Raw genomic sequence first — 57671 nt, forward strand, 5'->3', positions numbered from 1 at the left:
CTGGAATATAACCCCTTACAGAACTTAATGGATAAACAATACTATCTTCTCCTATTATTGTTCCTGGGTTTAAAACTGAATTACATCCTACTTCCGATAAATTGCCTACAATTGCACCAAATTTCCTTAAACCAGTTTCAATAATATCTGTACCGTATTTTACTTTTACTAATGTTCCATCGGACTTTAAATTGGATGTTATTGCACCTGCACCTAAATGGGCTTTATACCCTAATATTGAATCACCAACATAATTGTAATGGGGAACCTGCGTTTTGTTAAAAAGGATTGAATTTTTAATTTCAGTTGAGTTTCCAACTATAACATCATTACCAATGATAACATTGTCTCTAATGTAAGCAGAATGCCTAATTTCGCAATTATACCCTATAATCGCTGGACCTTTTATAAGAACACTTCTTTCTATAGTAGTGCCTTTGCCAACCCATACAAATTCCTCTATTCTTTCAAAATCGCTTGGCAGACTTTTTGCGTATTCAAAAATGAAATTCCTGATTTTTGTAAGGGCTTCCCAAGGGTACTTAACCCCTTTAAATATGGCTCTTGCATCTAATTCTTCAATGTTTAATAGTTCATTTACAGAAATTTTCATTATAATCCTCCTCTAATTTATTTCGTCATTTTCTACAAAGTTGCATATATCATATTTATTGGATTCACACAACATATAATATAAGAACATTATGAATATCTTTATTTATCAGAAATTGTTTGTAACTGTGCTTGTACAGATAACTTTTCTTTTAAAATAGCAATAACTTTATCATAATCACCCTTTTTAAAATAGAATGTTTGTTGCATGAACCCACCTGATACCTTAATCTTTATATATTTTGAACTAATTACCTCGGCTTTCTCAATTTCATTCCATAATATTGTTTCTTTATATTTATACATTGATATGAAACCTTTTGATGTAATTCCTTCTGCAAACCACATACTTACAAAAGTAAGAATAGCTAATAATAACACTACGTAATGGATCCAAGTATTTGCATAAAAATATGTGATTGATATAAAAACAATCAATACAATAATAATTTCTACATATTTTTTTCTTGTTTGGATTATTATTTCTTTTATTCGCCTTAACCGTTGTATAATAATCGCCATAAAAGATAATGGGATAACAATGTTAATAAACATATCCATTAAAACATCTCCTTTTGTTATCCTTTCAACTATAAAATTCATAATTTACTACCATAATTCACTAGATTACATATTAATTATACACCCATAAAAATCAACTTTAAATAAACTTTACCAAATTAAAACATATTGATTCTCTTGTTTTAAAGTCCTTTAACAAGTGCTTTCCTCTAGGAATCACTACCTCACCCAGCAGTAATTTTTAGATGCTTATCAGCAAGATTGCTAATTAACTAAAAGAAAAAATACCGCTTATCCATCTTGAATAATGCGGTATTACAATTACTATTAGTATTAAAATCTATTTACCATACAAAATGAATACCCAAATAATTTAATCTTCATCACTTTATTATCACAATTTAATGTTATTTATTATAAGGGTTATCTAAAAAAACCATGGAAATTTAATTAATACTTTTGTGTAAAATTTTATTTAATTTTACTTTTATTGTTGTATAATTAGCATATAACATAGGAATCAATTGTATTTTAATAGGAGTTGAGTAAATAGATATTATTTATATTTTATTAAATGGAGGTATGTACATGGGAAAGGAATTATCAGAAATGACGATAGAAGAATTGTGGGAGCTATTCCCTATCATCTTAAAACAGCATAATACAGATTATACAAATTGGTATGAAATTGAAAAACAAAGACTTTTAAATTGTATTGATAAAAAAGATATCATACGCATTAATCATATAGGAAGTAGCGCCATTGAAGGGTTGATTTCTAAGCCAACAGTCGATATTTTATTGGAAATAGATAATGAAAGCAATCTTGAACAATTAACAAATACCCTATTACATGATGGTTGGATATTGATGTCATCGCAAAAAAATCCATGTATGCACATGGCATTTAATAAAGGATATACAAAAGAAGGCTTTGCAGAAAAAGTATATCACTTGCATGTTCACTACTATGATAACTGGAATGAATTATATTTTAGAGACTACCTTATGGACCATGAAGAAGTTGCTAACGAATATGGTAAGCTTAAATTAAGACTAATAGAGAAATATGAGCATGACCGTGATGGATATACAGCTGCTAAATCTGATTTCATTTTGAAATATACAGAAAAAGCAAAAGAAGAATATGCGGGTAAATATAACCCAAGAAAATTAGTATAATCTACAGTAAATCTAATGAACAATCATCTTATTTTTATAATTAATTCACCAGTGATTGTTCATTAGTTTACTTAAACTTAGAATTATTATAATTATATGGAATACTTGTACCTATTACTACATCTTCAATTCTTTCAATGATTAGCCAGTCATCCATATTGCTTTGGTGGTCAAATTCTAAAGTAGTAATTTCCTTAACATCTTTAAACTCTACTAAGCACAAACATTTTTTATGCCATCTTTTCTTTTGATTCTTAGATAGATTAAGCATACTTTGGTTATCCTCAAGTGTTTTTACAATTTCATCTTCTGTCAATTTAACATAGTTTTGAACACTTACAACCGTAGCCATTGTAGAGATTTTTCCTGTTCCTTTTTTCATAAAGTACAACGTTTCACCTTCAAAAACTCTGCTATGAGGAATTTTTCTTCCTGCTGCACCTCTTACAATCATAGTTTTTGTACCATTAAGGATTTTCTCTAAAACCTTTTCTTTGTCATCACAATATACTAAATGTATCATTCTTTATTTCCTCCCCTTTTGCGTTATATAAATAATCTTTACTTCGTCTAATTCTAAAGAATTACATATATTGCTTTTGCACAATATACAAGAAAAATATGCATTAACTCAACCACAAGTTATGTTCATTCTGTTCAGTAAGACAAATTAGAATTTAACAGTTATCAACCATGATTATACTGGATGCGTTCCTCACCTAGAAACATAGGCATTTCATTTTTAATCATTTTTCCAATATTATCATTCAAGGCATTAGGCAATAGACGAATTTCATCTAAATGTTCTATATCAACCCATTCACTGCTAATTTGCATATCATCAATTTCTGTTGGATTTTTTGCAACATCCCTAACTAATTCACATAGAAAAATGTGATACATCTTATGAATATATTCTGGGTATAATTCTCTCGTTTTAGGATTTTCACATATTTCTTCACATAATGCTATAAATGTCTTTGGAAGAATATAATATCCAGTTTCTTCAAGGCATTCCCTAATCACTGCTTCATGCAATGTTTCGTATGTATGTTGCCCACCACCAGGCAATGAGTAATACTCACCGTTATACTCATCAAAACATTTATTCAATAACACCTTATTTTTATTAACAATAATTGCTTTTGCTGTACTTCTAATACTCATTTTAAACTCCTCTACATTAGTCTATGTCATTGTTCTAATAATTTATTATTTGTCTGCGGACTATATAAATAATCTTTACTTTTCCATTTTTTTACTCAACATTTCTACTAGGGAACCATCCTCAGGGTTTTCATATAATTTGCATGAAACAAAACCATTATTTAATAAAATTTTTTTCGAGCCTGTATTATTAGGGTCTATTGTTGCTTCTATTTGTTGTATGCTCTTTGTATTTTCAGCTTTCTTTAATAATTCCCTTGCAATTTCGCTTCCGTAGCCTTGTCCCCAATATTCAGGCAAAAGCATATATTCAAGTTCACCCTCAGATAAATCATTATTAACTAACAGTGCACCTAAACCTATATAAGTATTTGTACCCTGTAAAAACACCTTAAAGAATCCAAAACTCTCATGTATTCTATTTTTTTTCAACATACCTTCGTAGATCTGTTTTGCTTCTTCTAATGTAAACACTCTTCCATAATTCATTACCTCTACTTTTTCGTTTGTAGCTAAATCTAAAAAATAATGAAATTCATCCTCAGAAAGAAATTTTTCAAAACATATTCTGTTTTTCAATTTTATACCACCTCGTATAATATAAATAACTTATTGATTACTTGTCTCAGATTAAACAAAATAAGAATGATCATTTTTCGTTTTAATCTACAATTGATTCCTAGATTATATGTTAATTATACATCAATAAAAGTAAAATTGAATAAAATTTTACATAAAAAGTATTAGTGGAATTTCTACAGTTTTTGTAACATAGCATTTATAATAAATAATATTAAGTTACAATAATTAAGTAATGAAGATTCATTTATATGGTGCTCATTTTGTGTGTTAAGTTACAGTGTAATTTTAACTCCCTATAAGATATAATATAAGTATAAATAACATACATGAAGTTAATACTCAAACTAATGATGATATAAAATAAGAGGTATTTTAATGAATTTTAAAAAGGAAATTAATAATATTCATGACAAGAGTTATAAGGATTTATATTCTAACAAAGAAGTATTTTTAGATTTAGTAAAAGGAATGTTAAAAGCACCTTGGGCTAAAGATTTAAATGCAGAGAATTTAATTTTAGTGAATAAATCCTATGTACTTTCAGATTATGATGAGAAAGAATAAAAGCTATAGCTCTATTTTTTAATAATTTAACTCAAAAGGATAAAACGCTAATAAAGCATTGGGTTAAAAACACAGTAGAAAAAGAGATGGCGGAGACAGCCATTAATATATTATCAGTAAGTCAAGAGGAGGTTGAAGCGCTTTAGTATTAAAAGCTATATAATATATTAAATAGCTTTTAATACTAATAGTAATTGTAATACCGTATTATTCAAGCTGGATAAGCGGTATTTTTAGTTGGTGAAATTTGTTCAAAATTTATTTTTATGGGTGTATAATTAATATGTTATCTAGTTAACGATGGTATTAAATTGTGAGTGACAAACAGGAATTTGAGGTGGACTGAAATGAATTTAAGATTAGCTAATATTTATGACTTACCAAAACTCAAAGTTGTATACAGAAAAATAATTGATAATATGAATAGAAACAACATACGGATTTGGGACGATATCTATCCGTGTGAGTTTTTTGCCGATGATATTGAAAATAAATGTCTTTATTTATTGCTAGAGGAGAATGATGATATAGTTGCAGCTTTTACGTTATGTGAAACAAATGATGGAGAAAGTAATGTTAAATGGGAAAATGTATATGAAAAGGCATTATATCTTGAGAGATTTGGGGTTAATGTTGATTATATAAATCGAGGAATTGGTAGTATAATGATTAAGCATGCTATTGCACTCACTAAACAAAAGAGTTCTAAATACTTGAGGTTATTTGTTGTAGATATAAATAAACCAGCAATAAATCTATATTTAAAGAATGGCTTTAATCAAGTTGATGAAAGCTATGAAGTAAGAATTGATGATTTTGTGTTGTGTGAATATGGATTTGAAATAAAAGTATAAAGGAACAATCTACGAAAAGTGTGACTTAATTACAACTGTCTATTAGTCCTATAAGCTTACTAATCATTTATTTTTATCCTAAAATACTTTTCAAGTGTGTTATCGATTTCCTCTTTATTTTTTAACTCGACTTTTTTTATTACTTTTGCATTTTTATAAAATTTTAAAGTGTCGCCTACAAGTGTAATATTAGATGTATCAGTAAAAATTGATATCTTTTTATAACCAGTAAAAAGCGACTGTGGATGTTTTTCACAAAAGAAAGAAGGCATGATATAATCAATGTCCAGTTGAGGTTCTTCTGTAAAACCATAAATTCTTTTCCAACTTTTACCTTGTTCCTTCTGCCAAAGAGTATGTCCATAAAAGTCATCATGCTCAAATTTATATTCACTTACACCGTCATTTTGTATTAACCCATCTATTAATTTAAGTGCCATTCTAGGGGATTCATTTCTCACACCCACATCACAGATATATATACCATCATTCGTTGTAACTTTAAGTATGCGATGGCTTCGCATCTTAATAGTAGTCTCATCATTCGCGAAACGCCCTGCTAGGTTTGTGACATTAAATCCAAGGCTTTTTAACAAATTGCTATATAATCCGTTTAGTTCAAAGCAATATCCACCCCTATGGTTTAATATGATTTTTTTGAATAAGTCTTCTGCGTCAAGAGACAGCGGAACATGATTTAAAATATCCAAGTTTTCATATGGAATATTCTTCAAATGAGCAATTTGTAATTGTTGAAGTGTTTTTCCGTTCAATTCAATCTTGTTATTGTACTGAATTTTCCGTAAGTAGATATGGATTTGCTCTTCAGTGTATATCATAGTCGATGTCCTCCGTATTATATAAATAATTTATAAACACGTCCCAATGACGTATACTTTAATTGTAGATATTACTCTACGTAAGGTGCAAGTCTAATATGTAAAATTTATTACTTCATCATAAAATACCATCGTTCACTAGATCATATATACTATTATACACTCATATAAATTAACTTCAAACAAATTTTACCAATTCATAGTTCATAAACCATATATTTTGAAGTCTTGTTTATAATTTAAAAATCCTTTAATTATTGAGTTAATATTCAAAATACGGTACCATATAGTTATATTGTAATTATATAGTGTAAGGAGAGTTATTATGAATTTTATAGATTTAAGAAGCGATACCGTTACAGAACCTACACAAAACATGAGAAAATCAATGTATACAGCTACAGTTGGTGATGATGTTTATGATGATGATGAGACAACAAAATCTCTTGAAGCCTATGCAGCAAAATTAGTTGGTATGGAAGCTGCACTATTTGTACCAAGTGGAACTTTTGGAAATCAACTATCACTTTTGACTCATTGTGATCATGGTGATGAAGTTATTTTAGGTGATGATTGTCATATCGTAACTGATGAAGTAGGTGCTTCCTCAATAATTGCTGGTGTTCAACTTAGGACAATCTCAACACTGAATGGGGAAATTAATCCATTAGATATTGAAAGTAGAATTAGAATAGGTGAAGATATTCATTATCCTAAAACTGCACTTATTTGTTTAGAGAATGCTCACTCAAATGGTAGAGTTATTTCTTTAAATAACATGAGTGAAATTAGAGAAATATCTAAAAAACACAATGTTCCAGTACACTTAGATGGTGCACGTGTGTTTAATGCAGCTACCTATTTAGATGCAGATGTTACTGAAATTACAAAGAATGTTGACTCTGTTACCTTTTGCTTATCAAAAGGACTTTGTGCTCCTATGGGATCTATATTAGCAGGGAATAAAGAATTTATATCTAAAGCTAAGAAATATAGAAAATTGATGGGTGGCGGATTAAGACAATGTGGTGTTGTTACAGCCCCTGGACTTATTGCTTTAAAAGAAATGATACCTAATTTAAAGACAGACCATGAAAAAGCATTATTATTATCTAAGGAATTAAGTACCATCCCTGAAATAACTGTTCTTGAGGATAATATTCATATTAACATGGTGTTCTTTAGATTGGATAAATCTGTTTCTTCAAACGGTCTAGTAGATTACTTATTGTCAAAAGGCATAAAAATAAATGGAGAAGAAAATGGACTAATAAGGTTTGTAACCCATTATTGGATAAGCGAAGACAATATACATACTACAGTCCAATGTATTAAAGAATATATTACTTCTTTACAGTAATCTTCTACTACCCCTATATATTTATTGTTGAATATGCTCTTGATGAGTTATGCCATTGTGATAATGAAGAAATGTTTGACTCTATTTAAAACTAATGTGAAAATAGTACTAGCTAAAAGGGGTAACGATAAGTTATCCCTTTTAGCTAGCATTCTCATACTTTTTAGAAATAATACCTAAAAGCTTTGAGCCAAGCCCTTTTCCTTGATATTCCTTTAAGACCAATAAATCTTGAATATAGATTATCGAGTATCCATCTCCAACGACTCTAATAATTCCAACCAATTGATTTTTATCCCATACAGAAATTATTTTAAGTGAATTTTTATATGCTTCTTTTAGCATTTGTGGGTTATTAGTGTAATTGCTCCATCCAACATTATTATATAAAGATATCAACTCATCCATATTAGGTACTATATCTTCTTTTATTTCAAAATTCATTTTTGGAAGTCCCCCCTCCTATAATTTAAAAAGCCATTTTAAATGTCTTGATATTGCGTCATAATATATCATCCTTCACTAGATCACATATTAATTATACATTCACAAAATTAAATTACAAACAAATTTTACCAATTAATAATATATTGTCTCACTTATTTTGAAGTCCTTTAACAAGTGCTTGCCCCTAGTAATTTCTGCCTTTAGTTGAATTATTAATTATTTTTTAAAACTTTACTTAAGATAGTAACTTTTTAAATACTTTTTCATATTGTGTAATTGTTGAGATAACTTAACCGATTTAAAAAGGAGGGACTTGTTCTGTATAAAGAAACATCATATAATGAAAAGAATTATCAAAACTCTGACTATAATTATAAATATAAATGTCAGTCTCAAACACAGGAATATCTAGGCATTGAAATAATTTCCAAATATCATTCATGCCCGCGACAACCATCATTTTCCATGGATTTCTAGCTAAGCTATGCCAAATGGTAATAGCCATGTCCATGAATTTATCTTTGCTACACTAATTGAAATTCTTATTGATTAGTATTATTTTATAAGAGCTGTCATACTTAACAGCTCTTATTTAAATTATTCTTAGATATTAAAACCCCATTATAAAATTTACAATACTAGAAAGTTCTGAAGGACACTTTGAAGAAGTATAGCTTAAAACCATTGTCTATAGATCAGTGACAAAGTTTCCTTGCTACTGTAGCTTATGATAGGCTTTAATACCTATGTTTATTGATTATAAAGTCTCTATTTTAAAAGACTGTAGAAATTCGACTTACACCTTTTATGTAAAACTTTATTTAATTCTACTTTTATTAATGTATAATATAGGTAATAATTGTATATTATTATGTATCATCTAAAAAATGTATGAAATATTATGATTTTAAGTTAAAGATAGAAAGGCTTAATAGATTAGTGCAAAAGAAAATTCTAAATATGGAGAATTATTTTACAAATTATAGAAAAAAGAGTATAATTATCCGTAATATATCAAATGTGATGATGGAAAGAGTAACTATCATACGAAACAAACAGAAATAGGGACATTTGATGAGAGTTCCTTTTGTAGAGTAATAGCGAAAACCACTCCTGAACAATAATGTGAAATAAACATTATCGTATTTCTGCGTTAAAGGATAGAGTTTGTTTGAACTTGAAGTTAAAAATTGAGGTGGAACCGTGCATTTGATTTTTTTGTGCACCCTTGAACAAGGCTATAGCTTTGTCCAAGGGTGTTTTTATTTTTATTTAGTAAGGAGGGAAAAGTGAAATTTTTCAAATAAACAAAAATATGATGATTAAAATTATTAAAAGGGGAGAATAGAATATGGATTTACATGATTACAAAAAGGTTGCAGAAAATTATGATTTATACGTGGATATCGTTTGTCCAGAAAGTTCAGCATTAAATGGAGAAACATGTATAGAGTTTTATTTAAATTTAGCAAAAGAGTATGGGAATAAGGGAATACTTGACATTGGTTGCGGAACTGGCTGTACTATAATACCTTTATTAGAAAAAGGGTATAAAGTAACTGGAATAGATATATCACATGAAATGCTTAATATCTTGAGTAAAAAACTTATTGATAAAAACTTAAAAACAGATTTGATATGTTCTGATATGGCAGAATTTAATACTAATAAAGAATATTCACTGGCAATTATGCCAAGAAGTGCTTTTTTTCATATTATTAATAGGGAACATCAGAAAAAATCTTTATACAACATTAGCAGACATTTATGTAAAGGTGGAATTTTATCATTAAATACAGTAGTTCCAGACTATAAATTTATTACAAGCCAACAAACTGATGGAAGATATTTAAGGTTTGAATACATAAATGCTGACGAAAAAAAAGAAAAAGTATATAATGAATTTAAATACAATTACGAGACACAAGTTAATTCAGGAAAATGGACATTTGAAGAATATGATGAAAATGGTAATATAGTAAAAACAAATGAATGTTCAATATCTATTAAATATTCTCAAAAGGCTGAAATAGAAAGCTTATTTGAATTATGTGGATTTGAAGTAATAAATATATATGGCGGATATGACAAAAGAGTAGCAGAATATCCAGGACATTTAGTATGGGTTGTAAGAAAAAAATGAGAAGAATCATAGGACTATAATTCGTATATTTCATATTTTGCGACGTAGTTGTTATTAGGTGCAAATTTGAAATTACAAATAATTTAGGAGTAGGAATTATGCTAGAAAAATCATTTGCAAAGGTGATAAGTACCATTGGTATGATACTTTAGAATATTATATGCATGGTATAGGCTATTTTTATATTACTGATATAGTAGAAAAAGTATCAGAGCCAATAAAAAAAGACCATGAATTTGTATAGCTTAAAATTGATGATTGCTATGAAAAATTATTTTTAGAACACCAAGCATGTGCAGTAAGTCAAGCTGTGATGTTACATGTATTATAATGGTTATTGACAAGTTAATTTAGATTAGATTAGTTCATTACTTATTTTGTCATAGAGGATATAATTTTTATATCCTCTATATTATTTTTTAAAGGCCGAAACCACGATCGTCAATTCTCCATTTACCTCTTTGGCTACCTCTTATTAAAACCCAATTATAATCTGTATAAGTTGAATTTGGATTTAAACTTCCATCCCCACCTGAAGAATCTACATCGAAATTAGAGAACAAAACAATAACATTTTCGGGATTAACTCCATTTATTGAGCCTCTTCCATTTTGTAAATACCCTTCAATAGCAGAATTAGATTTTTCTTCATCATACCATGTTTTGATTAGAGTACATCCCGTATAACCGGATTCAAAGCTCTTCTTTACACAATCTACTGCTTTATTTATTTCTTCTTCAGTAAACTTAGAAGACTCCCCAATATTTACTACAACATTATCAATTTTACCGCCTGGCTTACAATTTGCAAAGCAAAATGCTATAAAAAATATAGAAAAAAACAGAATTATACTAATTCTAATAGCCTTTTGCATATAAAATCCCCCTTCCTTTTAAATGAATAATCTATTACCATCCTTCACTAGATCACATATCAATTATACACCTATAAAAGTTAACTTTAAACAATTTTTACCAATTAATAACATGTTGTTTCTCTTATTTTAAAGTCCTTTAACAAGTGCTTGCACATAGCAATCATTACCTCACCCAGCAGTAATCTTTAGAAAATCATCAGCAACATTGATAATTAACTACAAGAAAAAATACCGCATATCCACTTCGAATAATACGGTATTATAATTACTATTGAAATCTTTTTAAAATATTATATAGCTATCCATTCCTAAAGACCTTCAACTTCTGATTCAGTTAATACTTTTCATGTAAAATCTTATTCAATTTTACTTTTATTTCTGTATAATTAATATATACTATAGGGAGTAATTGTAGAATATTATTAAATAACATAAGGTGGTATACAAATGAATGTAAATAAGAAAAGTATTAGCACATGGGATAAGGTAGCTCCTAACTTTGGTAAAATAGGTCCAAAATATTGGAGTAATTTTGGAAATAGATTAATTGAATTCTCAAGCATTAGTAGTGGAGCAAAAGTGTTGGATATAGGAATGGGCAGAGGTGCTTCATTATTTCCTGCAATAGATAAGGTAGGTAAAGATGGATATGTTATAGGTATTGATAGTTCTGAAGTTATGGTAAATGAAACCTATAAGGATATTTTACATAGAAACATATGTAATGCAAAAGTAAAAAATATGAATGCTCAACATTTAGACTTTAAGGAAAATTCTTTTGATAATATAATTTGCGGGTTTGGAATTGGATATCTTTTGCTAAGCGAAGATAAATTAAATGGCATTATAAGATTATTAAAAAATGGAGGACAAGCAGGGTTCAGTATATGGGGAATACAAGAGGACCAAAAGTGGCTAACTGAGATAATTAATAAGTATCTTTCACCAGTTAATCAAAATAAAAATAGTAGAAATCCAGATAGACCAAAGTTTGATACAGTAGAGGATATACTGAAAATATTTAATGATTTAGGATTTGTAAACATTAAAGTGCATGAGGAGAATTCAGATGTTATATATAAGGATAAAGAAGAATGGTGGCAAGAAATGTGGACAAATGCAGTTAGAGGTATATTTGAACAAATAGAAGACTTAGGTTGTGATGTTTTTGAAGAGTTTAAAAAAGATATATTCAATGAACTTGAAAGGTTCAATAGAGGTAATGGACTTTACTTTAATATGCCAGTAATATATGCTTTTGGAGAAAAACATTTTTAATTATTGTGTCTCAATTAACTAACATAATAATTATAATTTTTCCTAATATACTTAAATACTTGATGAGTTAATATCATAGACAATGGGAGTAAAAACACAAAAATACTTATTATAAATACTATATTTAAAGAAATAACACTATCTACAAAAATATCAGATAAAACATGTTCAAAGAAATATCCAACTATTTTATAAAAAATAAACCAATAAATCAAAATATTTAACATAAATATTAATTTCAATCCGATTTTTTTCATATAAATCCCCTTTTTAAAATGCAATTAATAAACATTAATTTACAAATTTGTATATATCGTATTTATTGGATTTGAACAGCATATAAGGAAAAACCTAAGTAACTTAATTAAAATAAAATGGTAAGACAATGAATATTGCAAAAATAATAAAGAATACACCAAACGAAATTGAAAGTAATTTTAAATACTTATTTTTCCAGCTAAAAGTTAATCCATTAAGTAATTGTTGACACCCTATACAGGTAAACATTATTGGAAATGCAACTTTAGCAGTAATGAAACCTAACAAAAAACCTACAGGAAATATAATACCCATTACTAAAAGCAATACACTAATCAATTTTATTTTTTTATTATTAATATATAACACCACCTCTAATTAATAGTTTAGATACATTTTAAATTCGTCTAAGTATACCATCCTTCACTAGATCATATATTAATTATACACCCATAAAAGTTAATTTTAAACAATCTTTACCAATTAATAGCATATTGTTTCTCTTATTTTAAAGTCCTTTAACAAGTGCTTGCACATAGCAATCATTACCTCACCCAGCAGCAATCTTTAGAAAATCATCAGCAACATTGATAATTAACTACAAGAAAAAATATCGCATATCCAGCTTCGAATAATACGATATTATAATTGCTATTAAAATCTTTCTAACATATTAATGGCTGTCTCCGCCATCTCTTTTTCTACTGTGTTTTTAACCCAGTGCTTTATTAGAATTTTATCCTTTTGGGTTAAATTGTTAAAAAATAGAGCTATAGCTTTTATTCTATCTAAAAACTCACTTGGGTCTATCTTCTGGTCTAATAGAAATATAGCTGATGTCATATTATTATATCTTATAGGGAGGTAAAATTACACTCTAACTTAACACACAAAATGAATACCATATAAATTAATCTTCATCATTTGATTAACGCAACTTAATATTATTGATTATAAAGGCTCTGTTTAAAAACTGTAGAAATTCAATTGATACTTCTTGTGTAAAATTTTATATAGTTTTACTTTTATTGATGTATAATTAATACATAATGTAAAGAATAATTGTAAACTATGACGAATTAACAAACAATTTTTGAAGAAAGGATGATTTTTAAATGGGGGTTATTGTTTCAATCGGAGGGGGAAGTATTAGAGAGTTAGAGACATTAGTAATTGACGAGTATATTGTAAGTCTAACGAAAAAAGAATGCCCAAGGGCACTATTTATACCGACTGCCAGTGGTGATGCACAAACATATATAGATGTATTTAATAACGTGTATAGAGAAAAATTAAGATGCATTACTGATACATTACTACTGACCAACTCAAGTTTGTCTGAAGAAGAAATTAAAAATAAGATTTTATCGTCAGATATTATTTATGTAGGTGGTGGAGATACCAGTAAGATGCTGGAAATATGGCGTAAGTACAAAGTTGACAAGTATTTGAAAATGGCTCACGAAAAAGGAATAATTCTTGCGGGATTAAGTGCAGGTTCTATTTGTTGGTTTAAATATGGATATAGTAAGAATGATTCTGATTATATATGCCTTGAAGCATTAGGATTTATTGATGCTATTCACTGTCCACACTATGATGAAGAAGATAGAAAGGGCTTTGATTTAATTATAGATAAGTTTAATAAAATTGGAATTGCACTTGAAAACAATTGTTCAATAGTTTTCAAGGATGATAGTTTTAGAGTAATTAAGGGTAATGAAAATGCCAGTGCATATAAATTGTTTAATGAAATTGGCAAAATTCAAAAATATAAATTAATAAATGAAGATTATAAAAGCATTAATGAACTGTATGATTATAAATAGATGACATAGACTATATTGGCAATTTTCTTATTTTGCGATGTAGTTGTTATTATGTTCAAAATTGAAATTACAATAATTTAGGAGGAATGCTGATGTTAGAAAAATCATTTGGTGAAAAACTTGAAGGCATAGAATATAAGGATAGAATAGGTGCATATGCAATTATATTCGATAGTAATGATAGAGTTGCAGTTGTACAAACATCAACAGGGTATTTTTTGCTTGGTGGTAGATTAGATATCAATGAGACACATGAAGAATGCATTAAAAGAGAGTGTTTAGAAGAAGCCGGATTATCGGTTATTGTGAAGAAATTTATTTGTAAAGGTAATAAGTACCATTGGTCTGATACTTTAGAATATTATATGCATGGTATCGGCTACTTTTATATTACTGATATTGCTGAAAAAATATCTGAGCCAATAGAAAAAGACCATGAATTAGTATGGCTTAAAATTGATGATTGCTATGAAAAATTATTTTTAGAACATCAAGCATGGGCAGTACGTCAAGCTGTGATGTTATATGTATTATAAACATACTAGATGATGTTTGTAGTTGTTTCACAATTGTATATGTTGTGAAGTACAAATAAGGAGGAAAATAGCAATGTCTACTAAGGTAAGGAGCCTAATTAAATACCGAAGGTTTTCTCTACTATGTTTATTTGCATCTATTCCACTCTGTTTTATTGGTGCAGTATTTGAATCAGCATTAATCTGTGTTAGTGGAATTTCATTGCTAGTACTGTTTATTGCAATCTCCCTTATATTCTGGAGATGCCCACACTGTAAAGAGGGATCGCCAATGAGCTTTAATATTAATAAAGATATTGACGAAGTTTATAATTGCCCATATTGTAATGGGAAAATCGAGTAAATATTAAACATATATTTCATTAAGTAAGGTAGTCCACTTGAGACTACCTTACTTAATGTTATAAATCAATAATTTAGTATAACACAGCATTTTTTTAAAATATTTTACGTTGCTTTAAAATAATATGAAAATAATACTAGCTAAATAACTCAACTTCACATTATTCGTAGGTGACAATATGCTCAACACCATCCCTCAAATTAAGTAGCTTATCTGCAAAAAAGCTTGGATATGCAACATAATCTTTTAACTTATCAATTGGTAACCAATGCATATATTCACGTACACCTTGTGAATAGCTGTTGCTATCCAACTCTTTTGTACCTCTTGATTTCATTAAAAAATAAAATGAAATTTCATGGCACTTCAATCCATCAAGTGTACCTGATCCTTCAAAAAAATTCTCATGAATAAATGCCAGTCTGTCAACTTCATATGCAATTCCCGTTTCTTCAAATACTTCTCTCTTAACTGCATCTTCTGCTTTTTCTCCTAAATGCACACCACCACCTATAGAATAATAGTAAGAATCCACTTCGTTTTTTGCGAAAAGAATACATCCATCTTCAATAATTATTGCTGCAGCCCGATATCTGAACCATCTATCTCCATTTTCAAATCCACAATCCATTGCACCCACTCCTCTTATATATATGTTCTTTATATCTATATTTATATAATATCTTATTGGGAGTTAAATTTACACTCTAACTTAACATACAAAATGAATTTTCATCACTTAATTATCACAACTTAATATTATTGATTATAACTGCTCTACTTTGAAAAACCGTAAAAATTTTTCAATACTTTTTATGTAAAATTTTATTTAATTTTACTTTTACTCCTGTATAATTAATATATAATACATGACCTAACATTCATTGATTATATTTTTAAAAGGGAGAACATTATGAGGTTATTGATAATAGGAGCGAGTGGATATTTAGGAAATGCAATACATAAGAAACTCAAACAATGCACTAATGATAATATTTGTGGAACTTGTTGCAAATCGAGTAATCCGGAACTTTTACAGATTAATGTTTTAAATAGATTAGATATAAGATAACAGTTTTATAATACCTGATTACAAGAAAGAAGAAGTATATCATAATTTAACTAACGACAAGAGAAAGCTTTTGCTAAATACTATAATACAAGATATTTGAGTGCTAACAACAATATAGGTGAGATTTAAAATAAATAGTAATATGGAATATTCTTATGTTATGAAATAAACAATTTAAGAGAGGTGTTTTCTATGGGTATTCATGAATCTAATGCAAATTCACTTCCAGATAGTGATTTTGTAAACGGAGATATTAAGTATATAGTTAAACAAAATAAATGTAGATTATTAGACGGTAGGAGAACCCCTGGATATATTGAGGAATACTTTGCAGATACTGCTATGTTCCGATGGAGAATTACTGACTTTGAAGATAAGGGTAATTATTGGGATGTACCAGCAGAAAATATAAAATCATTTCAAATACTAAAAAGTTCTAAAGAATTGAATAACTTTGAATTAAAAGAACTAGATACAAAGATTAAAGAGTTTGATAAGGAATTAATTATTAAAATAGATGAATTAGAGCAATCAAAAACAGAAAAAGAAATAATGGTTACCGAAGAAAAAATCATAGAATGGCTTAAAGAAAATTCTCTATTTTTAAAAAGTAGAGAAACACTTAATTTAGATAGCACTGAAGGGAATATAGATTTAATAAATGACTTAAAAAATTATATGAAAACAATACAAATAGAATTCTTAGAAGAAACTACAGCAAAGGAGCTTGTACTAAATCCCAACTCTGAATGGATAAAAGGGATGAATATTGTTCTTGCTGAAATGGGTGTTGTGAGTTATAAAAACAAGATACCAAGGGGAGAACAAACATTTCAAGGTATGGGAGAAAAGCACATAAGGAGAAGGTATTTAATCCATCGAATTGCATTTGTAAGAGCATTTTTTCATTTATTAAATATAACTGAGGTTTTACTTTATAGAGGAATGTGTACTGAAGACCAGTGGGACAATTTCCATGAAAAATCTTTAACCTCATGGACATTTAATTTACAGGTTGCATTATCATTTTGTGATTTAGATAAAAATAATAATTATAAAAATGGATACATCTTCAAAAGAACTATTCCAATAGAAAATATCTTTATGACTTATATAGAGACCGATGAGATGAATAAACAGTATAGAGAATCAGAAGCCATTCTGTTTTTTAATAAGGAAAAGGGAATTTATTAAATTGGATGGATATCTGAGGATATAGATATTATTAAATGTGAACATGAATTTTAGGGACAAGTTAATTTAGACTAGTTCATTACTTATTTTGTCATAGAGGATATAATTTTTATATCCTCTATATTCTTTTCACACATTTAATTATAGATTAAAGAACTCTTTATAAGTATCTTCCTTGAATCCTAATAATATTTTATCTCCACTTATAAGTAATGGTCTTTTTACAAGCATTCCATTAGTAGACAGTAATTCTATACATTCTTCCTTAGACATCTCTTTTATTTTGTCTTTAAGATTCATTTCTTTATAAAGTTTGCCTGAAGTATTAAAAAACTTCTTAATTTCTAGATCACTTTTTTTAAACCACTCAGTAAGTTCATTTACAGTAGGATTATTTTCAACTATATGTCTATCCTCAAACTCTATATTGTTCTCCACAAGAAACTTCTTTGCTCTAATACAAGTTGTGCACTTTGGATATTGAATAAATAATGTACTCATCTCATCGCTTCCTTTCGTATTTAAATTATTATACTTATATACTTTCTATTATAAAATATTTATTATTAATTGCTATAGTTTAACTATAATCTTTTACTTTAATACTAAATAGCAAAGTGAAAAAATATAATATTAGTGACTACCCACAGTTATTACTATTGTATTTATTATTTTTTCTTATTAACTTGTTATTATTTGTAGGCAATCTGTGTCCTATAAGATGCTTTATACTTGTCTTATAATAAGCTTAATATTTGTCACATCTAATACGACATAATAGGTATTTTTTTAAAATTATCACTACCATATGCTAATTTTTACCACTACATGATTCATAACCTTAAACTTATTGATATAGCTATTTCCCTCTAATACTATGTACTTTAAGTTAGTATTATATTTTTACATGACGAAAAACCCCATTGAAAAATTCAATAGAGTGCTCAATTTTACATTGGTTTTATAATTTTTCAACATTAGTAGGAATACCTTCATTAGAAATATTTATAAATTATAAACCAGTGTATTACATATATTAAAACCTTGTTTAAGCTTTCTATTTATCCCATGTGTATGTATCTTAACACTTACAGCCGGAAATAACGGTAGTTATGCCCTTGGATAATATTCTATAAGCATCATAGATACTAAGATGTCTGTTTATAGAACATTTAAGTCATAATCTTCATGTCCAAGAAGCATATTTTCTAATCTTTCCATGTCATAACTTCTTTGCTCATAACCATTAAATTGATTCTTTTTTTCATTAGAATATTTTCCTTTATTGTAGTTATTTTTATAATTACCTAAAAATCCTGTGCCCATATTTTTTCTTATCTTACCACCATTATGGTTTTTTCTATTAATAGCAGCTTCTAACTCACCTTCAGCACTTACTTCTTGGTTTTTACTTTCTACTGAATTTCTCTCATGAACTTCTAATCTTTCTACATTAACCTCTGAACTTTTATAAGAATTATAAACAATACCCTCACAGCTTGTACAAACTTTATCCATGACAGTATATATATTAGAAATACTTCCTCTTCTCTTTTTTACTATAACTTTAGCCTTAATTAACTCATCTATGTACCTTTGTACAGTTCTCACAGATTTATTTAAAGCTTTTGCAAGATAGCTCTGAGATGGAAAACATTTATTCTTATCCCCAAAACACATCTTTTGAAGTATTATATTTAATCTAAATGCCCCATTAGAAATATTGCTCATCTCTATAATATCATTACTAATTCTTGTATATCCCATTTTATATTCCCCCACTTCAACAGGTGCAATTCACCTTTATAATGAGTAAATATGCAATTTTAAGAATCATTTTACCCTGTTTTAAAATAATATAAAAATATAATCTAACTAAAAGGGATAACCATAAGTTATCCCCTTTAGCTAGCAATATAAGAATGTTAAGAATTAACATAAGTGATTATTTCATCTATGTTTTTCTTTTTTGTAAAGTCTACCGGCTCGTCATAACTGGCTAGCATGCCTCTTTCATCAGGTGTTAATTCCTTTTTTCTTTTCAGATTCCATTTTAGTAATGTCATAAGAACTTTATCAAAAGGTCTTAGTTTACTATAATCAAATCCACCTCTTAAATAAAAGAATTTTATATATTTCTGTTCTTCTGAAGTAAAATTTTTATCTCTCACTTCATTTATCGCCTCTTCTCTAGATGAGGATGCTCCTGTTGCAAAAACAACAACTTTTTTATCTTTAAGTTTGTCGAGGTTTTGTGTTATATACTTTACTCCATTGATACCAACAGCATACAAACCTCCACCATAAATCACTGTATCATAAGCTGTCAACATATTTGCATTAACCTTTGAAACATCAAAAATATCCGCAGATAACTCTGTTGCAATCCATTCTGCATATTTCTTTGCAAAACCTGTTTTTGACTTGTGTATTACTATAGCTTTCATTATTTTCACCTCATACAAATAAATTTTTTTCGCAATGATGATCTCTAGATTTTCTTTAATGAAGCTTTATGAACCATATTATCCCACCTTTTTAATCCATTAAATACTACTATCGTTCACTAGATCATATATTAATTATACACCCCCTAAAAGTAAACTTTAAACAAGTTTTACCAATTTATTATATATTTCCTCTATCACTTTAAATTCCTTTAAAGTTATAGTTAACTACAAATTAGAAAACTTAAATCATAATTCCAACATCTTAAAGTTGAGATATTAACTCTACTTTCATTAATAATTTAGGTATACTATTACATATACATTATTGTACTGTATCTATTTTACGATTTGAATTGGGGGATTTTTTATGAATTTTTTTAACACACCATCCGTTATGATTGATGAGGCAAAAAAAGCTAAGCATCAGCTTAATCCCATACTTAACCTACTTATATCCTTACTTCTTATTTTATTAAGTCAGCTTGTCCTTATCATACCGATGATCATAATAGTTATTATAAGCGGAATTAAGTCTAATGTATTGTCTATGAATATGGATAGTACAGCAATAAACCTTGTAAATTTATTTAGTACTGGACTTCTAATTGTAATCTGTATTTTATACTGCAAATTTATTGAAAAGAGAAATCTTCGTTCTATGGGATTAATAAAAAAGGGTGCCTTTAAAGAATATGGTCTTGGATTAATAGTCGGACTTTTTATGTTTAGCGCCGTTGTATTAATCTTAGTATTATCTGGTCAATTATCTTTTATTAGTGTTACCCTAACTTCTCTTCCTATAATTGTTCTTTACTTTATTGGTTTTATGATACAAGGAGCTAGTGAAGAATTTTTATGTAGAGGCTTTTTATTAAATTCCATTGCTGCTAAAAATGGAATTATTCTTGCTATCATTTTAAATTCTTGTCTATTTGGATTTCTTCATATTTTCAATTCAGGATTTTCTATACTACCACTTATTAATATTATTTTAGTTGGTATATTCTTTTCTGTTTATGCTTATGGTACAGATAATATTATTGGAGTATGTGCAATTCACTCCATGTGGAACTTTGCTCAAGGAAATTTATATGGAATTCCCGTTAGTGGAATGAACATGGGAGCTTCAATTTTTAAGATTAATAACTTTAGCGACTCCTTACTTTCTGGTGGTACCTTTGGTGCAGAAGGAGGTCTCGCTTGTACAATTGTATTGGTTATATCTATATTGCTTGTGATATTTATTCCTAGAGCCTCTAGGAAGTCATGTTAGATCAAAGCCTTAAGAATATACATTAGTAAGAACTCTTAATTACCATCCACATTATAAAATGCTATGTCATAGCACGGTTAATGTAGCAAGTGATTGCACCTGGCAATCACTTGCTACATTAATTTTGAGAAAAGCATCAGTAAGACCGCTAATTAACTACAATGAAAAATACCTCGTATCCATACCCTTTAGCTTCATATTTTTAGCTATTTCAAGCTTTCCTTTTTTCTTAGTTTCTTCCTTCATATAATCCTTTTTACTATTAGATTACTTTTTAATATAAAAAACATTCATTATTTTTTACACTTTTACCATCCACTGCATATATGTTCATTGAAAGGAGTTGATACTATGGCAATAACAAATATCAAAAACAGCACAGCCCTAGTTATAAAATTTGAGAATGGCAAAAACGAGGATGGAACACCTAAAATCGCTTCCCAGAAGTTCTCAAAGGTTAGCGGCATGGCTACCGATGAAGCTATCTATAACATGGGTGCTGCAATGGGATCTGTACTAATAAGTGAACCAACAGAGATTAAAAAGCTTGATGACTACTCTCTAAATCAAGAGTAATTAAGTGACACTCCAACCCTTTGTGACAGATAGTTTCCCTAATATTTAATAAGGAGGAATAAATATGGAAAGAAAATTAGTTATGACCTTTAAAGATGCAGGTGAAAGCAGATTTAACCTTATAGTTAATAACGTTAAAGAGATTGTTACTCTTGATGAAGTTAACACTATAATGGATCTTGCTATAAGTTCTGGAGTTTTCCAAAGTAAAAATGGAGCTTTAGTTTCTAAAATCGAAGCCGTAGTGGTTGATACTACTCAAACACCTTATACACTAGCATAAAATTAAGAAGGAGCATCCTATTTATATTGGATGCTCCTTCTTAATTTTTTTATCTATTCAATAAAGATTTCACCTTTTAAGATAATATTAATATCAAATCCTCGAACCCAGAATATTTTTCTTACCCCGCCATAGCTAGTTCTAGTTTCACTATTAATGCCTAATACCTACCCTTAGGATTTTTTTGTATTACCTATACGAGATATACTACTCAGAGCCCAAATAACAATAATTGCAATAATACCAATTCCAAAGAACAACCATCCTATTGGTATTAGAAAAAATGGCTCTATTAACGTGCCGTCCGCAGCAACTTCAGAGCCAATAATATTATAAACTATTATACAAGCAACTGATAAAACAAATGGTATTAATGTTAAACGATATTTTTTCATTTCTAACCTCTCCTTATTTTAAGTATTTATATTTTATTAATGCTACATACTATTGTTGTAATGACAAATGTACAATTTCCATGATTACTTTTTATTTTGACTCATATCCATACCTTCCGAGTTGATGATACAATTATCATATCACCACCCTATTTGAATGTCAACAACTATTTATTGTAATACAATAAATAGTTGTTGATTTACATTTATCTTTTATTGTATTTTGCCATTAAACTTACCCTAAATTCTTATAAATTGGTTTCAAGTAAAAAAGTTAAGAAGAAGCATCCTATTGGTTACTCCTTCTTAACTTCTTAAATCGTAGGTTCATGACTATTCATAGACCAGCCATCACTTCTAACATCCTGCATATCAATAAAATCTTCTTTTGACTCTACCTTACTAAGTTTCTTAATTTCACCAAATGGATGTTTTAATGATAGTTCATCTCCTTTTCCAGATATAACCCACAATGTTTTATATCCTCTTGGAGTTACCTCCACTTTATCTTCACCTTTTCCATCAGTAAAATACACTAATAGATTAGTATCAGTTTTATTTACATATTCAAACACTGGAGTAAACCTAGTCCCACCACCAGTAGCTATCCTATCTCTAACCCCTTTTATGGATTTAGTTTTATATACTCTTTTAATCTCTGTGTCACATTCTATTATAGTAATTTCATAATTATAATTCTTCACTATGGCTAATACTTCCTCAATAGCTTGTTTAAATTCTGCATCACTTATACTACCACTTATATCTATTGCTACGGTAATTTTAGCTCTATGACCTCTAAGTTCTCCTCTTAAATCTAACCTATTAGGTTGTCTTCTACTTCTTCGAGTTATAGTTTTTTTCTTACTGCTCTCCAACGTTCCCATAATCCTCTTTAAGTATAAATTCCAAGGAATCTCATTTTCATTTGCACCTAGTGCCTTTATTAAAGACTCTATGTGAATTGGAATTTTCCCCTTATCTGAGAGAGTTGCAAACTTCTCTGTGAACTGTTGTATAGTTTTATCATCTATGGACTTCGATTCTTCCCATATATCATGGGTTTTCTTAGGATCATATTCATCCTCAATATCATTTTTATTATGATCTTCTTCGCCTTCATCATCATCTAGAAGATTAAGCTCTTGCTGAATATTATCCACATAATATTCCATAGAATTATAAGGTTCTAAATTTAAATCATACTTTAAGTTTACCCAATCTAAAGTAGTTGCATAGGATGGTAACCATTCTATATACTCATTAACTACAATATCCATGGCCATATTAATAGCTAATGTACTGTACTTCTCTTTTAGCTTCCTAGCTCTAATCAAATGTAAAGATAATATGTGATGAATCTCATGCTTAATACAACCTTGCATTTGGTCTAAATTTAACTGTAGAAAAATTATAGGATTAAAATAGATTACATACTTTGCACCCTTAAAGTTTACTGCTGTAGGTGTTGTAATATCATATCTAACCTCTCTCTCCATTTGAATTAGAAAGTACCCATAAAAGTTTTCATTATCATCCATGAGAATAAAGTTTACTCTATCAATTAGCTTAAAGAAATCTTCCTGAACTCCTTCCCATATATCCTCATTAGTATTTACTTTAGTTGTATTACCTTTAATATCTCCCTTATGACTTTCTAAATCACTAATTCTACTATAAAGTTCTATTCTTAATTCTTCAAACCCTTTACCCATAAAATTACCTATCCTTTTATTTCGTTATAAGCATTGAAATAGGTTTCTACAAAGTCTTCATTTTCTAAACTTAAGCTATAGATGAGTTTATAATTTTCTCTCATATCCTTCATGATTCCTATCATTAAATCTACAGGATAAACTTTTATAAACTCTATAAACCTATTTATATATTTGTCCTTCGAATCTTTATCTGATCTTAACATCAATTCCTTATCTAAGGTTCTTAGTATATTATTTGCTGTTAGATATAATCTAGTGTGGCTATCTTTCTTTAACTTTTCTATTACATCTAAAGATAACACCGCACCTTCAAATACTTCCTCATAAGAAATTAACGAAGTACTTTCTGATTCAACGAATCCCATGAACTCCTCCGCTATAACTCTGCCTAAATTTCCTCTTAGAACATTTAGAAATACACTCTTAGGTATACTCTCTTTATTCTCTTTATATAGCTTGTAAACTTTTGAAACTCTTTCAAAGCTTCTTGGTGTAGCTCTTATATCATCCTCACTTATACTATGTAGATGCTCTGGAAAGGTAGATATAAATTCTATAACTTCATCCTCAATGCCATTTTCCACAGCCCAAGCTATCCATCCTTTAGTATCACTCTCCATATTAAGCCAAACAAATCTATTCTCTTGAGCTGCATCCATATCTATAACTTGATAATCAAAATCCCCACCGTACTTACTAGAAGGATTCATTGCTGCTAAAATTTTAACTCCCTCATGAAGCTTATATCCATTTATCTCTCTATTAAGTATAAGATTCATAAGTTCTTGTTGTACACTATGCTCGCAGCGATTTATTTCATCAATAAATAGAAGTACTTCTTTCCCTGCAAGTATTAGCTCATCTATTTCTCTCAACTTTGTATGAACTGCATATATTGTAACCTTTTTATTAATGATTTCTCCACTGTGATCCTTTATGCTGTAATCCTCAACTGTTGGAAGCCCTCCAATTTCACCTTCTTTTAGAAGATTCCCATCTATGGTAATAAGACTCCATCCCTTTTCACTTGCTAAGGATTTCGCCAATGCTGTTTTTCCTATTCCACTCTCACCTACAATAAGTGGAACTTCCTTAGTCTCTATAACAAGGTCTACACTCTTTAATGTATCTTGAAAATTCATATTAATTCTCCTTCCTAAACTCTCTTTAGTTTTTCATCAACCTTTTAATATCTCCTAAAATATTTAACTAAAGATTTTCTAACTTCGCTTTAGCTTTTCATCTACAGCTATTTTTTTAGCTCTATGACTTCCATATTTATAAATAAAAAGTATCTTGTCCATAGATATATTTTTATTCTTCCCACTAATACTTTCACATCTTATAAAGTCTCTAACATACTTTTCTTCAACCTCATCACTGGATAATACCTCTTTTAATATATCTTCAAGAGTATCTATTGATATGTCTTTAGAAATATACTTAATCACTAGAATATTTTCCTTTAAAAAGCATATCCTCTTATCTTCTGTTAAATCTAAAATAAATTTTATAGCTGCTTCATTTTCTCTTATAGCAACTATTTGTGCCTTTATACTTGGATTTTTTATATATCTTAATGCATCATAGCTTATCTTTACTGCAGCTTCTTGCACCTTTTCATCTGGATTTTCTATATATTTAATAGCATCATAATCCTTTTCTACAGCCATACTCTGTAGCTCAGCATTTGGATTATTTGCATATTGAATAGCCCATCCCTTTTGCTCAATACCTATTTTTATCAGAGTCTCACTAGGATCTTTTATAAATTTTAAAGTATTCCATCCTTGTTTAACCACGAACTCCTTCATTTCATCTGTAGGATTCTCTACAAACTCAATAGCATTAGCATTATTTCTTATAGCTAATTTTTTCATTTCTTCCCTTTGTTCTTTTATATATTGCAGAGCTATACCATCTTTCTCCACGGCTATAAGCTTCATTTCATCCGTTGGATTTTTGATATTTCTTATAATAATTGGATTCCTCTTTATCATTTCAATAGTTCTATCATAGTTCATAAAATCACACCTCAAACTGATACATATACTACCTATGTATCAGTTTTTCAAATTATATTTATTTATCTATCAATTTCTTTTCTCTCCACTTTTTTTCTTGAGTAAAATAACTTTCTAATTGTTTTTATTACAGAATCAGTATCATTATTTCCTATGGTATAATCTGCAATTTCTTTTAATTCTTCTTGTGCGTTATCCACTGCATATACATAGTCTACGTACTTAATCATAGGTACATCCTTAATATTTCCCCCGAAATAAACTGTCATATCACAATCTACTCTTCCTTTAAGATTCATTAATGCATTACTCTTAGATGCCTCAATACTATAAATTTCTAAAATATAATATCCCGGATTATTCTTATCCTCTTCATAGCTCACTCTAATCTTACTTTCACAATGAAGTTTCGCAATTTCATTGCATATCCTCTTAATTTGATCTAATTTATCCATAGCTTTAAAGTATACTACCTCTCTATTCTTTGGCAAATCACTATAGATGTAATTTTTAAAAGGTCTTAACTTCTCAGTATTGTAAAAATCCTTCTCTACAGGGTTTGTGAAATCCCCATAGTAAATGTGCATAACATCATTAATGATAGTATGAGTAAAACAATTTAAAGACTCATGACTAAACATATCTAAAATCCTTTTAGAAGTTTCATAATCTATAGTTTCATAATAAACGTAGCTTTTATCCTTTAAATTGTATAGAGCAGCACCATCCATAGTAATTATAGGTAACTTAACATCTATATCATTAATTAAAGAAATTAGCATTTCTGGTGTTTCGTCTGTTGCAAAGGTAATTAAAGCTCCTTGGTTTAGCATTTCATTTAACTTAAGCTTAGTATATGAACTGATTTTATTCTCATAATTCAGTAAAGTTCCATGTAAATCACTTACAAATAACATATTATAATTTCTTTTTCTAGGGAATCTCATAGTATTAACTCCTAAAGCTACAAAAATACCAATCAAGGTATCTATAATTCTATTAATGGCAAACCCATATGTGCTTACATCACTTCCATGATTTACGGTTATACTTAGAAACACTACACAACTAATATAGGATGCAGTTGTCTGTTCACATAATACCGTTATATAAATTAAAGGTATAATGGCTACAGAGGTCAACAAATACCTAACTTCCGGCATAGATGCTGGAATAAAACGTCTCTCTATTAGCAGTATCAAAACCCCAAAGGCTCCACCAATAAAAGTTCCAATTATACGATTTATTGCAACCTTTTCAGTGCTTTTTATCCCTGGTTGTATACACAAAATTGCTGCTATTGCAGAATAAAAAGGCATACCTATACCTCTTATTAAATAAATTAAAAAGCATATAAATACCGATATGGCAGACTTTATCATTCTCATTCCTATTCTTGGCATTATAATCTCTCTTTTCTCTTTTATATTCCTCTTTGTTAATTGTATAATGTGTCTAACTACTAGTAAAAAGGTTATAGTTATTATAACATGATAACTTGATATTTTTGTATATTTATCCTCAACTAAAATTTAATTGACAACATTATGTTCTAATTATATAATATGTCAACATATAAATATTATCTTCATATTTATATGTAAACAGTTCTCATATAAATATTATGTATATAGTCTATTTTACTCTATTTTAAGGAGGTACAAACTCATGCTAACATTCTTTAAGTTTTTACCCTTAATTATTATGATTATATTTTTATGCATAGGAATTGGTATATTTGTACTCATAAACAAAATTTTTAAATTTAAGTAATTAGGAATCCTATTTATAAATAATTGTCCTCTGAGTAACTCAATAAATTTAGAGCAACTCTAACTATATACTTAATATGTCTAAACACAGTTATTATGGAGGTATGTACAATGACTAAAATAACCACTAAAGAAGATTTAACAAAACTAATTGAATCCTCAGAAATATTATTAACTTGCTTTACAAGTAAAGAGTTTTGAGGAAGTAAAGACCTACTTTGTAAAGTAGATGGAATGCTCAATAGTTATCCTAATGTTAAAAGTATAAAAATTGATATAAATGAAAGTCCTTCCTTGGGTGCTGAATACTCTGTATTTATTGCTCCTACAATTCTAGTTTTTACCTATGGTAAAGAAACATTAAGAGAATCCAAGTTTATTATTCTTAATAAATTAGAAGAACAAATAAATAGATATTACAATTTAATATTTTCATAAAATGAATGCTCTAATAAAATTAATATGGTTTTATTAGAGCATTTAATATTATTTATCCTAATACCTTAAGGGATATTAGTTTTACGTCAGTAGACATAAATCCATCCTTCACAGGTTCATCTTTTAATAGATCTGTAGTTAAATATTTTTTATTATCATCAGCAAATATTGTTACAACTACAGCATTACTTCCTAATTCATTTTGAGCTTTTAAGGCACCTAAGAAATTAGCTCCTGATGATATCCCTACACCTAATCCTAATTCAGATGCAAGCTTCTGAGCCATTATAATGGCATCTCCATCATCTACACTAATAACATGATCAAGTTTTTCAAGGTCCATTATTGCTGGTATAAATTCATCTGATATACCCTGTATCCTATGACTTCCATTTTTCTCTCCTGTAGATAATATAGGTGAATTAGATGGTTCTAATGGATATATCCTTATTTCTTTATTTCGTTCCTTTAGATAGCGTCCAATACCCATAACCGTTCCCCCTGTTCCAACTCCAGCAACTAATGCATCTGGCTTTAAGCCTGCACTATTAAGCTGATTCCATATTTCTGGTCCTGTGGTATTGTAATGAGCTTTAACATTATCTTCATTAGAAAATTGACATGGTAAAAATACATTTTCTTCTTTCCTTGAAAATTCTTCAGTCATTTTTATGCTACCCAAAAATCCACCTTGCTCTTTTGATACCAATATAACTTCTGCTCCAAAAGCCTTAATTAGATTTTTTCTTTCCTCACTCATCCAATCTGGTATAAATACGCATACCTTATATCCTAAGGCCTTCCCTATAGCAGCAAATGAAATTCCAGTATTACCACTTGTAGCTTCAACTATCTTATCATTAGCTTTTAAATCTCCCTTTTCATAAGCGTTTTTTAATATATATAATGCTATTCTATCTTTAATACTTCCTGTCATATTAAAGCTTTCAAGTTTAGCATATATTACTTTAATTTCTCCCTTGTACTCAAAGTTAATTTCAATCATTGGTGTATTTCCTATAATTCCTTCTAATGCTTTAAACTTGTTGTACATAATTTCACCTCATATTTATATCATGTCTAGTACTTAGTATTTGTAACCCTATATAACTAACTTAATTTATTCCACATCTGTAATCTAAAATACTAGAATACCTTTAAATTCAATTTTTTATTTACACTCTCTTTTATAATATGTGAATTTTTCTACTTTGTTGTATAACAACTAAACTTATATAAAATTACTTAATAACACCTTATAAACTTATGTAGATAAGCAAAAAAAATAGAAGGCTTATTTAATAGCCTTCTATTTTCCTTAACATTGTTCTAATATCATTGTTCTGCTATAGAATCCATACTTTTCATAGAACTTAAGCACCTTATAATTGCCAATAGCAACACCAATTATCTCTTTAGGTAATACTCCATAACATTTTTAACCATGTTAGTTGGAATTCCACTTCCACCTCTACCTTTAACGTCCTCTATTATCATTGATACTGAAATCTTAGAATCATCAGTATTAACTGCTACAAACCACCCATTTTCTTTTCCTTCTTTATCATCTTGGCTTTTCTTTATTTCCGAAGTTCCTGTCTTCCCTGCAATATTAAATCCATCAACCTTTGCAGAAACTGCCGTTCCATCAGCATCATTTATAACCGCAGAGAATGATTCTACTAATACTGGAACATACTCTGATTTGATAGCATTTTTCCATACTTTAGCTTCACTACCTTCTCCCACAGTAACCCTTGGTTGCATTATATCTCCATTATTACCTAAAGCACTGTATGCTAGAGCTATATCTAAAGGTGACATAAGAATTTCGCCTTGTCCATATCCCGTATCGGCAAGAAGTATTTCTTTATCTAATGTATTATCATTACTAATTTGAGATTTATCCATTGGATATTCAAAAATTAATTCTTCTCCAACTCCAAAATTCTTAATACCTGATATAAACTTATCACTACCTATATCCAACGCAGTTCTTGCATAATATATATTATCTGAATACTTTGTTGCTTCTCTTAAGTTAACAGCCTTACCTGGGTCTTTAACTCTTGTAACTTTATAGCCACCCCAAGATTCATCCTTTTGCCACTGAGTTCCTGTAATATCCATACCTTCTTCAGGGTTAACCTTGCCTTCGTTTAGTCCAATAGCTGCTGTAAGTAACTTTATTGTAGAACCTGGTGCATATACATTATTGAATCTATTATCAAACTGTGTACCATCAAGAACCTTCCACTTTTCTGCTACAGTCTTTGTCTTGTAAGTTACGAATATATTAGGATCGTAGGATGGTGAACTAACCATGGCTAAAACCTCGCCGGTTTTAGGATTTACAGCTGTTGATGCACCTTTTTCACCCTTCATTTCACTATATATCTTTGATTGTAATTCTGTATCTATAGATGTCTTTATATCAGTACCATTTTTAGCTTCTACTTTGACTACAGAGATTTTTTCTTCTCCTCTTTCAATATATATCTCTCCACCATCTTGTCCTCTTAAACTATCTTCATAGACCTTTTCAAGTCCAGCTTTTCCTATAATGCTTACATGTGAATATCCCTTATCTTTACTACTTTCTAATTCCTCTTCAGTAATTGATCCTACATGTCCAACTAAATTTCCAATAGCTTCTCCGCCATTGTAAACCCTTGAATTACTATCATTAATTAAAACACCTTCTATGGTAGAAAGCTTTCCTAGTTTCTCTGACTCTGATTTTAATAAATTCACTATAGGCACAAAGTGATCTGGATTTGTATTAGCAGCAAGCTTCTCCTCTATATATGATTCACTTATATCTAATATATTTGCCATAGATGCTATCTTTGCATCCTTCTCATTTTCAAACTTACTTGGATGTATACCTACTGATTTAACTATATCATCAGTAGCTAAGTAATTTCCATTTCTGTCTAATATACTTCCACGCTTTGAATAATCATCTTCTACCCTTACCTTATCATCTGGTTGCATTTGAGGGAAAATTAGACCTTCGTTCCAATTAATCTTATAACCATCTTTCTCTTTAGCCATACCTGCATTAAAGCCAGTTAATTCAATCTTACCTGCCATGGTTGACATAGTCATTGTGAATGGTATCTCCACAGATTCACCCTTCTTACTCTTCTTATTTTCTGGTTCTACAATATTTATCTCAATATCTCCTGCATTAATAGCTCCATAAATATTATTATATCTTTCTACAAAGTCTTCTTGAGTTATATAACTCTTTGATTCAACTGATAGCATGTTGTACATATTATCAAACTCTTGATTAGCCCAGCTTGTTTTATAAACTTCAAAAGCTTCCTTTGCCTCATCCTTCTTTGAACACCCCACAATTATTGTAGCTCCTATTAACATAGTTCCAATTAGCAAGCTAATCTTTTTAAAATTAAACCTCATAAATATCCTCCTCGTATAATTATATAAATATATCCTTTGTGCTGTACCTTTAAGTATAATTAACTTTTTTATGATTCAATAATCAAAAATACTGTTAAACAGTTTATTTCTAACAATTACTTAATATGTCTATTGTAAAATTTTATCCAGTTTTATTCAATAAAGTTTATATAAAATTTATATAAAAGAAAATATTACCTTTTATAATCCACCAATAAATTATAGTATAACTAATTGTCGCTAAAACACCAAATGAAAAAAATACTATAGTACTACTATAAACTATATTTGCTTCAATGTTAATATTTAGTTTTTATAGAATATAATACTTGTATATGATATGCTTATATGGTAAATATTACATTAATTGTAGGAAGTGTTAAAATGAAAAAAGGGGTTATGTATATTGGATTAAGCACATTATTATTTAGTACAATGGAAATTGTATTAAAAACAATCTCTAATGACTTTAATCCTATTCAACTAACATTATCTAGATTTTTAATAGGTGGTATTATATTACTTCCCTTTGCAATTAAAACTATAAAAAATAAGAAAGTAAAATTCAACTTATCAGACTTAAAGTACTTTTCACTTTTAGGCTTTATATGTGTTGTAATAAGTATGATTTGCTTTCAATTAGCTGTTCTTAACACTAAAGCTTCTGTGGTTGCAGTATTATTTAGCTGTAATCCACTTTTTGTAATGTTCTTAGCATATTTTCTTCTAAAAGAAAAAATATATAGACATAATATTATTTCTTTAATTTTAGAACTCATTGGAATAATAATTATTACAAACCCGATAAATAATAACTTATCCTTTACTGGAATATCATTTACCCTACTTGCAGCCATTACCTTTGCCATTTATGGTGTTCTTGGTAAAAGGAAGTGTTTAAAATTTGGTGGCATTGTAGTTACTTGCTTTAGCTTCTTGCTTGGCAGCATGGAGATGCTTATTCTTACACTCTTTACTAGAATAGACTTTATTTCAAATGCTCTTACTTCCAAGGGGCTTGGTATATTTGCAGATGTACCATTATTTAAAGGATACTCTGTTAGTAACTTACTTGGTGTAATTTATATCTTTGTTTTTGTTACCGGTATTGGATATGCTCTATATTTTAAAGCTATGGAGGAAACCACCGCAAATACTACATCACTAATATTCTTCTTTAAACCCGCTCTTGCACCTATCTTGGCACTAATAATTCTTAAGGAGTCAATTCCTCTTAATATGATTATTGGTATTATATTCATATTAGTAGGATCAATTACCTCCATTTTACCTAGTTTATTAGTTAAAAAGAAAACTATTGCAGAAAGTAGTGTGGAAATCTGTAAATAATAATAGCCCTTTAGTTGAATTTTTAACTAAAGGGCTATTCTCTTAGATTTTAATTTTATTATTTATCTGTAACTCTTCATACATAAATTATATTTTAAACTTATATTGTTTTAATTAGTTAATATTACATTTTACTATTTCAGGCTTTGTAATAGATCATCTAAACTATGCTTTAACTCTTCTGCTTTTTCCTTAGATATATTTAATTTACAAAATACCTCTCCTGGTACATCAAGTATTTCACTCTTTAATTTAAGTCCCATCTCTGTTAGTTCTACTATTACCACTCGGTCATCCTTTATATCTCTATGTCTTGTAATCAATCCTCTACATTCTAATTTCTTTAATAAAGGTGTCAATGTTCCAGAGTCCAAATGTAATCTTTGCCCAATTTCTTTAACTGTCATCTTATCTTCTTCCCATAATACAATCATAGCTACGTATTGCGTATAGGTAAGATTATGCTTATCAAGAATAGGTTTGTATAGCTTTATCACCTCTCTAGATGCAGCATATAGAGAAAAGCACATTTGATTTTCTAACTTAATACAATCACAATTCTTCATATAAATTCTCCCATTTCATATAATAATTTATTATAAATTTTCTATAATAAATTACATTAATTGAAATTATTTTACAATTTTAAAACTTATATGTCAACCCAACAAATAAATTAAATAATGCAATATTTCATTTAACCTCTAAACCTTCTTATATTTCCTATTTTTCTTTCTTTGAATCTACATAAGAAACTGCTGATAGTGCAGCAATATTTCCTTCGCCAGCTGATTTTATATATTGATAAGGTCTACCAATGATATCTCCTGCCGCAAAGCATCCTTTTAAGTTAGTTTGCATTAATCTATCTACCTCTACATGGTTATCTACAATTTTTAATCCTGGAACTAACTGACCCGGAGATATACTATCTCTTAATATAAATAATCCGTCAGTTTCAATTTCTTTTTCTTTTAAGATAAGCTTATCAACTTTATCTTCTCCTAATATCTCTATCGGAGTATCTTTAATTACTTCAATAGCCGAATTAACTTCTACTTCCTCTGTATACATAGGCACGTAATAAACCTTAGCTGCTAATGTAGATATGAAGTTTGCTTCTTCCTCTTCTTTTTTACTATATGATACTATAGTAACTATTTTATCCTTATACAGTGGAGCATCACAAGTAGCACAATATCCTACGCCTTTTCCAAGAAGCTTCTCTTCTCCCGGAAGTAACTTCCCATACTGTATACCTGTTGCTAGAATTACAGAAGTAGCCTCATAGATTTTTTCATTTACCATGAGAGCAAAATACTCACCCATTGAGTAAATATTATTTATTTTTTCTTCTGTTATATTTATATCCATTGATTTTAAATGGTTATTAAATTCTTCTACAAGCTCTTTACCACTTTTACCGTAAAATCCTAAGTAGTTATTAATTTCATAAGCTTTCGTTAATTTACTACTAAGGTCTTTAGTACCAAATATTATAAAACTTTTATTTCTTATTTTTGCATTTAAAGCTGCAGATATTCCAGCTGGACCACTACCTACAATTGCAATGTCGTATCTTTCATTCATAACTTCATACCTCGCATTCTTAGTTTAAGTTGCCTATGATAGGATTTCTATTTCAACAACTTCTCAATATCATCCTTTATGCTAATCGGTGATGTAGTTGGAGCATATCTACTTATTACTTTACCTTCTGAGTTAATTAAAAACTTGGTAAAGTTCCACTTTATTTTTTCTCCAAAAGCTCCCTTTGCCTCACTCTTTAAAAATTTATATAGAGGATGTGCTTCTTCACCATTTACATCAATTTTTTCAAACATAGTAAATGTTACACCATAATTTAACTGACAAAATTCATTGATTTCCTTATTGCTTAGTGGATCTTGCTGTTTGAACTGATTACATGGAAATCCTAAAATTTCAAACCCTCTATCTTTATATTCTTTATATATTTCTTCTAACTCTTTAAATTGAGGGGTAAATCCACACTTGCTTGCAGTATTTACTATCATTACTGTCTTGCCTTTGTATTCTTCCATATTCATTTCTTGTCCATTCATTTTACGTGCTGAAAAATCATAAAAATTCATATTACCCACTCCTCCATATATTATTTACTATTTGATATTTTTTTATTTATAAACTTAACCTATATGTGATTCTACAACTTGTTTTATTTTTTCTTTTGGTACAAAGCCTACCATAGAATCAACTTTTTCTCCATCTTTAAAAACTATTACTGTAGGAATTGATGCAACTCTATATTTTAATGCTATCTCTTGGCTATTATCTACATTAACTTTAATAAATTTAACTTTACCTTCAAGTTCATTTCCTAACTCTTCAAATATTGGAGCTAACATTTTGCATGGTTGACACCAATCTGCGAAGAAATCTACTACCACTACATTATTTTCTATTTCTTTACTAAACTCATTTGTATTAACTATTTTTGACATTATTATTCCTCCTAAGATAAAACTTAAATCGTCCACTTTAAAGTTTTGCACAATTCAATTTTATACAATTTAATTTGTTAATATTAATTTACATCACTTCATGATAAATGTCAATATTAAGTGTTTAAAAATAAATATAAAATTACTTTTGCTAATATCCTTGACTTATCCCTCTACTAACACTATACTTACGAAGTAGCTTAAGGAGATCCTTAAGAACTTAATATCGCGGGATGGAGCAGTTGGCAGCTCGTCGGGCTCATAACCCGAAGGTCGTAGGTTCAAGTCCTGCTCCCGCAACCATAAAAAGATTCTATATTTAATATAGAATCTTTTTTTATATTAACTTAAACTTTCAATTGCATATTTTGCCCATTTTGAATCCTTAAATACTGCTCTTCCTACACCTATAAGGTCTGCCTTTCCCTCTGCCAAGATTTCTTCAGCTGCCTTGGCTTCAGTAATTCCACCTGTTAGGATAACCGGAATGGAAACTACTTTTTTCATAGCAATTGTAAGTGAATCAAAATATCCCTGGCCTGTAATTCCCTTTACATTATATCCACAGAAACCACCCGAGATATCAAGGATGTCTATTCCTGCTTTTTCAAATTCCTGAGCGGCAATTTGGCTATCTTCAATAGTTGTTCCACCTTCAATAAAATCTGAAGCCCCTAGCCTTAAGAGTATTGGGAACTCTTCACCTACAGCTCTACGCACTGCTTCAATAATTTCTAGATGAATCCGTATTCTATTATGAACATTTCCACCATATTCATCTGTTCTTTTATTAGTCAGCGGCGATAAAAATTGATTAAGAAAATAACCATGAGCTGAATGTATTTCTACACCATCAAAACCTGCCTTCTTAACTCTAAGTGCAGCATCTTCAAAGTCTTTTACAATATTTCTAATTTCATCCTTAGTCAGTTCACGAGGTATACCTCCTAACCGTGGATTAGGTACAGCTGAAGGACCAACTGGAGTTGTTCCAATTACTTTTTCATCCGCTGCACTTCCTGCATGACTAATCTGCATTACAACCCTTGATCCATTTTCATGAATTACATCTGATAATCTTTTAAGACCTTCGGTATCACTATCATCTGCAACAGAAAGCTGGTTTTTGCTAGCCTTTCCTTCATTAGAAATAAAGCTATGTTCAATAACTATAAGGGAAATATAACCTCCCTTAGATTTTTCCTTATAATAATCAAGAACCTCTTGACTAATCTTACCATCTATTTCTGCCTTTGCAGTTGCCATGGGTGGCATAACCAAACGATTAGTTAAAGTCAGTGTTCCTACCTGTAACGGTTTAAGTAAATATGACATAATTAGAACCTCCTTGGTTAATATCTTAGGCATCTGAAAATAAATAATAAGTCAAAGATGCGAAGGATATTTTGAGTTAGACAAGGAAGCAGGTTCCGCAGATAGTAGAACTATCTAAGGGTTCTGCTGACGACGTATCACTCAAAATAGTCCAGGAGATTGACTTATTTATTTTTTGAAGATGCCTTATGCATTTTATAAAATTTAATTAACTTTAAGACAACTTTATTATTACCCAAAATGAATAGGATTTACAACTAAAATTTTAAAGGTAAACGCTAAAATTTTACACTTACCTTATTTAAATAATCTGTCTGCACTCATAATACAAATACATTCCTGCCTTTCCCTTAAAGTTTACTTAATTAACTTTGAACATTATCCTCACTCTGAATACCATAAAGTTTCAATGGATATTTACATTTTAATAAAACGCATATAAAAATTAATGGACGAACTCAAAACAAAATTTTATTTTGGGTTAGTCCATTATATTTAGCAATTCAAACTTTTTTAATCTCTAATCTGCCATTTTACATAGATACAAATTTATTTGTTTTCAATTACGATTTCTTTATATCCTTTTAGATCTGTGTAAATCTCATCTTTAAGAGGATTAAGTTTATTCTTCTTAATTCTTGCAAAGTGATAAATAAATACTGCGATATTCGCTGCAAGAGCTAAACTACTAACAACCCATAAAGCTATTTCATTGTGAGATGCTTGTACCGCAAACTTGGAAGTATCAGCAAATGATGGCAATGTCAAAGAGAACATAGCCCAAAGTGCTAAAGTCTGTGCACGATGTTGTAACCAAGCTCCTTTCTTAAAGAAAAATGCTGGAATAGTGCAAGATAATAGCAACATTGCACCTGAATAGAATGAGTGGTCAGGAATGCAGTTATAAACATAAGCAAAATTCCAAAAATCATAAGCAATTATCCAGAACCACAACTGATCAGGCCACAGCATATCTTTATTTTTATCTTTTCCAATAAAAATTCCAAACCATCCAGCGATAGTTAAGATATTCAATATCCCTGCAATACCGTTCATGATATTCCAAGGACCCCCATTGATTAATAGCCCGTCTACAATGCCGTTAAAACCATAACATTGGAAATCACGGAATACAGCTTCTAAAATGTTGATAGAAAGAATAAGTGGCGGAAATATCAACATGATTTTCTTACCATCAAGTCCCTTTATATACCTAATAGCCATAAACCCAAGAACCCCAGCAAGTGCAGAATAGGTTTTTACCCACGGAAACCAGTAACCTACTGGAGTTCCAGGACCTGCTGTTTTTACCCATACAGTAAAAGGCATTACAATAGGTACAATTAAATATACAAAAATGGCAAGATATTTACTCCTTCGTGTAATCTCATTGACAAACATTAACCCCCCTAGTAATGCTAGCGCCATTAAAGCAGAATACCATGGTATCGACTTAAATAAAAACATATAATTATCCCCCTTTTACATCTTTATTTGGATAACGTTTCAACATACTATCATGCCCTTATATTCTATTCTTGCACTCTAAATAATATACGTTTTTCTTACCTCCATTAAAGTATATAATACTAAAAAATTGTATTTCCGTCTTATTGTGCTTTGATTTGTCTGAGTTGATTTCCCTGCGGTTATTGTTTAATTATACCATTAATAATGTTATATTCCATTTTTTCATTAAAGAAGGAGAAGCTCCCTCATCTGGAGCTTCTCCTTCCTATTTCTATTAATTAAGGCATCATACTATGTCTATCAAAATTTTTATTACATCATCAATTGAAAGAACATTAGCAAAACGTTTATTCCAAATCTTATAATTATAAAACTCATAAAGTTTCTCACCTGATAGATACTCATTATCAAAGGTTGTATTTGTTTCTTCTGGAATAATTATTTTATATCCATTATCAAAGGCACTTTTACAAGTAGCATCAACACAATATTACTCATATATATCCCCCCTTTTATAAAGTTAATTAAGTTCCACAGAAGGTTCTATAATTACCATTTGTTTTAACAGCCTTTGTATACTCATCTTGCTCCTCTGAATAACTGTAAGGATTTGAAAGAACCTTTAAAAGCTTTTCTAAAACACTGTAGTCTCCTTTATTTACAGCATAATCTAAAGCCTCTTCTACCCTGTGATTACGAGGTATAACTGATGGATTATTATTTCTCATAATCTTTAATACATCCTCTTCACTCTCTGCTTGTCTTGATAGTCTTTCCCTCCATAGGTTAAGCCACTGGTTAAAATCTTCTTTATCTATCATTCCTGTTTCTTCATATTTATTAATGGTTAATGCTCTAAAGGTGTTTGTGTAGTCAGCACTGTATTTCTGCATAATAGTTAGAAGCTCTTCAATTAAAGATTTATCCTCTTCCTCTTCATTAAATAAGCCAAGCTTTTTTCTTATTCCCAAAAGCCATTGCTTCGTATATAGATTATGAAATTCTGAAACAGCACCTTGAGCTATCTTTACTGCCTCATTCATATCATCATGCAGCAGAGGTAAAAGTGTCTCAGCAAATCTAGAAAGATCCCAGGCTGCCATACTTGGCTGATTTCCATAGCTATAACGTCCATATCTATCAATAGAGCTAAATACCGTTGCTGGATCGTAGGTATCCATAAACGCACAAGGACCATAGTCAATGGTTTCTCCACTAATTGTCATGTTATCTGTGTTCATAACCCCATGTATAAAACCTACTAACTGCCACCTTGATATAAGGGTTGCTTGTTTCTTTATTACTTCCTTTAGTAGATAAACATATGGGTTTTCTCCCTTTATCCCATCTTTATAATGTCTATCTATTGTGTAATCTGCTAGCGCTTTAAGGTCTTCTATATTATTTAAGCTTCTTGCATATTCAAAAGTTCCAACACGAATATGACTTGAAGCCACTCTAGTTAATACAGCCCCCGGAAGTCTTGTTTCACGGTATACATCTTCTCCAGTTGTAACAACCGATAAGCTACGGACTGTTGGTATTCCTAACCCATACATAGCCTCACTTATAATATATTCTCTAATCATCGGTCCAAGGGAAGCCTTACCATCTCCCCCTCTTGAATAGGGTGTTCTTCCTGAACCCTTAAGTTGAATATCAAACCTACTCCCCTCAGCTGTTACATGCTCACCAAGGAGTATGGCTCTTCCATCACCTAGCATAGTAAAATTACCAAATTGATGACCTGCATATGCCTGTGCCAGTGGTATTGCTCCCTTTGGAACTTTATTTCCTGAAAGTATCTCTAAGCCATCTTCGTGTTGAAGCTCCTCTAAATTTAATCCTAGGTCTTCTATTAGCTTATAGTTTAATATAGCTAATTTGGGCGCTGGTACTTTACTAGGGGATACTAATGTATAAAATGTATCTGGAAGCTCTATATAACTATTTTTAAAATTAAATCCTTTATCCATCATTTTGTCTCCTTATGTGAAATCATTATTTATTAATATTTATTATTGTTTATATTTTAATTTTACCATAAGGTTAGTATTTCCCATAGATATAGATAATATATTTAAAATTAATTTTATATTTACATACTTCTTATAAGAAAATTTCATACCATTACTAATAAAAATATCTATTTCAACGTTCTGACTAAGCTACCTCTGGCATTTGAAAGAAGTTCATTCTTAATTAAGAAATTCCAAACTGGCTCAAATTTTTTCCATCCACCAGCATACGATAAGTGTTTCATTTTCATTCTCAGTTCCTCATGTTCCTTTGATGCCTTACCTATATTTCTCCACTTATAAAAATCTTTGTATGCTTTATTATAACCATATTCCATCTGCTCTTTTGTAATATTAGGATGATCAAATACTAAATGTCTAGTATCATATAGTCTCCAATCCTTAATATTAAGCCTCTTATCTTCATCCATTTTGTTATATATTACCGTACCTGGATAAGGAGTTAGAATATGATTGGTTGCCGTGGTTATTCCGCTATTAATAGCCCATTCAGTAGTTCTATCAAAAACATCTAAGTTATCACTATCTAATCCAAAAATGAAGCTTCCATTTATCATAATTCCTAATTGATCTAATCTTTTAATTGCTTTATCATAATCCTTTTCAATATTTGATAACTTATTAGCTTGAATTAAGCTATGCCTGTTAATACTTTCAAACCCGATAAAAGCACTTCTAAAGCCAGCCTCATAAGCAAGTTCTATTGTGTCATCTTCAAGAATAGAATCAACAGTTATTGCTCCTTGAAAAAGTCTTCCCATGCCTCTCATTTCTTTAAAAACTTGTCTCACTAGTTTTTTGTCTGCAAATATATTATCATCAAGAAAATATAAATGTCTGCCCTTCATACTTTCTATCTCTTCTAAAATTCTATCTACTTTATAAGTATAAAATGATTTTCTCCCCTTATAAAATGAGCTTACATAACAAAAGGAGCATCTATTAGGACATCCTCTTGAAAATACCATAGAATTTGGAACTAAGTATTTTTCCTTTTTAAATAAATCTCTTCTTGGTAATGGTAGTCCATCTAATGAAACCTGACCTTGTTCATAGAACTCATTAATTTTCCCCGCTTTAAAATCTTTTAAAAACTCTGGGAAACTTCTTTCTCCTAACCCTAGTAACACACTATCTGCATGTTCTTTTGCCTCATTAGGTAGTGATGTTGCATGAATACCACCAATAGCAACCTTGATCCCCCTAGTTCTATAGGTATCTGCAATTTCATATGCCCTATAAGAATTAGTTATATAGCTTTCAATACAAACTAAATCTGGTTTATCATCTAAATTAACTTTCTCTACATGCTCGTCCACTATCTCTATTTCATCCGTTTCATCACATAATGATGCTAAAGTTGCTAAGCCTAAAGGTGGAAACAATGAGTATTTTATAGGTCTCCAATATGGACTTTTCGCCTCCTCTAACGCTGGTAGAATAAATTTTATTTTCATTCTAAATGTTCCCCTTTTTATTGTTTATTTTAAACATAACTATCTACTATGAATTTATTTGCTAATATGGTAATTATATCATTTTAAAATTGATTTTCCAGTATTAGAAGAAGATTATCTAAAATGATAGTAGCCACAGGTCAAATTGGTTAGCTACTAATCTTTTATTTAAATAATTATGAAAATTTTTCGAAACTCTCATAAACCCTCTATATAATATTTAAATGCTTATAACCTCACTTATTTGTGGTACGCTCTCCCTATTACTTACAAGTGAGGTTTTACATTATTCTATAATAAAATAGTAAGGTGTGTGATAAGTTATGTAACTCAACATAACTTACCACACACCTTATTCGTTTTAATTGAACGTAATTTATAAGAGTTCAAATATAGAATAGTAGTTATTCCTTTTATAAAAGTTTCTTAGGCTTCTTCCCTATAAGCATTCCACTTCTTTTAGGTATATCAATACTTCCTTCTCTTAAAATTATATCTTCCAAATATCTGTAAAAGTCCTTTATTTTGCTTTCTGTCATTATATCATGTATGTTTACATGTCCCTCCAAAGACAGAACGTAATCTACAAAGGGCTTTGCTTCTGTTATATGGAGAGAATCTTCATATACTACCTTTTCAACAGAATCAAAATGCTTAGATAACTGTTCAGCTCCATTTTCTAATCCGAATTCCTTTGCAACAGAAAAGGATGCATAATCAAGTCGAGAATCAAAATCCCTCACTAAATCTTTAAATCCCTTCATATTATAAATACTATTGGTAGTAGCGTAAAAAGTTCCATCTGATTTAAGTATACGTGCAATCTCACTTATTGCTAAATCTCTATTTTGCACATGGTAAAGCATATGGTTGGCAATGGCACAATCAAAGGAGCTATCTTCATATTTAATGTTTTGTATATCCATAGTAGAATAATCAATTACTTGTTCAACCCCTAAAAGGTTATCCTTTGTTACTCTTAACATTCCCTCAGATAAATCTGTCAGAATTACCTTGATATCCTTTGGTATCTTATTTCTATTACTTGCCCATATTGTTCCATTCCCACAGCCAAATTCAATAACTCTATCATTAGGCTTAAACATATATTGATCAAATACCCAATTTTCCCATCCATACTTATTTGTACTGAAGGCAATATGAAAAGCTTGTCTAGCATTTAAATTCTTATCTGAACTATACTGAAACCTAACTATATCTCGGTCATTTGCTCTAGACATATAATCACTCCATTCTTATTATTCAACATTTAAACCTAACCTTTGTCATTACGGTCTCTGTCATTTCTTAAACCCATTTTTCCAGGTAAATACAAAAAAATTATACCATACATTTGCTTTTGTTTCATATAATTACATATTTTATTTATTCTTCGTAACATGAATACGATTCTGCAGTGAATGTTTCCTTAGTTAAGACAATAATATGTAATCTCCTTCCCTACTTTGGCATTACCCACTATCATTGGTACTATGAGAGTATCCGACTCCCCATTAGCCTTTTAATATTCTTCCTTTTTATCGATTGTTTATTATACTCTCTTTTTTTGAGAGAGCTAATAGGGTCTCCTGAGTTGCTATATAATCATTGTATAGCATGCTTGGCTCTTTGACCCCGAGGAAGTTATAGTAGACTTGTCATTACCGCCTTCTATAATATTGCTTTCCAGAGAACCGACACCGTCAGCCTTCCCAAATTTATACTTATTACGAGGCTCAATCACATTCAAGCCTACTAAATAGTTACCTATTTATATCCATGACTCGCTACTGAATGATTTGACTTAATCTTTTCAGAATGGATTTCCACCATTTAAATTACACAACCTTGCTCAGACGCACCGGTTCTCCGTATTAGTTGCAACTGAGGTTGCTAATCACATCTATATGTTTGAATCAATTCTACTCTTATTATTCTAACACTACACATATTAAGCATAAATATAAAAGTACTTAAGAATATAGATTTCTCTTAAGTACTTTTATTATTAATAACAATATATCATATTCTAATTATTAATTATCACCAAGTGGCTCACTAATTTTTACCACTTCGCTAATTTCACTATTAACCTCAAGTAATTTGTTGATTTTCACATACATAAATAAACCTATTATTATGAAAAGAAAACCAACTAATTTCCATACGCTTATCAGTGAAAAGACTTCAATTAATACTCCACTTAAGAACGATGCTAATGGTGCTGCCGCAAGCATAACCATAGTAGCAACGGAACCTACTCTGCCTAAATACTTTTCATCGCAGCACTTCTGTATTTCAGTAAAACTCCATGTCCCAATTATCGATGAAATTGCTCCTGTAGCGAAGAACATAACAAACAATATATATTGTGATTTTATATAGCAGGAAATGAGTATTACCCCACCGAGTAACACAAGATTATATAGATACGCATTTTTCAGCTTTATATTTTTATTTACTAGGATTGGATAGATTATCCCTCCCACGATACTTCCTATTGTCAATGTTGTCATGAACATTCCCGCCCAAGTAGGACTTAAACTAAATATTTCTTCTACTGCTATTGGCACAAATCTTTCTACTGGTACCAATAACGCACTTAAAATAAGTATTCCTAGAAATAGCACAGGTATTAATTTAGTAGTAAATATATATTTTATTCCATCTTTAAAATCAGATACAATTTCTAATGCTTTTCCTATTTTTTTCTCCTCAGTTTTAGGTAATGTAATTATCAACACAGCAATTCCTGATAACAAGAAAGTTATACTATCAATCATAAATAATATTTCTTTGTTTAAAAATACAATCAGCACCCCCGCCAATGAATATCCCAATATTCCTGCAATACGTCCAACAACGGTTGCAACCGAATTTATTAAATGTAACTCTTCTTTCTCTACTATTGATACAAATACAATGTTTGAACAAGGTTCAAAGAAACTCTCTGCAATAGATACGAATACTGCCATGCTATAAATGTGCCATAGTTGAATGGTCCCATTGAACATTAAAACTGGTATTAACATAATTGCTCCCGCTCTAACCATTTCAGCAATGAACATTATTCGCTTTTTATTGTATCTATCAGATATTACTCCAGCAACTGGACTTATTAAAAAATTCGGTATCATACTAAACAACATAACAGTTCCCATAGCTAGCGCTGATCCTGTAAGATCATATACAAGATACATAAGCGCTAAACTTTCAAGCGAATCTCCAAACCTTGATAGCGCCCTCGCTAAAACAAAAATTAATGCATTCTTATTTTTTAATAAATTTTTCATTTTACCCCACCTTACTTATAGTTTATCGTCAAATAAAAGTCTTTTTAAAATAAAATTTATCATTAAAATTTATTTTAATGATAAACTTTATTTTATTATATCTTCTTTGGAACTTTATGTCAATAAATTTTAAAGTAGCAGTTTTACATTCATATTAGGTTTGGTTTAATAATTTCAATACTTTTATATGTAAAGCCCGTACTCGGGACTTTAACCCGTTAGATTGCGCTCGAGGTCACTGAAAAACTTTAATAAAAATATAAAACTCTAATTGTAAAAATATGAGAGCCCTCAGAATTGATTCTAAGGGCTCTCTTTTGACTTTATAGACATTTTTGACCTTATTTTTCTGTGTATAACTTGTTTTGAAATAAAAGAATCTACTTTATCAGTAACCTCATTGCGCTCATGTTGGGCGCACTAAGAAAAAGTACTAATCTTAACTGATTAGTACTTTACATAACTAAGAATAAATATATTTATTTTTATAACTCAGTGGAGAGATTTAGATTTATGGATAAAGTAAGCTTTAGTCATAATTTTTAATAGTTAAAAGAGTAAAGCTGAATGGCATTGAATCTTCTTTTTTCTCCTTGCTCTTTATATAATTTATACAAATCTCATGTAGCTCTCTAGTTTCTGCAGGAGTTAAATATACATTGAGTTGACTAAATAATCTTCCAGAATCCTCATTAGGATTTGCATTTTTTTTGAAGCTATCAATACTTTCAGAGACCTCTTTCATAACATTACCAAATATATCCTCTTGATTATCTTCATATATTTTGCTTCCTGTGGTCTTTACAACATTATCTATATAGAAATTCTCGGCAGTAGGCAAATAATATTTTTCTATAATCCCTGACTTTTCTGTTTTTTCCACTATTTCCATTACCTTTATCTTCTCTAAAGCCTTGACGTGGTAATGAACCTTTGAAGGTACTTCCCCAAGCTTATCTGCCATCTGCTTAATGGTCATAGAAGTATAATTACAATCAAAAAGAGATAGAATTTTCATTCTGAAATGATTAGAAAATATCCTTATTTCATCTGCCGAGATCAATCTTTTACTTTTTTCCATATATATCACCTTTAGTATTTATTTTATCAATAAATTAAAATTTATTGATAAGTTTTATTTTATTATATGATTAATAAAACTCTATGTCAATAACTCTATTTATAGAAGCATTAATTCTAAAAGCTCCTTTAAATTATGATAAGCTTATTATAATTTAAAGTAACCTTATTCTTACACCAACATTTAATTTCTTTTGTCTGATTTTTGCAAATTAAAGTTATAATTGATACGTTATTTTAATATAGAGAACCACCTTACACAATTAATATCAATACCTAAGGCTATATACCTCATTTACTTATGATACGGTTCACCGTACCATCTTTTATTATAAATTTTTCTTTAAAGCGAAAATGTATTTCTGTTATATGCTTGTCCTTTCCTGTAATTATTTTATTAACTAGCTTACGTATAAGTTTATTTTGAACTTCTTTATCCATTAATTTCATTATAATATCTATATTGCCTAGAACTTCTTCTATCTCACCCTTGGTTACATTACTAGCTTTTATGTTTTCTATCTTTCTTTTCTTGGATAATGTGCTATCACATAATTGATCAATATCACCTTTTAGCTTCTTTAAGCTTACTTTTATTGGTTCACTAATGTAATCTTCTGCATCTGCTAGTTTCATTACTAATTTATGTTGTTTTTCTTCAAGCTTTTTAATTTCTACTTCATCTTTTTTTATGCTTTTATTTAAACTTTGTACTTGTCCATCAATATCCTTAAGTGATGAGAGCATTTTTTCTTTAAAACTATCTTCACTCATAATTTGCCCTAATATATTTAAAAATTCTTCCTCTATAGATTCCTTACTAATTTGATTAGCTTTACACCCTTTATTATTTGCATATGCATTGCAACTATAATATTTATAAGTTTTACCTTTCACCGTTGTATTTTGCATAGACATATTCCCACCACACATTGGACATCTAATTAAGCCACTTAAAATGTGACCACCATTAAACTGCCTCATATGGTGTCTCGGGTTATTTTTAATCATTTCTTGCACTTTATTAAAGATGCTATCATCAATGATTGCTTCATGAATTCCATCTTTAATTGTAGCATTATCATTATATCTTCTACTCCTGTGACCTTCTTCATTCTTAGTGTTCCAATTCTCTCGATATCCCCATCTTAATTTACCTGCATATATTGGATTTTGTAATATATTTTTAACAGCATTACCAGTAAAATTATTATTTTTTTTAGTTTTATGCCCATTTTGATTCAGATATCTAGCAATGTTTTTATAACCAATATTAGCCAAATATTGTTTATATATAATCTCGACTATACTGCTTTCCTTTTTATCTACAATTAGCTTTTTATCTTCTAGATTATAACCAAGAGGAGGTTTTCCTCCATTCCACTCACCACCTAATGCTTTTTGTTGCATTCCTGCCCTTACTTGAACTATTGTGTTATCCCGCTCAATCTCTGCAATTATACCTGATATATAGATGAATGGTTTTCCCATAGCACTCCCTGTGTCAATTTTTTCTTTAAATGAAAATAAATTCGTATTTCTCTTTTCCATTAGACTAATAATATTACTAATATCACCGATACTTCTAGATAACCTACTTAGCTTCCAAACAATTAAGTAATCAACATTATTTGACTTAATTAAATTCAGTGCTTTCTTTAATCCCTCTCTTTTATTTATACTAGAACCTGAAATACCTTCATCGCTAAATGTAGCTATAACCTCTAAATTGTTCATTTTACAATACTCTTCACACTCTCTACTTTGGTTAGCCAAGCTATACCCATCACTTGCTTGTTCCACCGTTGATACACGAGTATATATAATTGCACTTCTTTTTTCCATAATAATAACACTCCTTCTATTTTTAATTTTAAACACTACACTATATGTAGTGTTTATTATAGCTTCAAAATAATAATTAGTAAATTAATGAATTTAAGTAATAATATTACTTAAGCAACTCGATATCATGCCTTTAAAGTTATCTTTACCGTACTGATTGAACAAATTATCAACTTCCTCAATAAAATCATTAGCAAAATCCGACATAATATCGTTTTTTATTTCTTCCTCCGTTCGCATTATCCTTGACATTTCATTAAACATGGTTTATTCCCCCAAATTTATATTTGAAGTTTTATCAACTCCATGCCCTTAATAACCTTGCTGTTGCATTTGCTCCTAAATATTTTTTTTACTCCGTAAATACTGAAATTTCTCTGAATATATTAAACTTATTTCTTAGAAAACATAAAAAAAAATACCACCTAAGTCTAAACCTCAATTACTCATAGTTGAAGTTATCCTTAGATAGCATTTTGTTTTAAAGTCTTATTATCGCTTCACTCGGTATGCCTATAATTATATCTTTTCCACCAATAATCAATTTTTCAAATTCATCTTCGCCATATCCATTTACAGCCTCATGCTCTTTAGTGTATATCTTCGTTATAACAACACTAGGATTCTTTACCTTATAAAGTTCAATAGTTGAAAGGTAATTGACCTTAGCATCTAAACCTTCAACTAAATCTAAAATACCACATGTAATTACATGTTCCATAATAACTCCCTCCTTAATTAACTCCATTGAAATTGCTTCTTAATTTTAATTGTCTGTATAGTACACTTTGACTTACCCCAGTAATGCTGACTATCTCTTTAATGCTATGGGTTTGACTATCATATAATTTAAAAGCTTTTTCTATTTTCTTTTTATCAGTTCTAGGTCTACCTCCAACTCTTCCTCTAGCTCTAGCAGACTCTAAACCTTCAATTACTCTGTCCCTAATAATATCCCTTTCAAACTGAGCTAAGGCTGCAAGAACCGTTAACATCATCTTCCCCGTAGAACTACTAAAATCTAATTGTTCCTTTATAGATATAAATACTATTTGTTTTTCTTCCCAATCTGTTAGAATAGTCAATAAATCATTGCTAGACCTAGAGAGTCTACTTAATGACTCCGTAATTACAGTATCACCTTCTCTTAATACCTTCTTAAGTTCATTAAAGCCTGGTCGCACTTGCTTTGTGCCACTTATCTTGTCAATAAACATATCTTCCCGTCTCACACCATATTCCTTAAGCAAATCAATTTGTCTTTCAATGTTTTGACCATCTGTACTTACCCGAATGTAACCCCATAATTTAATACTCATAAATTCACCTTCTAGCTAAAGTTATCTCAAACTTAAAATTTTATTATTGTATAGAGCATTTATGCCTAATATAATTGTGTTTTAAATATTCCCATTAACAGATTTAAAGACAGTTTGATTTAGGACGTATTTTGGGTAAAACTATTTATAATGAAAGCGCCTAATTCTATACCAGCTATACAGTTTATAAACCTATACCGAAAACTATTATTTTTGGATATATACCTCTATAAAATTACCCTTTTAGGATTTTGAAAATTCTAAAAGGGTAATACATAATTCGGGGAAAGTTTTCTATTAAATAGTGTCCTCACTGTCCTCACTGTGCTTAAAATTGGCACTATCAAAAGTTACAATATAACTACATCTTCTATCCCAACCACCGGAACACTTACAACTTGATTCATTTTGTCATCTAAGTTTGGTAAAATCAAATTCCCACACTCGTATATATTTTTCCAACCTTCTGTAACTCCCAGTATTTCTTTTTCGTCACTTGTATGCAACCAATCAGCTACTATATCCCTATTAAGAGATGTAACTAAACTCCTGATTACCCCTAATTCACGATATATGATTTTTACTTTCTTTTGTCCAATACGATATACAATTTTCTTAATATGATTATCTAATACATGCTTAGGCAGGAGTATTACATTATCACTTTTTGTATTAATTCTTGATTTACCGAGAATAAATCCACCTAACTCTGGAGTAATAGTCACTACATTAAATGTCCCTTTTGTTAATTCCGTATAATCAGTTGTTAGTTGTTTCCTAAAAGTTTCAATCGACTTCTTATTCTCACTTTCCGCAAGTAAATAAGCTGATTTTCTAAGAATAGGTTCACTCTTAGTTACAAACAATTGTGATATATTCCCAATACTATCCGTAAGTTGCGCAAAGCATAATGCAGTGTTAAGCAAATATGATGACCTAAAATTAGCTTGGTATTTATCTACTGACTCCATCGGAACTTCAAATCCAAGCTTGATAAATTCAAGTGCATTTGCTAAAGCTATGCCATCAGATAAATCCCCTACATCCGATTTAAGCTCCTCTAAATCATGAGATGAAAATAAGTTTTTAGGCTTATTGTTTATTGTTGTTGCCACGCCATTTTTACTCCTATAATCTATATAACTGTGAACCTGATTATCTACGCATAAATAATCAGTAATAGGTCTCCCTGCATAACCACAATAATCATAAACCTGTTCTTCTAATTCCATTACTACACATCCTTTCTTTCTATTTTATAATTAATATAATTCAAACTCTCCTTTTGACTGTAGAATTTTATAGTTCTCCGCCTGTTTCAAAAAAAGTTTCTATAATAACTTAAATAAAAAGGATCAATCATTAATTTATGATTAATCCTTACACATACACCATATGTCATATGCAACTAACATCTATAGTTGCATATAAAAATAGACTCTAATTAAAAGCTTCCTATATAATATCCCTCCAAGCTATATTACCTTCTAAATTTTTCAGCAAGTGATAGCGTGCTGTTTTGAATTCATCCCCAATTAACCCTAGTCTTAATAACCAAACCCTAAAAGTATATTTATCATTTCCTGTTACCGGTACTGTAATTTTATATGATGTCTTCTTCGATATTAATGCCTGATACCCCATCAATAAACAAAATTGTAAGTAAGCCTTTATCTTACCAGCATGTAACGTGGAATTAAACATTCTGAATTCTATTGTAGGTTGTCTTCCACTTAATAAATTATGCAAATTCAAACACCTATATCTGCTAGAATGATAGTGAGCACCTCTATTACTAAATGAATCCCCATACCAAATGTCTGCAATTTCATCCATATTACTAGGTTTTTTTAAATTTAACTCTTCTATAAAATCTCTTTGGAGCTTATTGCAGTATCGTAATCTACCACTATTAATATTTAGCGATCTATATATTAAGTTTTGCTTCGAATACATTATATTACAAAGAAACTTTAAGTGTACTGCATCTAATTCTTCTGCTCCAACATGTATATGAATCCCACAACTACTATTTACAAAAGCATTAGCCTTACGTAGTTTTCTTATAAGTTCTTGAAGCTCATCTATGTCACTATAATATAATATTGGGCTTACTAATTCACATGAATATAGCTTGCTAGCTAATTCAACTGTTCCATTAGCATTTTTCTGTGCAAAAATACTTGCATCACTAACAATTTTCCACTTTCTACCCTTATCGTCTATAACAGAATATCCATCATATGTTCCACCATCATGTAATAGTTCCGAATCAAAAAACTTACTTAAAACTCTTCCAGCTGCATTCCTTGTTATTCCTGTAAATTCAACTTCAATACCCAGTGTAACTTCTCGCCACCATTCCACTTTATACACTTCCTCTCACTGTTCTAATGTAAAAGTAGGTGTATAAACCACTGATGATTTTATTTATATTCCCCATAAAATATAAATACTATAAATTATTTTATATTTATCCCTTTACCTATGTTTATGAAGATATAAAACACAAATTAAATTTATTTAAGTTTTAATACTTTGCCTATAATATTTACTTATTTATTAAGCCTTAACACTAGAAAAATCATAAAAAATAAGCACCTAGAATTTTTTAGGCGTTTTTCTTTTAGTTTTCACTTTAAGTATTTCTACCCCAAAACTAAGATTTTGAAAAAAGAGATTTAATACTTTACATCGATTAAATATATATCCAAACTACTTTTTACTTGCAATTTTCAAAATTTATTATGACCTTAAAAAAGATACAGATTCCTTTATCAAATCTGTATCTCAAGTAACTATCGTACTTCTATTTCAGCAACATCACTCTGTTTTATTCCTTCATAAGACAATTCTCTAATGCTTGCCCCTCTAACTCCAATATACCTATGCTTAGGAAATTCATAATGCATCTTTACAACTTCCTTCATCATCCTATTGAACTCTTCTTCAGTTACCTTCAAAACATTATTTAGAACATGACCTACAAATTCATCGTCTCCTAAACGATTAGTTACACCCTCTGTTTTTTCTGTCCCATGTACTCGTGCATGTGCCCCATGCGATAAAACTTGCAGCTGACTCAGTCTATTATCTCTGTAGTGAGTAGTATGATGGACATCCGTAGCCGCATCTATAAACAAATCATTAAGCGCAACTACTATGCGACCTAATTGTTTACACTTTTCGGGCATCTTATCCTTATAATGGCAATCAATTCTTACAATATTTTTGGTTTTAGGATCTACTATTTTTCCAACACTTACCACTTTAGCAATATTGCTATCAATAATTGCTATAATTTTAAATTCCATCCCTTTTATAGATACTAACATAGCAATATTGTCATCCTCTAAATTAATTACAATATTGTTCTTACATCCTGACCCTAATGGTAATCCGCTATAATTGTTTGCTTTTTCCATCATGCAAAATATAATTTCTTCCGTTTGTGACATATCAGCCTTAGAACCATTCCTGCTATTCAGCACCTTTTTCACCCCCTTCATTGAATCATTATTTTGAACTGAACTTAATTTTTTTATCATTTTTCTTCCCCCTTTATTTTTATCATCAAAAGAACTTTAATTAGCGGTTTGCACATTAAATTAAAGATTTGCTATCACTTGTTCTTCCAATTATCTAATATAGTTCTAACTCCATACATTTTTAATTAGTTTCTCAGAATTTAGATTTTCTCACAAAATAATTAAATAATGTATTAACTTTCAATACCCATTCTAAAATTTAATGTAACCTTTCCACCCCCACCATTAAGTGAATTACTATTTCCACCTTGTTCTTTTGTTCCTAAGAAATAAAAAACTCATTTCTCTGTAATTACTCCATATACATACTTCTAGTACATGCATAAATCATTTACCCCCAAACTACTTTTTATCTTTATACCCCTTATAATTAAGCTCTTCCCCAAGCTCCTCAATTAAAAATAAACTCCCTCAAAAGATTTTTAATATAAACCAATAACAACAGCCCTTAATAATTTTTAATATATTCTCCTTAAATTTCTGTTCTTTCGCAAAAAAAAACACACAGTTCCTACTAGAACTGTGCATTTACTACTAATCTAAATATATGATTATTCATACTACCCGCTAAAATATTATACCCCACCATATATCATCCATTTATATCTCCTCCTCACATCATTTATATACTCATCAAATAATGTTTACATATGCAAAAAAAATACCTCTAATTATATACTATTGTCCCATAGTATAATTAAAGGTTAAATGTCTTATTTTTCTAAATCTATGTATATATACGTTTTTTCTGTAATTATTCAATTAAAATTCAAAGCTATGTTTTCTCTTGCAGTATTAATACTAGACAACCCATCTAATAACCTAAATTCATCTAATATGTTGCAACAATTAGAACATACTGCTTTACATAAAGTGCCACCTAACTCTGCTACCCAAAAGTCAGTTGTATTCTTTAAAGGGTACTTAAGTGTACTTGCATACTTAGATAGACAACTGTTAAATACACGCCTATCTAATTTGGTACTAGATACATCTTTACCCTTACTGTTTTTCAATGTTCCCTCTCTAAGATTTAAATGTAATATATCACTCGTTATTGTGGTCTCAACGTAAGTATCCTTGAATGTACATTTATACTTGTAATCCTCAATTAGTATATCCTCGCAGTTTGTGTAATCTATTATTTCTGCTGTTTCCCTGTAATTTGAACTTAAGTTAGCAAATATAGCTATTTCGTGTGTACTTAAATTAGCACTTAGCTTACCCCTAGTTTGTAAGAAGTTGGTGTTACCACATTTATCACACTTAAATAAATCTGCTCTGTAATACTTCTCTGCCTTTCCATGATGTCCACAATTACAGTAGAACTTTCCTATGGTTAAGTTTATTATGCTTATTGGTATTTTGTGCGTACCAATAAATTCTTTGTCTGGAAACTTTAATTTCCATGCTTCCCTTAAAGGTAGCAGAATAGGCGTACCAGTTAGATTCAATATGTTATCTAAAGATGATGTGTTTACTGTTTCAAGCATTTCGTTTGTTGGCATTATTGTTTCCCCTTCCCTATCTTTGTTTAAGTATCTTTATACCCCTTTAAAAGTAATAGTTATTGTCCATGTGGTTGTGGTAAATATAGAGTTATGTTGATGCTTAGTTGTTATTGTCCATAATAAAAGAGGTTGCAAATGTTGGTTGCAACCTCTTGAATAGTTATTTATACTGTATACTAATCACCTACTGGATATGTTGGTGGGGTTACTTCTCTACCACCTAAGCCTAGAGGTGTTAAACCTCCAACTGAACACCATACCCCTTCTACGTTCACTAACGCCCACCCATGAGATTCATCTCTTCTGATAGCAGTACTATAACCTAAGGCATCAAATACTGCACAAGATAGTTGAGCATCAGCATCACAATCATTTAGTTTCCTACCTATTACATCGTATGCTGAACTTGGAGTACCATCTTTGGGATCTGTACATTGTTTTGTGTACTTATAAAGTTGAGAATGATATGTTATAATATCATTAAGTGCTTTTTCTTGAAACTCTAGTGGGCATTGTTCTAGGAAGTCTTCAAAGTCTACTTCAAATAGCTTAAGTTCTTCGTACTCGACGCTAGTAGTGTCAGTGAAGTCAGATGACCTTGCACCATCTTTGTACTTCTGTAAGGACCTATAATGACTAGGACTTGTATCTGGTTTAGAAACTATTTCATCAACTACCTTCATCACTGCATCGTATTCCTCTTGAGTTTTACAACCATATACGTGATTTCCGTATCTCGCCATTATTCCATTTGCGGCTTTTGTTAAAGTGTAATCGACTGCTTTTGAAGTGGTATCTGTTGATGACCTAATAGGTTGAGATGTTTTTGGAACTATCTTACTTGCGTTTGATGGTACTGCTACTGTACCAGGATTTGCTCTACCTAAATCGTTTGCGTATATTCTTACTTCTTCTAAAGTTTGTCCAGCCGTTGGTGAACCCCAAGGTGATTTGATACTCAGTATGTCTCCCACACCCTTATCTGTTGTTATAATTTTATTATTGTTTTCTGAACTGTTCCACCACAATTCACCTAGTGTCATCATTTCTTTATCTGCTATGGTTAATAAGTCCTCTATGTTCTTATCAGTTGTTCTTATTGCATTGTGACATATACTTTGTTTTACAGCCGCCATAAATTCAGCTGAGTCCATTGTTAAATAACCTGGTTCAGACGCATCCACAATTACTTGCTTTATATTCCTTGTTAACGCTCTTACATCAGACTCCTTGATACCATCGTTAGGTGCACTAGCCATGCTGTCTAGAATGGTCTTAAATACCGTGAATGACCTGGTTTGCCTATACTCTAAGGTATTTTCTACCCCCATCTTAGCTTTTATAGAGTTTATTGTAGCCTCTATTGTACTAGACTTGGTTCTGTAGTCATCACCATACACTGAGGCGTCAAAAGATGTTCCCCACATAGACTCATCCGCTTTCATTATTGCAGTCAATAATCCAGTGGTGTCACCTAAATCATCTCCTATAGCTAACCTGGCTTCAATTGCAGTTAACCTCTTACTCAACGTGTCTAACATACTAATATCCCATTCACCAGCTTTTTGAGCAGCGTTTATTACTTTTATATCTTCATTCAAATTACCTGCTATGCCGTTTGCATCTAGTTTACTTAAGTCTACACTTTCTTCTTCATTGTTTGCATCTGCTAATAATGTTTCATTAGAATTATTTTTATCTAAGACTACAAACTTATAATAGCATCCACCTAAAGATGCTATTACTACAATACTTGTACTCATAATAGCTATCTTTGATTTCTTGCTTAAATTCATATGTTATCACTCCATTTAAATTTAATTAAATATTATCCTTGTCCTATTATAACCTTATATTTACACACATTCAACAATTTGTTTTATTTTCTCTAATTTTATACTAAATCTATATATTTACATATACTCAACTAGTATCCCCGACGTCAAACTGTCTTTGTATATGCCACTTCTTCTTCTTCTTCATCCCACTATCCCACCATTTATATTCTTCCTCCTTTGAACCCCTCCTGAATTTTAAAAATTTCTCATACTACCCGAAACTTAAGAGCAAATAAATTTATGTTACTAATTTACTCCCACTATACCCTTACTAAATTGATTTATCTTAAATTTATTTTATATCAGAAATTTTATTTTGTGTTTCCTAACTTATTTTCTTTTTGTTCTTAGTGCTAAACTATTCTTTGTAATACAAAATCGCTGTCCTAACTGTCCTGACTGTCCATAGTGTTACATTTCTTTCATATCACCATTATATATATTTATCCTCTTCCTTAATTTAAAATAATCTAAGCTTTAATTTCTACTATCAAGCCTAAATATCTACCGCTGCCTCAAATCGCAATTTAAAATAAATAGTTAATATATAGAATGCCATTATATTATGATGACAAAGTACTTAAGTCTAAAAACTATTTTATATTCTAAAAATTAAAAGACCAAGTGCTACTTTCACTTGATCTCTTCCTTAAATCTATATTTACGTCTTAATCTACATTTGTTGGTTGAAAATATGCCATTCTCTATGATAGTTCTATTGTATACCATAAACGCACTATTCAACTCTTGAAATGAAATTACATACCTAATTTAAATATAATATTTTTACATTTATTCACTGCCATATACTACTTCTATTTATTTGTATTTTTAAGTCTCAATCTTTCCATAGTATATTGTGATACATCAAAGTTAATCCATAAAAATTCTTCACTCCTAGTACCTTTCCTTCTACTATTATTATCAAACTCAATTTTCTGCCAACCAGCTTGCTCTAACTTCCTATAAATATCGGTATCATACCCATTTATAAGTACCTTCATCTTTGTTTCTAATAATATGCCTATTAGTTGTCCATAATCAAACTCGCCAAATCTATCATTTGATGGATATCCTTCAGTATT

The 57671-nt window shown here is 29.9% G+C and carries 56 protein-coding genes and 1 tRNA gene (1 of these 57 running past the window's edge); 16 read left to right on the forward strand and 41 right to left on the reverse strand.

All coding sequences use genetic code 11. From position 1 onward, the window contains the following. Together RSD37_RS10410 and RSD37_RS10415 are read right to left on the reverse strand one after the other, a co-directional pair. Nucleotides 1-613 (reverse strand): UDP-N-acetylglucosamine pyrophosphorylase (locus RSD37_RS10410; protein WP_346946673.1); only part of this gene is annotated, 613 nt, incomplete at its 3' end. 101 nt (nucleotides 614-714) lie between these two features. After that, nucleotides 715-1173: a hypothetical protein gene (locus tag RSD37_RS10415; protein ID WP_346946674.1), complete on the reverse strand. Its 459-nt coding sequence runs from the start codon at nucleotides 1171-1173 to the stop codon at nucleotides 715-717. A gap of 549 nt (nucleotides 1174-1722) precedes the next feature. On the opposite strand from RSD37_RS10415, the gene RSD37_RS10420 reads away from it, so the two are divergent. Beyond that, nucleotides 1723-2316: a GrpB family protein gene (locus tag RSD37_RS10420; protein ID WP_346946675.1), complete on the forward strand. Its 594-nt coding sequence runs from the start codon at nucleotides 1723-1725 to the stop codon at nucleotides 2314-2316. A gap of 67 nt (nucleotides 2317-2383) precedes the next feature. On the opposite strand, the gene RSD37_RS10425 is transcribed toward RSD37_RS10420, so the two are convergent. The 3 genes from RSD37_RS10425 to RSD37_RS10435 all read right to left on the reverse strand — a co-directional run bounded on the left by RSD37_RS10425 (nucleotide 2384) and on the right by RSD37_RS10435 (nucleotide 4062). Beyond that, the gene (locus RSD37_RS10425; RefSeq protein ID WP_346946676.1) at nucleotides 2384-2839 is read right to left on the reverse strand and encodes a hypothetical protein; all 456 of its coding nucleotides are present in this window, start codon (nucleotides 2837-2839) and stop codon (nucleotides 2384-2386) included. A 164-nt stretch (nucleotides 2840-3003) separates the two neighbouring features. Continuing rightward, nucleotides 3004-3483 (reverse strand): NUDIX domain-containing protein, encoded by a 480-nt coding sequence (locus RSD37_RS10430; RefSeq protein ID WP_346946677.1) that lies wholly within the window; start codon nucleotides 3481-3483, stop codon nucleotides 3004-3006. 75 nt (nucleotides 3484-3558) lie between these two features. Next, nucleotides 3559-4062: a GNAT family N-acetyltransferase gene (locus tag RSD37_RS10435; protein ID WP_346946678.1), complete on the reverse strand. Its 504-nt coding sequence runs from the start codon at nucleotides 4060-4062 to the stop codon at nucleotides 3559-3561. A 378-nt stretch (nucleotides 4063-4440) separates the two neighbouring features. Between RSD37_RS10435 and RSD37_RS10440 the strand changes: the two genes are divergently transcribed. Both RSD37_RS10440 and RSD37_RS10445 read left to right on the forward strand, forming a co-directional pair. Beyond that, the gene (locus tag RSD37_RS10440) at nucleotides 4441-4629 is read left to right on the forward strand and encodes a hypothetical protein (RefSeq protein ID WP_346946679.1); all 189 of its coding nucleotides are present in this window, start codon (nucleotides 4441-4443) and stop codon (nucleotides 4627-4629) included. A gap of 347 nt (nucleotides 4630-4976) precedes the next feature. After that, nucleotides 4977-5483 (forward strand): GNAT family N-acetyltransferase, encoded by a 507-nt coding sequence (locus RSD37_RS10445; RefSeq protein WP_346946680.1) that lies wholly within the window; start codon nucleotides 4977-4979, stop codon nucleotides 5481-5483. Between the two features lie 59 nt (nucleotides 5484-5542). Here RSD37_RS10445 and RSD37_RS10450 read toward each other — a convergent pair whose 3' ends face one another. After that, nucleotides 5543-6322: an arylamine N-acetyltransferase gene (locus tag RSD37_RS10450; protein WP_346946681.1), complete on the reverse strand. Its 780-nt coding sequence runs from the start codon at nucleotides 6320-6322 to the stop codon at nucleotides 5543-5545. 325 nt (nucleotides 6323-6647) lie between these two features. Here RSD37_RS10450 and RSD37_RS10455 point away from each other — a divergent pair, with 325 nt between their 5' ends. Further along, nucleotides 6648-7682 (forward strand): low specificity L-threonine aldolase, encoded by a 1035-nt coding sequence (locus RSD37_RS10455; protein WP_346946682.1) that lies wholly within the window; start codon nucleotides 6648-6650, stop codon nucleotides 7680-7682. A gap of 141 nt (nucleotides 7683-7823) precedes the next feature. On the opposite strand, the gene RSD37_RS10460 is transcribed toward RSD37_RS10455, so the two are convergent. Next, nucleotides 7824-8126: a GNAT family N-acetyltransferase gene (locus RSD37_RS10460; protein WP_346946683.1), complete on the reverse strand. Its 303-nt coding sequence runs from the start codon at nucleotides 8124-8126 to the stop codon at nucleotides 7824-7826. A gap of 1354 nt (nucleotides 8127-9480) precedes the next feature. On the opposite strand from RSD37_RS10460, the gene RSD37_RS10465 reads away from it, so the two are divergent. Continuing rightward, nucleotides 9481-10272, forward strand: a complete 792-nt coding sequence (locus tag RSD37_RS10465) for a class I SAM-dependent methyltransferase (protein WP_346946684.1) — start codon at nucleotides 9481-9483, stop codon at nucleotides 10270-10272. 419 nt (nucleotides 10273-10691) lie between these two features. On the opposite strand, the gene RSD37_RS10470 is transcribed toward RSD37_RS10465, so the two are convergent. Continuing rightward, nucleotides 10692-11147, reverse strand: coding sequence for a DUF4829 domain-containing protein (locus RSD37_RS10470; protein WP_346946685.1), 456 nt, complete (start codon nucleotides 11145-11147; stop codon nucleotides 10692-10694). Nucleotides 11148-11597: 450 nt separating this feature from the next. Between RSD37_RS10470 and RSD37_RS10475 the strand changes: the two genes are divergently transcribed. Continuing rightward, complete coding sequence (locus RSD37_RS10475; protein WP_346946686.1) at nucleotides 11598-12428, forward strand: class I SAM-dependent methyltransferase; 831 nt, start codon at nucleotides 11598-11600, stop codon at nucleotides 12426-12428. A 912-nt stretch (nucleotides 12429-13340) separates the two neighbouring features. Here RSD37_RS10475 and RSD37_RS10480 read toward each other — a convergent pair. Next, nucleotides 13341-13529, reverse strand: coding sequence for a hypothetical protein (locus tag RSD37_RS10480; protein WP_346946687.1), 189 nt, complete (start codon nucleotides 13527-13529; stop codon nucleotides 13341-13343). A 272-nt stretch (nucleotides 13530-13801) separates the two neighbouring features. Between RSD37_RS10480 and RSD37_RS10485 the strand changes: the two genes are divergently transcribed. The 3 genes from RSD37_RS10485 to RSD37_RS10495 all read left to right on the forward strand — a co-directional run bounded on the left by RSD37_RS10485 (nucleotide 13802) and on the right by RSD37_RS10495 (nucleotide 15394). Further along, the gene (locus RSD37_RS10485; RefSeq protein WP_346946688.1) at nucleotides 13802-14515 is read left to right on the forward strand and encodes a peptidase E; all 714 of its coding nucleotides are present in this window, start codon (nucleotides 13802-13804) and stop codon (nucleotides 14513-14515) included. Between the two features lie 92 nt (nucleotides 14516-14607). After that, nucleotides 14608-15051 carry an NUDIX domain-containing protein gene (locus tag RSD37_RS10490; protein ID WP_346946689.1) on the forward strand — a complete coding sequence of 148 codons (444 nt, stop codon included), beginning with the start codon at nucleotides 14608-14610 and terminating at the stop codon, nucleotides 15049-15051. 73 nt (nucleotides 15052-15124) lie between these two features. After that, nucleotides 15125-15394 carry a hypothetical protein gene (locus RSD37_RS10495; protein ID WP_346946690.1) on the forward strand — a complete coding sequence of 90 codons (270 nt, stop codon included), beginning with the start codon at nucleotides 15125-15127 and terminating at the stop codon, nucleotides 15392-15394. Between the two features lie 160 nt (nucleotides 15395-15554). Here RSD37_RS10495 and RSD37_RS10500 read toward each other — a convergent pair whose 3' ends face one another. Continuing rightward, nucleotides 15555-16025 carry an NUDIX hydrolase gene (locus RSD37_RS10500; protein ID WP_346946691.1) on the reverse strand — a complete coding sequence of 157 codons (471 nt, stop codon included), beginning with the start codon at nucleotides 16023-16025 and terminating at the stop codon, nucleotides 15555-15557. 282 nt (nucleotides 16026-16307) lie between these two features. Between RSD37_RS10500 and RSD37_RS10505 the strand changes: the two genes are divergently transcribed. Both RSD37_RS10505 and RSD37_RS10510 read left to right on the forward strand, forming a co-directional pair. Next, complete coding sequence (locus RSD37_RS10505) at nucleotides 16308-16466, forward strand: hypothetical protein (protein WP_346946692.1); 159 nt, start codon at nucleotides 16308-16310, stop codon at nucleotides 16464-16466. Nucleotides 16467-16658: 192 nt separating this feature from the next. Then, nucleotides 16659-17660, forward strand: a complete 1002-nt coding sequence (locus RSD37_RS10510; RefSeq protein WP_346946693.1) for a hypothetical protein — start codon at nucleotides 16659-16661, stop codon at nucleotides 17658-17660. Between the two features lie 141 nt (nucleotides 17661-17801). Here RSD37_RS10510 and RSD37_RS10515 read toward each other — a convergent pair whose 3' ends face one another. From RSD37_RS10515 to RSD37_RS10525, 3 genes are all read right to left on the reverse strand, one after another. After that, nucleotides 17802-18161, reverse strand: a complete 360-nt coding sequence (locus RSD37_RS10515) for an arsenate reductase family protein (RefSeq protein ID WP_346946694.1) — start codon at nucleotides 18159-18161, stop codon at nucleotides 17802-17804. A 660-nt stretch (nucleotides 18162-18821) separates the two neighbouring features. Then, on the reverse strand, nucleotides 18822-19427 hold the full coding sequence (locus RSD37_RS10520; protein WP_346946695.1) for a helix-turn-helix domain-containing protein: 606 nt from the start codon (nucleotides 19425-19427) through the stop codon (nucleotides 18822-18824). 158 nt (nucleotides 19428-19585) lie between these two features. Then, a complete protein-coding gene (locus RSD37_RS10525; protein WP_346946696.1) occupies nucleotides 19586-20107 on the reverse strand; it encodes a flavodoxin domain-containing protein in 522 nt (173 codons plus the stop codon). A 370-nt stretch (nucleotides 20108-20477) separates the two neighbouring features. Here RSD37_RS10525 and RSD37_RS10530 point away from each other — a divergent pair, with 370 nt between their 5' ends. From RSD37_RS10530 to RSD37_RS10540, 3 genes are all read left to right on the forward strand, one after another. Next, nucleotides 20478-21383 carry a CPBP family intramembrane glutamic endopeptidase gene (locus tag RSD37_RS10530; RefSeq protein ID WP_346946697.1) on the forward strand — a complete coding sequence of 302 codons (906 nt, stop codon included), beginning with the start codon at nucleotides 20478-20480 and terminating at the stop codon, nucleotides 21381-21383. Nucleotides 21384-21734: 351 nt separating this feature from the next. Next, complete coding sequence (locus RSD37_RS10535) at nucleotides 21735-21959, forward strand: DUF1659 domain-containing protein (protein WP_346946698.1); 225 nt, start codon at nucleotides 21735-21737, stop codon at nucleotides 21957-21959. Nucleotides 21960-22023: 64 nt separating this feature from the next. Beyond that, nucleotides 22024-22242, forward strand: a complete 219-nt coding sequence (locus RSD37_RS10540; RefSeq protein WP_346946699.1) for a DUF2922 domain-containing protein — start codon at nucleotides 22024-22026, stop codon at nucleotides 22240-22242. A 173-nt stretch (nucleotides 22243-22415) separates the two neighbouring features. On the opposite strand, the gene RSD37_RS10545 is transcribed toward RSD37_RS10540, so the two are convergent. The 7 genes from RSD37_RS10545 to RSD37_RS10575 form a co-directional block, all read right to left on the reverse strand. Further along, nucleotides 22416-22637 (reverse strand): DUF3955 domain-containing protein, encoded by a 222-nt coding sequence (locus tag RSD37_RS10545; RefSeq protein WP_346946700.1) that lies wholly within the window; start codon nucleotides 22635-22637, stop codon nucleotides 22416-22418. A 314-nt stretch (nucleotides 22638-22951) separates the two neighbouring features. Further along, nucleotides 22952-24352 (reverse strand): VWA-like domain-containing protein, encoded by a 1401-nt coding sequence (locus RSD37_RS10550; RefSeq protein ID WP_346946701.1) that lies wholly within the window; start codon nucleotides 24350-24352, stop codon nucleotides 22952-22954. Between the two features lie 8 nt (nucleotides 24353-24360). Next, on the reverse strand, nucleotides 24361-25497 hold the full coding sequence (locus tag RSD37_RS10555) for an ATP-binding protein (RefSeq protein WP_346946702.1): 1137 nt from the start codon (nucleotides 25495-25497) through the stop codon (nucleotides 24361-24363). A 78-nt stretch (nucleotides 25498-25575) separates the two neighbouring features. Continuing rightward, nucleotides 25576-26379: a hypothetical protein gene (locus tag RSD37_RS10560; RefSeq protein ID WP_346946703.1), complete on the reverse strand. Its 804-nt coding sequence runs from the start codon at nucleotides 26377-26379 to the stop codon at nucleotides 25576-25578. 62 nt (nucleotides 26380-26441) lie between these two features. Then, nucleotides 26442-27782: an HAD hydrolase family protein gene (locus RSD37_RS10565; protein WP_346946704.1), complete on the reverse strand. Its 1341-nt coding sequence runs from the start codon at nucleotides 27780-27782 to the stop codon at nucleotides 26442-26444. An 859-nt stretch (nucleotides 27783-28641) separates the two neighbouring features. After that, entirely contained in the window at nucleotides 28642-29643 is a 1002-nt protein-coding gene (locus RSD37_RS10570; RefSeq protein ID WP_346946705.1) for a PLP-dependent cysteine synthase family protein, read from the reverse strand. Between the two features lie 353 nt (nucleotides 29644-29996). Next, nucleotides 29997-32018, reverse strand: a complete 2022-nt coding sequence (locus tag RSD37_RS10575) for a penicillin-binding transpeptidase domain-containing protein (protein ID WP_346946706.1) — start codon at nucleotides 32016-32018, stop codon at nucleotides 29997-29999. A 384-nt stretch (nucleotides 32019-32402) separates the two neighbouring features. On the opposite strand from RSD37_RS10575, the gene RSD37_RS10580 reads away from it, so the two are divergent. Beyond that, the gene (locus tag RSD37_RS10580; protein WP_346946707.1) at nucleotides 32403-33368 is read left to right on the forward strand and encodes a DMT family transporter; all 966 of its coding nucleotides are present in this window, start codon (nucleotides 32403-32405) and stop codon (nucleotides 33366-33368) included. A gap of 134 nt (nucleotides 33369-33502) precedes the next feature. Here the strand turns inward: RSD37_RS10580 and RSD37_RS10585 are convergent, their stop codons facing one another. From RSD37_RS10585 to trxA, 4 genes are all read right to left on the reverse strand, one after another. Then, entirely contained in the window at nucleotides 33503-33934 is a 432-nt protein-coding gene (locus RSD37_RS10585; RefSeq protein ID WP_346946708.1) for a MarR family transcriptional regulator, read from the reverse strand. A gap of 157 nt (nucleotides 33935-34091) precedes the next feature. Beyond that, on the reverse strand, nucleotides 34092-34958 hold the full coding sequence (locus tag RSD37_RS10590) for an NAD(P)/FAD-dependent oxidoreductase (RefSeq protein ID WP_346946709.1): 867 nt from the start codon (nucleotides 34956-34958) through the stop codon (nucleotides 34092-34094). A 47-nt stretch (nucleotides 34959-35005) separates the two neighbouring features. Next, entirely contained in the window at nucleotides 35006-35482 is a 477-nt protein-coding gene (locus RSD37_RS10595) for a glutathione peroxidase (RefSeq protein WP_346946710.1), read from the reverse strand. A gap of 54 nt (nucleotides 35483-35536) precedes the next feature. Then, nucleotides 35537-35851 (reverse strand): thioredoxin, encoded by a 315-nt coding sequence (trxA, locus tag RSD37_RS10600; RefSeq protein ID WP_346946711.1) that lies wholly within the window; start codon nucleotides 35849-35851, stop codon nucleotides 35537-35539. Between the two features lie 227 nt (nucleotides 35852-36078). Between trxA and RSD37_RS10605 the strand changes: the two genes are divergently transcribed. After that, nucleotides 36079-36154: transfer RNA gene (locus tag RSD37_RS10605), tRNA-Met, on the forward strand. Nucleotides 36155-36193: 39 nt separating this feature from the next. On the opposite strand, the gene RSD37_RS10610 is transcribed toward RSD37_RS10605, so the two are convergent. The 17 genes from RSD37_RS10610 to RSD37_RS10690 all read right to left on the reverse strand — a co-directional run. Further along, entirely contained in the window at nucleotides 36194-37186 is a 993-nt protein-coding gene (locus RSD37_RS10610; RefSeq protein ID WP_346946712.1) for an NADH:flavin oxidoreductase, read from the reverse strand. Nucleotides 37187-37735: 549 nt separating this feature from the next. After that, nucleotides 37736-38653 (reverse strand): DUF5692 family protein, encoded by a 918-nt coding sequence (locus RSD37_RS10615; RefSeq protein ID WP_346946713.1) that lies wholly within the window; start codon nucleotides 38651-38653, stop codon nucleotides 37736-37738. A 527-nt stretch (nucleotides 38654-39180) separates the two neighbouring features. After that, nucleotides 39181-40635 carry a protein adenylyltransferase SelO gene (locus RSD37_RS10620; protein WP_346946714.1) on the reverse strand — a complete coding sequence of 485 codons (1455 nt, stop codon included), beginning with the start codon at nucleotides 40633-40635 and terminating at the stop codon, nucleotides 39181-39183. A gap of 167 nt (nucleotides 40636-40802) precedes the next feature. After that, entirely contained in the window at nucleotides 40803-42152 is a 1350-nt protein-coding gene (locus RSD37_RS10625) for a radical SAM protein (protein WP_346946715.1), read from the reverse strand. Nucleotides 42153-42565: 413 nt separating this feature from the next. Further along, nucleotides 42566-43393 carry a class I SAM-dependent methyltransferase gene (locus tag RSD37_RS10630; protein ID WP_346946716.1) on the reverse strand — a complete coding sequence of 276 codons (828 nt, stop codon included), beginning with the start codon at nucleotides 43391-43393 and terminating at the stop codon, nucleotides 42566-42568. 356 nt (nucleotides 43394-43749) lie between these two features. Further along, a complete protein-coding gene (locus RSD37_RS10635; RefSeq protein ID WP_346946717.1) occupies nucleotides 43750-43896 on the reverse strand; it encodes a hypothetical protein in 147 nt (48 codons plus the stop codon). A 292-nt stretch (nucleotides 43897-44188) separates the two neighbouring features. After that, nucleotides 44189-45445: an MFS transporter gene (locus tag RSD37_RS10640; RefSeq protein ID WP_346946718.1), complete on the reverse strand. Its 1257-nt coding sequence runs from the start codon at nucleotides 45443-45445 to the stop codon at nucleotides 44189-44191. 529 nt (nucleotides 45446-45974) lie between these two features. Continuing rightward, complete coding sequence (locus tag RSD37_RS10645) at nucleotides 45975-46526, reverse strand: hypothetical protein (protein ID WP_346946719.1); 552 nt, start codon at nucleotides 46524-46526, stop codon at nucleotides 45975-45977. Between the two features lie 290 nt (nucleotides 46527-46816). Beyond that, a complete protein-coding gene (locus tag RSD37_RS10650; RefSeq protein WP_346946720.1) occupies nucleotides 46817-48370 on the reverse strand; it encodes a recombinase family protein in 1554 nt (517 codons plus the stop codon). Nucleotides 48371-48851: 481 nt separating this feature from the next. Then, complete coding sequence (locus RSD37_RS10655; RefSeq protein WP_346946721.1) at nucleotides 48852-49091, reverse strand: hypothetical protein; 240 nt, start codon at nucleotides 49089-49091, stop codon at nucleotides 48852-48854. Between the two features lie 13 nt (nucleotides 49092-49104). Beyond that, on the reverse strand, nucleotides 49105-49689 hold the full coding sequence (locus RSD37_RS10660; RefSeq protein ID WP_346946722.1) for a recombinase family protein: 585 nt from the start codon (nucleotides 49687-49689) through the stop codon (nucleotides 49105-49107). A 350-nt stretch (nucleotides 49690-50039) separates the two neighbouring features. Continuing rightward, nucleotides 50040-50921 (reverse strand): hypothetical protein, encoded by an 882-nt coding sequence (locus tag RSD37_RS10665; protein ID WP_346946723.1) that lies wholly within the window; start codon nucleotides 50919-50921, stop codon nucleotides 50040-50042. Nucleotides 50922-51144: 223 nt separating this feature from the next. Beyond that, the gene (locus RSD37_RS10670; protein WP_346946724.1) at nucleotides 51145-52056 is read right to left on the reverse strand and encodes an amidoligase family protein; all 912 of its coding nucleotides are present in this window, start codon (nucleotides 52054-52056) and stop codon (nucleotides 51145-51147) included. A gap of 431 nt (nucleotides 52057-52487) precedes the next feature. Further along, entirely contained in the window at nucleotides 52488-53237 is a 750-nt protein-coding gene (locus tag RSD37_RS10675) for a hypothetical protein (RefSeq protein ID WP_346946725.1), read from the reverse strand. Between the two features lie 758 nt (nucleotides 53238-53995). Continuing rightward, nucleotides 53996-54745 (reverse strand): hypothetical protein, encoded by a 750-nt coding sequence (locus RSD37_RS10680; protein WP_346946726.1) that lies wholly within the window; start codon nucleotides 54743-54745, stop codon nucleotides 53996-53998. 179 nt (nucleotides 54746-54924) lie between these two features. Further along, entirely contained in the window at nucleotides 54925-56544 is a 1620-nt protein-coding gene (locus tag RSD37_RS10685) for a hypothetical protein (RefSeq protein ID WP_346946727.1), read from the reverse strand. Between the two features lie 857 nt (nucleotides 56545-57401). Next, on the reverse strand, nucleotides 57402-57671 hold the 3' end of the coding sequence (locus RSD37_RS10690; protein ID WP_346946728.1) for a DNA adenine methylase. It continues 585 nt past the right edge of the window; 270 of the gene's 855 nt are visible here — the last part of the coding sequence; its start codon lies off the right edge, out of view; the stop codon is at nucleotides 57402-57404.

Source organism: Clostridium sp., assembly GCF_036646415.1.
GTDB lineage: Bacteria > Bacillota > Clostridia > Clostridiales > Clostridiaceae > Clostridium_J.

Coding starts and splice junctions, on each gene's coding strand:
- RSD37_RS10415 (WP_346946674.1), bottom strand. CDS start 1,173: ATGGATATGTTTATTAACATTGTTATCCCATTATCTTTTATGGCGATT.
- RSD37_RS10420 (WP_346946675.1), top strand. CDS start 1,723: ATGGGAAAGGAATTATCAGAAATGACGATAGAAGAATTGTGGGAGCTA.
- RSD37_RS10425 (WP_346946676.1), bottom strand. CDS start 2,839: ATGATACATTTAGTATATTGTGATGACAAAGAAAAGGTTTTAGAGAAA.
- RSD37_RS10430 (WP_346946677.1), bottom strand. CDS start 3,483: ATGAGTATTAGAAGTACAGCAAAAGCAATTATTGTTAATAAAAATAAG.
- RSD37_RS10440 (WP_346946679.1), top strand. CDS start 4,441: ATGAATTTTAAAAAGGAAATTAATAATATTCATGACAAGAGTTATAAG.
- RSD37_RS10445 (WP_346946680.1), top strand. CDS start 4,977: ATGAATTTAAGATTAGCTAATATTTATGACTTACCAAAACTCAAAGTT.
- RSD37_RS10450 (WP_346946681.1), bottom strand. CDS start 6,322: ATGATATACACTGAAGAGCAAATCCATATCTACTTACGGAAAATTCAG.
- RSD37_RS10455 (WP_346946682.1), top strand. CDS start 6,648: ATGAATTTTATAGATTTAAGAAGCGATACCGTTACAGAACCTACACAA.
- RSD37_RS10460 (WP_346946683.1), bottom strand. CDS start 8,126: ATGAATTTTGAAATAAAAGAAGATATAGTACCTAATATGGATGAGTTG.
- RSD37_RS10465 (WP_346946684.1), top strand. CDS start 9,481: ATGGATTTACATGATTACAAAAAGGTTGCAGAAAATTATGATTTATAC.
- RSD37_RS10470 (WP_346946685.1), bottom strand. CDS start 11,147: ATGCAAAAGGCTATTAGAATTAGTATAATTCTGTTTTTTTCTATATTT.
- RSD37_RS10475 (WP_346946686.1), top strand. CDS start 11,598: ATGAATGTAAATAAGAAAAGTATTAGCACATGGGATAAGGTAGCTCCT.
- RSD37_RS10480 (WP_346946687.1), bottom strand. CDS start 13,529: ATGACATCAGCTATATTTCTATTAGACCAGAAGATAGACCCAAGTGAG.
- RSD37_RS10485 (WP_346946688.1), top strand. CDS start 13,802: ATGGGGGTTATTGTTTCAATCGGAGGGGGAAGTATTAGAGAGTTAGAG.
- RSD37_RS10490 (WP_346946689.1), top strand. CDS start 14,608: ATGTTAGAAAAATCATTTGGTGAAAAACTTGAAGGCATAGAATATAAG.
- RSD37_RS10495 (WP_346946690.1), top strand. CDS start 15,125: ATGTCTACTAAGGTAAGGAGCCTAATTAAATACCGAAGGTTTTCTCTA.
- RSD37_RS10500 (WP_346946691.1), bottom strand. CDS start 16,025: ATGGATTGTGGATTTGAAAATGGAGATAGATGGTTCAGATATCGGGCT.
- RSD37_RS10505 (WP_346946692.1), top strand. CDS start 16,308: ATGAGGTTATTGATAATAGGAGCGAGTGGATATTTAGGAAATGCAATA.
- RSD37_RS10510 (WP_346946693.1), top strand. CDS start 16,659: ATGGGTATTCATGAATCTAATGCAAATTCACTTCCAGATAGTGATTTT.
- RSD37_RS10515 (WP_346946694.1), bottom strand. CDS start 18,161: ATGAGTACATTATTTATTCAATATCCAAAGTGCACAACTTGTATTAGA.
- RSD37_RS10520 (WP_346946695.1), bottom strand. CDS start 19,427: ATGGGATATACAAGAATTAGTAATGATATTATAGAGATGAGCAATATT.
- RSD37_RS10525 (WP_346946696.1), bottom strand. CDS start 20,107: ATGAAAGCTATAGTAATACACAAGTCAAAAACAGGTTTTGCAAAGAAA.
- RSD37_RS10530 (WP_346946697.1), top strand. CDS start 20,478: ATGAATTTTTTTAACACACCATCCGTTATGATTGATGAGGCAAAAAAA.
- RSD37_RS10535 (WP_346946698.1), top strand. CDS start 21,735: ATGGCAATAACAAATATCAAAAACAGCACAGCCCTAGTTATAAAATTT.
- RSD37_RS10540 (WP_346946699.1), top strand. CDS start 22,024: ATGGAAAGAAAATTAGTTATGACCTTTAAAGATGCAGGTGAAAGCAGA.
- RSD37_RS10545 (WP_346946700.1), bottom strand. CDS start 22,637: ATGAAAAAATATCGTTTAACATTAATACCATTTGTTTTATCAGTTGCT.
- RSD37_RS10550 (WP_346946701.1), bottom strand. CDS start 24,352: ATGGGTAAAGGGTTTGAAGAATTAAGAATAGAACTTTATAGTAGAATT.
- RSD37_RS10555 (WP_346946702.1), bottom strand. CDS start 25,497: ATGAATTTTCAAGATACATTAAAGAGTGTAGACCTTGTTATAGAGACT.
- RSD37_RS10560 (WP_346946703.1), bottom strand. CDS start 26,379: ATGAACTATGATAGAACTATTGAAATGATAAAGAGGAATCCAATTATT.
- RSD37_RS10565 (WP_346946704.1), bottom strand. CDS start 27,782: ATGCCAAGAATAGGAATGAGAATGATAAAGTCTGCCATATCGGTATTT.
- RSD37_RS10570 (WP_346946705.1), bottom strand. CDS start 29,643: ATGTACAACAAGTTTAAAGCATTAGAAGGAATTATAGGAAATACACCA.
- RSD37_RS10575 (WP_346946706.1), bottom strand. CDS start 32,018: ATGAGGTTTAATTTTAAAAAGATTAGCTTGCTAATTGGAACTATGTTA.
- RSD37_RS10580 (WP_346946707.1), top strand. CDS start 32,403: ATGAAAAAAGGGGTTATGTATATTGGATTAAGCACATTATTATTTAGT.
- RSD37_RS10585 (WP_346946708.1), bottom strand. CDS start 33,934: ATGAAGAATTGTGATTGTATTAAGTTAGAAAATCAAATGTGCTTTTCT.
- RSD37_RS10590 (WP_346946709.1), bottom strand. CDS start 34,958: ATGAATGAAAGATACGACATTGCAATTGTAGGTAGTGGTCCAGCTGGA.
- RSD37_RS10595 (WP_346946710.1), bottom strand. CDS start 35,482: ATGAATTTTTATGATTTTTCAGCACGTAAAATGAATGGACAAGAAATG.
- trxA (WP_346946711.1), bottom strand. CDS start 35,851: ATGTCAAAAATAGTTAATACAAATGAGTTTAGTAAAGAAATAGAAAAT.
- RSD37_RS10610 (WP_346946712.1), bottom strand. CDS start 37,186: ATGTCATATTTACTTAAACCGTTACAGGTAGGAACACTGACTTTAACT.
- RSD37_RS10615 (WP_346946713.1), bottom strand. CDS start 38,653: ATGTTTTTATTTAAGTCGATACCATGGTATTCTGCTTTAATGGCGCTA.
- RSD37_RS10620 (WP_346946714.1), bottom strand. CDS start 40,635: ATGATGGATAAAGGATTTAATTTTAAAAATAGTTATATAGAGCTTCCA.
- RSD37_RS10625 (WP_346946715.1), bottom strand. CDS start 42,152: ATGAAAATAAAATTTATTCTACCAGCGTTAGAGGAGGCGAAAAGTCCA.
- RSD37_RS10630 (WP_346946716.1), bottom strand. CDS start 43,393: ATGTCTAGAGCAAATGACCGAGATATAGTTAGGTTTCAGTATAGTTCA.
- RSD37_RS10640 (WP_346946718.1), bottom strand. CDS start 45,445: ATGAAAAATTTATTAAAAAATAAGAATGCATTAATTTTTGTTTTAGCG.
- RSD37_RS10645 (WP_346946719.1), bottom strand. CDS start 46,526: ATGGAAAAAAGTAAAAGATTGATCTCGGCAGATGAAATAAGGATATTT.
- RSD37_RS10650 (WP_346946720.1), bottom strand. CDS start 48,370: ATGGAAAAAAGAAGTGCAATTATATATACTCGTGTATCAACGGTGGAA.
- RSD37_RS10655 (WP_346946721.1), bottom strand. CDS start 49,091: ATGGAACATGTAATTACATGTGGTATTTTAGATTTAGTTGAAGGTTTA.
- RSD37_RS10660 (WP_346946722.1), bottom strand. CDS start 49,689: ATGAGTATTAAATTATGGGGTTACATTCGGGTAAGTACAGATGGTCAA.
- RSD37_RS10665 (WP_346946723.1), bottom strand. CDS start 50,921: ATGGAATTAGAAGAACAGGTTTATGATTATTGTGGTTATGCAGGGAGA.
- RSD37_RS10675 (WP_346946725.1), bottom strand. CDS start 53,237: ATGATAAAAAAATTAAGTTCAGTTCAAAATAATGATTCAATGAAGGGG.
- RSD37_RS10680 (WP_346946726.1), bottom strand. CDS start 54,745: ATGCCAACAAACGAAATGCTTGAAACAGTAAACACATCATCTTTAGAT.
- RSD37_RS10685 (WP_346946727.1), bottom strand. CDS start 56,544: ATGAATTTAAGCAAGAAATCAAAGATAGCTATTATGAGTACAAGTATT.